This window comes from Rhizobium sp. 42MFCr.1 (assembly GCF_000377185.1).
GTDB classification, from domain to species: Bacteria; Pseudomonadota; Alphaproteobacteria; order Rhizobiales; family Rhizobiaceae; genus Rhizobium; species Rhizobium altiplani.
On record NZ_KB897860.1, the window covers coordinates 1 to 46,446 of the forward strand.

A 46,446-nucleotide genomic window follows, 5' to 3' on the forward strand; every position below is an offset into this window, starting at 1 on the left:
AAGATCGCCCGCAAGTATCCCGATGTCCGCATCCACATCGCGTCGGGCAATACCGGCGAGATCATCCGTGGCCTGGAGACCGGCCAGCTCAATCTGGGCTTCATCCGCCCGGTGGAAAACATCGGCTCCTTGCGCTTCGTCTCGCTTGCGCATGAACGCTACTACCTGGCGGTTGGTCATGCCAATCCGCTGGCAGCCAGGGAGGAGATCAGCATCGACGATCTGCGCACTCAGAAGATCATCGCCTTCAACCGGCAGAACCTGTCCTTTTCGGAACGATACTTCGATGAGAAGTTCGCCGAATACGACCTCACCGCCAACATTGCCTTCAGCTGCGATGACACCTATGCGCTGGTGTCGCTGGTCTCTGCCGGGCTTGGCATCGGCTTTGCCCCGGAATGGACGCTTGATCTTCCCAATCGCGGCTTTGAACTGAAGAAGGTAAGCGGGATCGACTTTAGGATCGGGCTTGGGATCGCCTGGAACAAGGAAGACCCAACCGCTGGCCGCGACGATATCGTCGACATCGCACGGTCGCTGGCAAGGGCAGGGGGACGCTCGTGACCTGCGACTGCAAGCCACCGTTCGACTTTGGCGAAGAGGTGATCAGCCGTAGCAATTCGTGCCCTGAAGGTTGGCTATTTCCGCTGACGTCATTTCAGTTGCAATGTACGCTCTTGGCCGCATAGCGGACGTCATCGCCAGGTCTTGCAGAGTATAGGCTCAACCGTTACGATTGCTGCGCTCAGGCTGCGCCAACCAAGAGCGGCGGCAAAACAATGCCCGCAAATGGATTCAAAAACCTAAGAGAACGAATACGAAGCTTTCCAACGCCGGTAGCAGGGCTGGCGCTTGGGATCGCGAGCCTTGGCTTGTCGTGGGAAAATCTGCTTCCTGGCGTTGGGCTTGCCGAAACCGGTGCCGTGATTGCTGCGTTTCTGCTCATCCTGCTGAGCGTGCGGTTCGTCCTTCACCCGAAAACGCTTTCCCGCGACCTCGCCAATCCCGTGGTGGGCGGTGTAGTTGCTACCTATGCAATGGCTTGGATGCTTGTCTCGATAAGTCTCTGGCAGTCCAGTCATCTGGCCGGGGCGTTGCTATGGTTATTTGGGCTATGCATGCATGTTGTCTTCCTGGCATTGTTTGCCAGAAACAGAATGGCGGTTCGGTTCGAACTGCCGCATATGGTGCCCAGCTGGTTTATTCCCCCGGTCGGCGTCATTGTTGCCGCCGTGTCCTATCGAGGTCCCCACGAAGGCCCTTTGTTCTTGTTGGCGGTTACTGCGTTGTATTTCGGGATGGTTATCTACGCGCTGATGCTGCCGGTAATGTTTTACAGGTTCATCTTTGCGGAGAACGTTGCGGTTACAGCTATGCCGACGCTGGCGGTCCTCGCGGCCCCGGCCAGCCTGTCGCTGACAGGATATTTGTCGTTGGTCGACGACCCACAACCATTGCCAGTTATTCTGCTGATGGGAATCTCGGTGCTGATGACTGCCATTGTGTATGTCGCGTTCGTACGATTGCTTGCGCTCCCGTTCTCGCCCGGGTTTTCGGCTTACACTTTCCCCTTGGTCATCGGGGCGACGGCGCTTTTCAAGACGGCCGATCAGCTAGAGGTCTGGCAAATCCGTCAGAAGCTAATCGACCAAACCCACGGGCTGGCGGTCTTCGAATTGCTCATTGCGACCGCGGTTGTCGTCTACGTGATTGCACGGTTCGGTCAGTTCGCGTGGACACACTGGTGGCAAGTGCCTCGACCCGACTTGCTGGAGGCATAGTCACGGAAAGATTGCCGGTCGCTTGCAGTGGCACCCGTAAAAATCTGGTCTGGGTCCGGCCGACACTTATCGCAGAGATCGAATACCGAGCCTCGACGGATGACGGGAAGCTTCGTCATGCTTCCTATAAAGGGCTTCGGGACGTGCAAGACAACGTGGCTGCCTACGACGTTTCTCTCGGTTAAGTGCTTCTTGCTGTATGCCACGGTATCGCGATGTCATCGCAGACGGCGGTCGATTACTGCAGAATTCAATGAGGCGCTCGCTCAGAAGAAAAGGTCGCCCGGTTTCGTTTGCCGGGCGGCCTCCCACTGCCGCAAAATTTGATTATCGCGATCAGCCCTAATCAGCTTGCCTAGTTGCTGCGGCAAGCTGCTGGGGACTTAGGCGAAGCGCTGCCGCGCGGCGGTGGCCTTCGAGCTTTTCTGTGGCACTCTGCCGAACGGCCGCGGGGGCGACTGCTGCAACACCGCGCTCATCCAGCCACTGGTGCGTGGCGATCTTTACATAGGAGCCAACCCAGAGGCCGCCGGTGTAACGGCCTGCGGCCATCGTAGGCAACGTGTGGTTTGTTCCGCAGCACTTGTCGGAGTAGACGACGCTGGCCAGTTCGCCAATGAAGAGGGAGCCGTAGTTGCGCAGCTTCTTAGCGGTCGCTTTTGCATCACGGGTATGGACCTGAAGGTGCTCCGTCGCGATGTAATCCGAGTAGGCGATCATGGTTTCTTCATCATCGACAACGGTGACCTCACCGTAATCCTTCCAGGCAACGCTGGCGACAGGAGCTGTCGAGAGAGTTTGAAGCTGCTTCTCTACTTCCTTGATTGTTTCTTCTGCAAGCTTGCGGTCGGTTGTAACAAGGCCGACGCGGGTGCGTACGTCGTGCTCTGCCTGGGCCAGCATGTCAGTTGCGAGGGTTGCAGGATTGGCCGTCTCATCGGCAACGATGAAGATTTCACTCGGGCCAGCGAGCTGATCGATGCCGACCTGACCGAATACTTGGCGCTTCGCCTCGTTGACGAAAGCGTTGCCCGGGCCAACGATCTTGTCGACTGCGGGGATCGTTTCTGTACCGTACGCCATAGCCGCAATCGCTTGGGCTCCACCGACCCGGAAGATGCGGTCCGCGCCAGCGAGATGGCAGCCTGCGATCATTGCGGGATGAGCATTCGGCGGAAGGCATGCGATTACCTGGTCACAACCAGCGACCTTGGCCGGGACAATGGTCATGACCGGTGCCGAGAGGAGGGGGTAACGCCCCCCCGGAACATAGCAGCCCACGATCTCGATCGGAATGACGCGGTGGCCAAGGTGTAGGCCCGGCAGGCTTTCGATTTCGAGTGGCAGGATGGTTCCGAGTTGAGCTTCCGCGAACCGACGGACGTTTGCAATGGCGAACTCAGTGTCTTCGCGGGTTTGCGGGTCGAGATCGGCGATGGCCTTCAGCTTCTCTTCCTCGGTAACCTCGAAGTTCGCGACGTCGGCCTTGTCGAACGCCACCGAGTATTCACGCACTGCGGCGTCGCCCCGCTCACGTACGCTAGCGATGATCTCCTTAACCGTCTTTTCAATCGAAGCAGTGTCGGAAACTGCGTCGCGCTTCGGTTCCTTGATCCGTGTAAATTTGCCTTTCAGGGCGTCGAGCCGCGATGTCATGAGGTTCTCCTATGTGCGTGCTGGAACGAAGCATCCCGTACTGAAGCCACTCAGACAATTGCCCACTAGACAGGTGTTCAGTATTTTCACCACGGCTCGCGGACTGCACGCATTGTGGATAGGCGTGCGTGCTCACCAATGCCATGCTAGCGAAGGCGCATATTCTAAAGGGAAATCGCATGCCAAAAATTGGGGTGAAGCTCAGAGAGCTACGTCGTCGTCGCGATTTGGGTGTCAGAGAACTTGCAGCACGGTCGGGGATCTCACACTCGACGATATCCCTCATTGAGCGGGATCGGATGAGTCCCTCGATCGACACGCTGAGTGCCGTCTTGGACGCGCTGGGTACCACGCTGCCGGGTTTCTTCTCGGATTTGCAGTCTAGCCTACCGTATACCCCATTCTACACGTCCCAAGATCTCGTAGAAATTGGCAAGGTCGATACGATCTCATATCGAGTGATTGGCCTCGATCATCCCAACCGGCAGCTTCTAATGCTCCACGAGCGTTACGCGGTCGGGGCAGATTCTGGCGAAGCGTTCACCCATGCGGCCCAGGAAGCAGGCATGCTCCTGTCGGGAGCAGTTGAGGTTACCGTGGGCGGACAGCAGAAAATTTTGCGCCCGGGCGATGGTTACTATTTTGACAGCCGTCTTCCACATCGATTCAGGAATGTCCACGATGGGGAGAGTGAAATTCTAAGCGCCATCACCCCGCCCACGTATTAACCCTCTTAGCAGCGATCACCAGCGGTGAGAATAGTCACCAAGCCCCCAGGGCTCACTTCCAAAAGTGGCAAAACGTGGTTTCCTGTTCGAGGTTCAAACCAACAAAAGGGAACGCCGATGAAACTCCTGAAAGTCTCGCTCATTGCGTCAACGGTATTGGTGACTGGCGTCCTCGCCGCCCAAGCTCGTGATCTCACAGTTGTGTCCTGGGGTGGAAATTTCCAAGATGCACAGCGCAAAATTTTCTTCGAACCATATGCAAAGGAGTCCGGCAAGCCGGTTCTCGATGAGAGCTGGGATGGCGGGTACGGTGTTCTCCAGGCCAAGGTTAAGGCTGGAACGCCGAACTGGGACGTTGTCGAAGTAGAGTCCGAGGAATTGGCTCTTGGTTGCGCGGACGGCATCTACGAAAAGATCGACTGGCAGAAGCTTGGAGGTAAGGAGACCTTCCTGCCAGCAGCCGTCAGTGATTGCGGTGTTGGTAACATTGTTTGGTCAACTGGTCTTTCTTACGACGCTGACAAGCTTAAGGAAGCACCTCAGACGTGGGCGGACTTTTGGGATACCAAAAAATTCCCAGGCAAGCGTGGTTTTCGCAAGGGGCCGAAATATGCGCTCGAATTCGCACTGATGGCGGACGGTGTTCCGGCTAACGAGGTCTATAAGGTCCTCAGCGCCGAAGGCGGAGTCGACCGTGCGTTCAAGAAGCTCGACGAGCTGAAGAAAGACATCGTCTGGTGGGATGCAGGTGCGCAACCCCTCCAGCTCCTGTCTTCCGGCCAGGTAGTTATGACAGCAGCCTACAATGGTCGTATCACCGGCATCAACCGCTCCGAAGGCAAGCATTTCGGCTTCGTGTTCCCAGGCAGCGTTTACGCTATCGATAGCTGGGTCATTCTGAAGGATGCTCCCAACAAGGACGCGGGCATGGACTTCATTGCCTACGCAAGCAAAGCCGAAAACCAGGCCAAGTTGCCCGAATACATTGCTTACGGCCTGCCAAATCTTGGCGCCTCCAAGCTCGTGCCAGAGAAGTACCAGAAGGAATCCCCGACCTCGGAAGAAAACCTTAAGGGCGCAATTCCCTTGGATGTCGACTTCTGGACGGATAACTCTGAGGAACTGACCCAGCGATTCAACGCTTGGCTCGGTCAGTAACTATTAGTGCGGGGCCTCCTCGGAGGCCCCTTGTCGAACGGCTGTTTCAGCAGTTCGCGTTAGAGAAGAGTCGGCTTACATGACAAACGCCTTCATTCAATTCGAAAAAGTCAGCAAATCCTTCGGGATCATGACCGTCGTCGACAATCTCGACCTCGCGATTGCAAAGGGCGAGTTTGTCAGCATGCTGGGCCCCTCTGGCTCGGGCAAAACGACTTTGCTCATGATGCTTGCGGGCTTCGAGAAGCCGACCAGCGGCGCGATATCTGTTGGCGGGAAGCGTGTCGACGGCCTGCCGCCTTACAAGCGCAATATGGGCGTTGTTTTTCAAAACTACGCCCTGTTTCCCCACATGACCGTTGCAGAAAATGTCTCGTTTCCCCTGAAAATGAGGGGTGTCTCCAGATCTGAGATCGTGGAGAGGGTGGGGAAGGCGCTCGATATGGTGCAGTTGGGCGCGTTTCAGGATCGGAAACCGATCCAGCTGTCCGGGGGACAGCAACAGCGCGTGGCCCTGGCGCGTTCGTTGGTATTCGAACCTGAAGTCGTCTTGATGGACGAGCCCCTCGGTGCTCTTGACAAGAAGCTTCGCGAGCAAATGCAGCTCGACATCCGTGACATCCACCGAAGGCTCGGTTTGACGATCGTCTTTGTCACTCACGATCAGACGGAGGCGCTGACCATGTCCGATCGGATTGCAATCTTCAATCACGGGAAAATCGAACAGATCGGAACGCCCGCACAAATTTACGATAACCCACAGACGCAGTTCGTTGCTGAATTCATCGGGGAAACGAACCTTCTAACGGGCAAGGTCAAGAGTGCCGGAAATGGTGTCTTGGGCGTCCATCTCGAAAGCGGCGCAAATATCGAGGTCCGAACCTCGACGATCGCCGACGTGGGCAAACCGGTCAAGGTTTCGGTCAGACCCGAGCGTGTCGAGATCAATTCCGATGCGCCGGGCAGCAATCGCCTGAGCGCCACGGTCGCCGATATTGTCTATCATGGCGACCATCTGCAGGTGCGCATTCGCAACCAAGGGAAAGACTTGATCGTCAAGGCGAACCGTAAATCCTCGCCACTGAGCGTTGGCGATGAGGTTGTCGCTTCCTTCTCTCCAGAACAATGCTGGATCGTGGCATGAAGGACACCTGGCTCTGGAAACAAGCCGCATCGTTATTGTTGGTAGCGCCGCTGGCACTCTTTCTCGTCTTCTTCTTCGTCGCGCCGCTCGCGACCATGATGAAGTCGGCAGTATCCGACCCCGTCGCATCTCGTGCTCTGCCAACGGTCGCCTCTGCATTGAAGGGGTGGGACAGGGCGAGCGCTCCTCCAGCTGACGCTCAAAAGGCTTTTGCAGCCGACATCCGCGGCATCCAGGACGACGAGCTTTTTGGTGACCTCGTTCGGCGATTGAACAGCGCCAAATCAGGCTTCCGCACCCTGATGAGTAAGACAAAATCCGCCGTTTCATCCGACCCCAACATTAGCGACCTTACGACGATCGATAATCGCTGGAGTGATCCTGCATTCTGGATTGCGATCCAAGACGCAGCAAGTTCTCCAATAACGGACCGCAACCTTCTTGCCGCCGTGGATTTGACCCGGGACGTAAATGGATCGATCACGAGTGCTCCAGCAGGAACGTCCGCCAATCGGGATACCTTGATCCGGACGCTCACGACCGCCGCTACTGTGACGATTTGCTGCATTCTGCTGGGCATGCCGTTCGCAATGGTCGCATCCTCAGTCACAGGCTGGACCAGGCAGTTGTTGCTGGGCGCAGTCCTGTTGCCACTATGGACATCGCTTCTCGTTCGAACAGCGGCTTGGTTCATCCTGCTTCAGGACAACGGACTAATCAACTCCACGCTTCAAGCAGTTGGTTTGACCAGCGGGCCTATCCCTTTGATCTTCAACAGGGTTGGGGTTGTGATCGCCATGACCCACGTGCTGTTGCCGTTCATGGTGCTGCCGATCTTCAGTGTGCTGATCAGTATTCCCAAGAATCTGATGCCTGCGGCCGCATCGCTCGGGGCAAATCCGGTCCGCTCCTTCTACCTTGTGCTTCTTCCCCTTTCGCTTCGCGGTGTTGTCTCTGGATCGCTGCTCGTCTTCATGAGTGCACTTGGTTACTACATTACCCCCGCGCTTATCGGCGGTGCCAAGGATCAAATGATCAGTTCGGTCATTGCCTACTATGCGACGGGTGCTGCGAACTGGGGCATGGCAGGCGCACTCGGTTTGGTGCTCCTGATAGCGACGATCCTTCTCTATATCGTCTATCTGCGGCTTTCTTCTGAGGAGGCTCGGACATGAGGCCGTTGACCATCGCAAAGCTAGTCTTCGGAGCAGCCGTCGTTTTCTTTCTGATGGCTCCCTTGATCGCAATCTTGCCGTTGGCCTTTACCAACAGCGTGTTCCTCAACTACCCGATCCCAAGCTTCTCCTTTCGGTGGTTTCACGAACTTCTCACGGCGGACGCCTGGCGCCGCTCGATCCTCAATAGCTTAGTTATTGGTGCGGGAACGACGGTCCTCGCTACTATTCTCGGGACAATTGGCTCTCTGGGCCTTCGCGGAAAGAAGATTTCGTTACTATTTGGGTTCATCCGTACTGTCTTCTTGCTGCCCATGGTCGTCCCAGCGGTTGTGCTGGGGGTAGGGATGCAGCTTATGTTCGCCCAGTACGGTCTCGCCAATACGTATCTCGGCGTCATCATTGCTCATTCGGTTCTCGCTATACCGTTTGTCGTGGTCAACGTGACGGCATCTCTGCAGGGGATCGATCATCGCTTGGAGCACGCTGCGGCGAGCATGGGAGCAGCGCCCCACGTGGTATTACGAACCGTGACTCTTCCCCTGGCAATGCCGGGGATCATTTCCGGTGCCGTTTTTGCGTTTGCAACGTCATTGGACGAGGTCGTCCTGACATTGTTCGTGGCCGGACCTAACCAACGCACCCTTGCCCGTCAGATGTTCTCTACAATCAGGGAGAATATCAGTCCGGCCATCGCTGCCGCAGCATTCGTCTTCATCGCAGGCACCGTCATCATCGCCCTGCTGGTGAACATTGGGAGGAGGGCACAGAACGCCTGAGCAGGTGCAAGCTTCTGCCTAGTCATCATTGACCAAGACACTGAGACCCACAGCGATGCCTTTCTGATCCCGCGCACCCCGGCGGAGCGGGAGAAGGCTAGAGCGACGGCTGAGACAGCAAAAAAGATGGCTCATCTCGGTTCCTAAAGTTGGGAGCGACGCGCCGTCAGATCAGCAATCAGGGCATCCAGCGAAGCGCTGGTCTCCGCTTGCTTCTCGAACGGGCCTTTCATCGCCTCGGGTGATCGTGAGCGGCACCGGGGCCATAGCGAAGCCAGAACCTGTTGGGTTTTAGCGCTGTGGTTGCTAGTTGCCAAAGAGACCTTCACCCTGTGGAGACCAAGCATGGCCAAAATGCCCGACCAAAAAAGTGGTGATAGTTCGGTCGGAATGCACACCGTGTCTGGCATCTCTGCTTCCTCAGCGAAGGGGGCGGACTCTCCGAACGCCCTTCACTCGATTGTCAGGTCTCTAGGACGCAATCTCATATTTGCAGTCGCATTTGCCGCCTTGACCGCCGTGGTCTTAACGGTGCTGATAGCTATACTGGACTGCAATTTGTCTCCGCGCGGAGTAAGTTACGCCGGGTCATTCCCATGACTGCGCGGCATTCTCTCTGTTGTGGCGGGAAATTCCCGAAGCAATATTCGATACCTCTCCAGCAACATGCACGCCATATACAGAACTTATCAAGGATAGCCGGACTTCTCCACAGCTTTGGCATGATGGCACAACTTATGGGCTGTCTTCGCCAAGTAACACCTCTGGACTCGTTATTTATATCCCTTGTAACGTTGGTGTCGCGCGAATGTCAGCGCAAACTTGGGTAAACAGGGGTACAGAAATCGTGAAGTGCATTCTCGCAGTTGTGGGGGCTATTTCGCTACTCGCATCCACTCACGCCTTTGCAGGCGCCACTATCTCTTACAACACCAACTCAAAGTCTCAGGGCTCGATCATCGGTCAACAGTCCTCTGCTGCCAAGGGCAACGGCGACGTTGTATCCGGCAACGGTACGGGTTCTGGTTTCTTCTCTGGCGACCAGACCACTTCTCCCGGCAGCCGCGCCGACGAAGTGCATAGCGCGCAGAGCAAGGCTGGCGAAAACGGCGGCCACAACCGCTAACCAAAGGGCACACATCACACCATAGTGGTGTGTGCCAATCCGCCCCATAAGGTTTGCGCGACAATTAAATGGGGGAGCCCTAGCGCGGCGAATTGCCCGAAGAATTGGATGAAAGCGAAATCCCGGCCGATCTGCAAAACTGGTACAAACCTCGCACAACATTCGTTGCGGTCATTCCAAAAGGAAAACCGTGAATGGCTCTCACCGACAAAAGATTGGCAGCGAAAAGCAAGAATGCCGTCGCGACAGTCCCTAGGCTTCAAGGCAATTACGAATCGAGGGGACAGCTTTGGGAATGGGACTGCTTCGGATGCTGGTGCGGCTGTTTGCCGGAAGAGGCCGCCCCCAGTTGCCCCGTGAGACGACGGAACCGTTTCAACCACTAATCCTTCGGGAGCAGGTGGCGTCGCGCGCCATCGGAATCAAGCCGCCCCAGTCGCCCCAAATGGAAACCATCCTGCGGGGCCGTTGCTGGGTCATCGATGGGGACACCATCGTGTTTAACAGCATTCGCTTGCGGCTTGCCGGCATAGATGCACACGAACTGGATCATCCTTGGGGCCAGCGGTCGAAATTGGCCCTGGTTCAATTGTGCAAGGGCCAGACCGTGACCGCTCGGATCAAGCCCGAACTGTCATACGACCGCATGGTGGCAGAATGTTTCCTGCCCGATGGCCGCGATTTGGGTGCCGAGCTAGTTCGCACCGGCTTAGCTCTGGACTGGCCCAAATTTTCCGGCGGCAAGTATAGGCACTTAGAACCGGCAGATGCCCGGCGCAAGCTATGGCGCGCTCAGGCACGTCAACGCGGCGGTCTTTCGAACGCAGGATGATAGCTAGTAATCGACCAGCGCATTCCGTCGGGCGGGTCGCTGCGGTCTGAAAACGGCTATCAGCGGCGAGGTTGGCTTCTTGCTTCAGACCAGTGTGGACAGACAGCGCTTCTTCAAGTCCGAAAGCCCGAACCCGCCTCGGTCGCGCGGCCTGGGCAAGCCGACTTCGAAAACGTCTCGGATTCTTCCGGGATTGGGCTCCATGACCAAAACCCGGTCGGCGAGGTAAAGAGCCTCCTCGACGTCGTGGGTCACGATGACGATCGAGACGCGGTTTCTCTCCCAGATCGATAGCAGTTCGTCCTGGAGGCGCATCCTCAGAATCGAGTCCAGAGCGCCGAACGGCTCGTCCATCAGGAGGATGTCAGGTTCTTGCGCAAGGGCCCTGGCGATCGCGGCGCGTTGGGCCATGCCGCCCGAGAGCTGTCTTGGATACGCTCTGGCGTAATCGCCGAGCCCGACGAGCTCGAGGTAGTACCGTACCCGCTGGCGTCTGGCCGACGCGGAAAGATTGGTGTTGTCAAAGGCAAGGTCGATGTTGCCCTCGACCGTCAGCCACGGATATAGGCGGTGATCCTGGAACACCATACCCACCTTTGCGGAAGCAGAACCGTCCGGACCGCCGCGTATGATGGAGCCGCGGTAAACGTCATCGAGGCCGACAATCAGCCTGAGCAGCGTGGACTTTCCACATCCCGAAGCCCCGACGATCGCGACGATTTCGTTGTGCCGGACCTGGAAGTTGACGTCCTTCAGCACCGGACGCGACGCGCCCTCGAGGACGTAGGACTTGCTCACATGCTCTATGGAAAGGGCGTTCATCATCTTTCTCGGTTCCAGGGCGACAGTTTCAAACTGGCGAGGCGGATGGCAGCGGCGAGAAGCACCCCGCCTGCGGCCAGGGCGAAGACTCCGACGATGACGATGTCCATGCGGAATTGATCGCGGGCGCTTGCGATATAGCTCCCAAGACCTCGACCATTTCCGATCGCATACTCCGCTCCTATGGTGCCGATCCAGGCGGACAGCGCGGCTATCTGCAGGCCTACGTAGATGTTCGGTAGGGCGGCGGGTAGATAGAGGCGGAGGATGCGGGTCGTCGGGCGAAGAGCCAGCGTCTGAGCAACTTCGACCAACGGCTTGGGAACCTGTCGGATACCTTGCTCGGTCGCCAGGAAGAGTGGGAAGAATGTCGATAGGGCCGTGAAAACGAGCTTCGTGCCTTCTCCGTTGCCAAACCACGCGGTGAGCAGCGGTATCCAGGCGAACAATGCGACCTGACGAACCGTGTGAATTGTCGGAGAAAGCCCAAGTCCGGCGGCCCGGTACATGCCGGCGACGTAGCCAAGAATAAGGCCAGCCACGCTTCCGAGGAGGCCGCCCGCGAAAACCCGCATCATGCTCGCCAAGAGCGCCGCCCACAGTTCGCGCCCCGAAGCGTCGAGGAAAGGCGTCTGGATAACCTGCAATGGGCTCACTGCCATGGGCCCGGAGAGGAGGCCCGTGGAAGAGGCAAGCCACCATATCGCCGCCGCGGTCATCGGCACGACCGCACCACGGGGAAACGATGTTCGAAGAAGTCGCTCAGCCATCTCCGCTCCCCTTGATAATGAGAGACTCGGCCCGCTTTAAGAGGATGTCCAACACGAAGCCGACGACACCGACGACGATCATGCCGACGATGACGATATCGAGCTGGAAGAGGGTGCGCCCCCAGACCATCATATAGCCCAGCCCGTCGGTGCCTGCGAGCATCTCGACGACGATAAGCGATATAAACGCCTGGCTGAGCGAAAGCCGGACGCCGCTCGCGATGAACGGAGCCATCGCCGGGATAGTCAGCTTGAGGAACCGGGTTCGTTTACGAAGGCCCAGAACCTGTGCGACCTCCGTCAATCCGGCTGGGATGTTTCTTGCCCCCTCGGCAGTGCTGATGGCCATCGGCACGAAGCAAGCCTTGGCAAGTATTACGATCTTGAGGCTCTCTTCGATCCCGAGAAGCAAGATCAGGACCGGGAGCCATCCGAGCGAGGGCACGGCGGCCAGCGCCCGGAAGGTTGGTCCGAGGTAGGCGTCGGCGGTCGTGGATTTCCCGATGAGAAGGCCAAAGAAAAACCCGAGCGTGGCACCGACAAAAAAACCTTCTGCGATGCGCCGGAAGCTCACGGCAGCAGCAGTAAGAATGTCGCCGCTCACCAGTAGGTCCAGAAACGTGTGAACGACCCAGTCTGGCTGGGGCAGAACCTGGGGCGAAACCAAGCCGTTGATTGATGCCGCCCACCAGAGCGTAAGCAGCGCGAGGGGCAAGCCCAGGACGAGTAGACCGGTTCCGACAAGGGACTTCACCTTTGCAAACCGCACGTTCGGAGCCGCCTGCGCGACAGAAAACTCGTCTTCAGCTCCGAACGTTGCCATTTGATATCCGATCAGTTTTGAAGGACGCCGCTTGCCGAGCGATCTGGCCAGAGCGACTGAAGGTTCAGTGTCTTGACTGCGTTGTCGACGTAGGTGGCGTCGACCCAGGCGTCGAGATCGACGTCGCGGCGAATCAGCTTCTGCTCGCGGTTAAAGGCAATTGCGCTGCGGTAGCGGGCTACGAAGAACTCGTCGAGACGGGGATTATATTTCTGACCGAGCTGACTGCCCGCATTCGACTTGCTGATGATCTCGACCGGCGATCCGGCCCGCGACCAAATTTTGAAGGCCTCCTCACGGTTCTTGTCGTCCGCAAGCCACTGCGCCGCCTTGACGAAACCCGTCACCACCTTCTGGGTGGCTTCGGGATAGGCCTTGCGGAACTTGTCGGTGACAAGAAAAGCGCCGAAACCGTCCCCCGATGCGCCGGCTTCCGAGGACTTGTAGAAGATTTTGGCGACGCCCTTGTCCTCCAGCGGCAGCAGGAAGTCCGCGCCAAACACCGCATCCACGCTTTTCGCCGCAATAGCGGCGAGCTGGTCGGCGTTCTTCAGGTCGACAATCGTGATGTCCTTCTCTGACAAGCCGGCGTTTTTCAGCGCGGTGACGAGGCCCCAGTGAATGATTGTCGCCTTCTGGATCGCGACCTTCTTACCCTTCAAGTCAGCGATCGTCTTAATCTCGAGGTCGGGCCGGGCGGCACCGAAGATGGTCGTGCCGCCATAGGAAGCCAGGATCACCGTGTCTAGGCCGTTTGCCTTGCCGATGATGTTCGGTACTGCGCCGTAGGATGCGAAATCGAGCTGTCCGTTCGAGAGGGCCTCGTTGATTGCCGGACCGGTTCCGGTGAAATAGGTGAACTCGACCTTTGTGGGCGTTCCCTTGAACTCATCGGCAATGAAGCCTTTTGCGTCGGCGATGGCCTGCAGTCCGACCCCGAACGGGGTGCCGAAGCCGAAACCCACGTCGCCGAAGCGGATTGTAGCTGGCGCGTCCTCCGCGTGCGCGGTTGCCGCGCCAAAGATGACGGTCGCCGCCAGCAGGAAGGTTGAAATAAGCCGTCTCATTTGTCTCTCCAGTTAGGGGGTAATCGTTCCGGTCTCGAAAATCCGGTAGCTCATGTCGCCCGCAGTGCCGCGCGGTTTTGCGTTTTTCCAACCCATCTCGCGACGGAAGCTGCCCATGACGCCTCGGGCCACGAGCTCGCTCTCAGTCGAGCCCTCGATCGCCTCCGATAGTGGCGAGACGTAGAGCGCATCCGTCGGGCAGAAGAGCTCGCAGAGAAAGCACGTCTGACAGTCGGATTGACGCGCGATGACAGGAATGCCGCTGGGTATGGCATCGAAGACGTTGTCGGGGCATGCTTCGACACAAAGGTCGCACTTGATGCAGCGATCCTCGCTGACGATTTCAATCATGATGCTGCACTCAATTGCTGCTGAGATTGGAGAGACGCCCAGACTTCGCCGGTACCGCCGGAGTCGATCGAGCGAGCCAGGAGAGGGTTGGTTTCCGGGAAGTCGGTCCGGCGCTGAAGGCCTCGGCTCTCCTTCCGGAGCAGAGCGCTTTCGGTCGCCCAGCGTGCCGTTGCGATCAAGGCTTCCGCCTCACGGACCTTTGCCACCGTACCGGAGCGCCATGCCGTGTCGTGCCACAGGTCGGAGAGCTTCTGAGCCGCACCCGAAAGGCTATCGTGGCTCCTGAAATAACCTCCGTCCAACGGCAGGATTTGCTCCTTGGCTTGTTCCAGGACGGCGTCCAAATCTCCATTGGCTGTGGCGGCACTAACTGCCGCTCGCTCGTTGGCAGGGCGGACGTGTCTCGACTTCCAGACCGAACCGAGAGAACGCACGAACTTGGCGGCGTCCTCTCCCGCCCACGAGCCGGTCGCGATTGCCCAGCTCGAATTCGGTCCGCCGCCGCCAGTCGACGCGCCGGACATACCTTGTCGCGTGGCCGCGTCGCCAGCGGCAAATAGGCCCGGCACAGTGGTCGTCGATCGGTCGTCGATCTTCAGGCCACCGGTTCCACGGACGGTACCCTCGTGCCGAAGGGTAATCGGGAAGCGCTGCGTAAAGGGGTCTATACCCATCCGGTCGAACGGGACGAAGATGTTCGGCTGCCCCTTGCGGAAACCTTCCTGGAGGCGAGCGTCAGCTTTGTCGAGAATGGCGTAGACGGGACCCTTTATCAGTTCACTTGCCACGACGGCCTGTCGGTCTCCGGGTGCCGTAAGAACGTTGCCGGCTTCGTCGCTGAAGGTGCCCCAGAAATACACCACGCCCTTTGTTACGCTCGAATAGGCCGGCGAGATCCCGTATTGTGCCGAGAACTCCATTCCCGAAAGCACCGCGCCCGCTTCGGCCGCCATGAGGTAGCCGTCGCCCGTCAGATTGTTGGTGCCAATTGCGCCGCTTAGGAATGCGCACCCGCCGGTAGCGATGACGGCCGCGCCCGATCGTATTTCCAGCGCCTCACCGGTGCGACGAAAGCGGGCGACCGCCCCCGAGACCGCTCCGTCTGAAACCAGGAGCTCCTCCACGGGACAATGATCGATGACCTTAACGCGGGCCTTGATGAGCTTCTGACGCATGAACCGAAGGTAGTCGGGACCGCGAAGCATTCCGCGGTAAGGACGGCCATCCTCGTAGCTCGGGAAGTCGTAACCCCACTCCGCCAGGAGGTCGAGGTTCTGCAGAGTGCGATCAAGCACGCGTTCGATGCGTTCGGCCTCGGCGAAGCCATGGCCAAGCCGAAGTCTCTGATAGACGGTCGCCGCTCGTTCCGTGCTGCCCCGACGCGTGTAGATCGTGGTTGTGTTGCCCGCTGCCGTCGCGCCGCTTGTGCCGACGTAACCTTTCTCAATCAGGATTACGCTTGCGCCATTTGAGGCGGCATTCCAGGCAGCCCAGCAGCCTGCCGGGCCCCCGCCAATGACAAGCACGTCCGCCTCGATTTGCATTGCTTTGTTGCTCATGGTCCCTCGCATCTTTGGAAAGACTACAAAGACGATAGATATTATCGAGATAAGATGTGTCGCATCATCTTTGCTGGAGGAAAATATTTTCCCCGGTTCCCAATTTTGCTGGATAGGAAACGCTTCATGGTGGCTCACGGGGCTTGAGCGTTAGAGGACGCAAAGCCACAACCGCTCCTCGCCCCGGTTTGATAAAGCCACCTGAAATCGGGACGATCTCGTTGCTCCAACGCAGGGCGCAACCTGATTTCCTAAATCGCGGGCAGGGGCTCGCCCACTATAAAGCTGGTCCGACTGGAACGCTCAGGGGGTTAAAAAGAACAAGTCGCTACAACGACTTGTCTTTTTGAGGATAGCCTTCCGGAGCGAAGGGCTTCCATGATTGCCTGTTAGTCTATAATATTAGTAGTGTTTAATCTTCGCAGCCCTTAGAAGCCTAGCAGGAGACAGACATGGGAAATGCCTTGCCCGAACTGCATGCAGGACATGCTCCAATCTCGCTTCAAGAAGCCTTCCGGGAAGCAGTGTATGCTTTCGAAGAATGGGAGGGCGAATTGGCCGAACCGATCGTTGTTTTTGGAGGTCGCATCGTTCCTATCAGCCAAGTCTTCGAAGCAATGCGGAATTGCAATGACATCCTCCCGATGAACATCGCCGACGCAATCAAAACCTGGCTGACCAAGCCTTGGAAGGGGGACGGCCCCCTGGATCAGATGAACTTCTCGACCGCCTCCCGTGTGATGGGCGTACTCGTCAGAAGGAAACTCCTCTTTGGAGAGATGAGCGGGATGTCCGTGTTGGCGACAAAAGGTACTTCCCGCAACCACCGCCCCTAAACGAGTGGATGAATGAAATCCGAGGAAACGGTGGCGTTCAACACGGAGGACGCGACATGGCAACAGGTACCGTCAAGTGGTTCAACGCTGAGCAGGGTCACGGCTTAATCGGGCCGGATGACGGTTCAGGAGATGTTTATGTACATATTTCCGAAGTTCAGCGGTCTGGCCTGCGAGGACTGAACGACGGGCAAAAAATTGCCTATGAACTCGCGCGCGACCAACGCTCTGGAAAGGTCACCGCCGAGGAACTTCGCTTCGTTTGATCTGTCGTTAGGTCAGAAGCGTCCGAGCACGAGATTGACAGTTGACCAAGTGACAAGCAGGTCGGATGGCGTGAGCATGCCTGATGAATAGCTTGTAGGGAATCGGGGAGGCCCTAACGCCGCTTGGCATTCCAGCAGGCAACAGGACGGGCTTCCCTCAGGAAATGACGCCGCTCGGATTCTGGCTCATCATCTTCGCATAGGCGTCTGCCATCCTCTCGGTCTCTTCGAGATACGGAATTGCGGTCGCGCGAGCGCGAACCATTTTGTAAAGCTTGGCAATCGACGGAAGCTGCATGCATACGGCTTTGCGGTCGAGGTATGCGACCCAAAAACACAGATAGAAATCCGCAAGGGAAAATCGAGTTCCCAGTACGTAAGGACCTCGTTGCGCAAGTCTGGTGTTCATCACGCTCAATCGGCTGAGGACGAGCGACTTTGCCAAACCCTGAACTCCGGCGCTGTCTTCGCTTCTCAGGGAAAAGCGGTGAGGAAAATGGAAGCGCTTCATCTCCGACTGTATGTCCCCGGCAATATGGAATATCGCGGAGAGAAAATGCCCCCTGTCAGGGTCGGTCGATGTGGGAGCTAGTTCCGTGAGCTGGTGCCGGTCAGTTAGGTACAACATAAGTGCAGCGACCTCATAGAGTGCATCGCCTTCTGGGGTAATCAGCACCGGGACCAAACCGGCCGGATTTATGGCGAGGAATTCCGCGGAACGGTGCTCGCCATGGAGAATGTTAATTTTTCTAAGCTCGTATTCGATCTTTCCTTCTTCGAGAACCCATTGAACGAGCGTCGCACGGGTGAAGTCACCACCAAAAAGAATGTACATCGGGCTCTCCGTCGTTGACTGCACGTCTGCCAATGGTGAGCGATCCGAGTGCCGCGTGGGTTATCCAGGGCGGCGTACCCGCATCAACTGTACCTTTATTCGCCGCCCTGGTTCTCGCAACCAGAGGACCCGCTTGCTGCCTTTGATCTGAAGCGGCTGATGAATAGCGAATTCAGCAGGCTCAACGATTAGTGGACATTTTTATGGTTGATGGTCGTGTCCCTTCAAATGCCACCAATCGTAACTGAACCAGGCTCCCCTGCATGTCTCGCCTGGTTCAGCAGTTTCATCAAAACGGCGCTCTAGTAATAATGAATTTCCAATAGCAAGCAGCCCGCCGTCGATCTGAACGGTCCATGAAAAGCCCCGGGTGGCCGGCAGGCATATGTATGGGGGCCGTAAGACGTGGTTTCCGACAATGGGTCGCCGACGATGAGGTCTCCTTCGAGCAGATAGACCTCTTCCCAATAGTCATGCACGAACGGCGTCTCGGTGCGCGCGCCAGGCAAAAAGCGAAGCAATCGCGTCCGGTTGCCCTCTTTGTTTGGTTCATCGAGACGTCCGGCGAGAAACTTCTGCTCAATGCCGGGAGGATAGCCGGGCGGAGTGTGCCAGCCTTGCCTCATGTCCACCTGATGGAACTCCAGGTGCTCCTTGAAAATGACATTGGATGAGGTCATGCGGCCACCGCCTTGTGAGCCTGAAGCTCGCTTTCAAGCGAGTACGAGTCGAGTAGCCGATCGACCATTCGGGTGCCCGAGTGCCAATCGCATGTTCTGTAACTGTGATTTCTGGTGACGAAGTTCGCACCGGCATAAAACATCTCGTACTGGGTATGCCGCGACGCGAATTCAGAGCCGATTGCGTCCCAGGCCAGTTTGAAGAGCTTCACCCGTCCCTCGGCGCTGGTGGCGGGCGATTGCTGGGTCTTCTCTATCAGAGCCTTGAGCATGGGGTCGGCGTAGTCCTCAACACCCGAAGGCAGCATGATCAATCCGCCGCCGGCCAATTCTCGTAATGACGATATAAAGTCGGGATAGAGCTTCTGCGTGAGCACCTGAGCCGAATAAAGCGTATGCGTATCCGGAACGAAATAGCTGCCGCGGTTCTGTCCCTTGATCTCCATTGCATGCACCAGCGCATCAACCATCGCGCCCTGAGCGGCCAACGTCCCGAGCGTCTCGCGCACCTGCGGGAAATTGACGATGCCGTTTGCCTCGGCGATCCGATGCGCCAGACCCAGAAGGAAGCGCATCTTTACCATCAGACGGACTTGCGCCTGATAGTTCTGCAGGACATGCGCGGGCGTCGCATGAAACTGCTGCTGGCACATGCGGATGTCCTGGTTGACGAAGACCCGGTCCCACGGCACCTTGACGTCGTCGAAATAGAGGATCGCATCATTCTCGTCGAAGCGGCTGGCAAGCGGATTGTCGAAGACGCTCGTCGCATGCTCCTCATAGGACTTGCGGGACATGATCTTCAGCCCGGATGCGTTCATCGGGATCGCGAAGGAGACTGCATAGGGTTCGTCACCTTCCAAGAGTGGCTGGATGCAGGTGACTAAGACCTCATTGGCCATGATGCCGCCGGTGGCAAGCATCTTTGCACCGCGAATGGTCAGTCCTTCGCCGTCCTGGTCGACGACACCGGCCGTCAGTGTACGGTCCTGCTGCTGGCTCGCGCTCTTCGACCGGTCGGCCTGCGGATTGATGATCACATAGGTGAGGTAGAGGTCGCTCTCGCGGGCGTAGCGATAATAGTCTGCCAACGCCGCGGCGCGCTTCGGATCGTAGGTCTGAAAGACCTCGAGCCCCATCAGATACCGGCCAAGCAGGAGGCGACATGGTCAGGCGCGCGGCCAAGGAAGCCGCAATGCAATGTCGCCCAGGTCTCGAGTGCCCGGCGGCGCTCCACCAGTTCCACGTAGTTGCCCGGCATCTGCCAGATGCGGCTTGCGGGACCGCGGCCATCGACCTCGTAGGTCATGAGGCTGCGGTTTTGCTCGGCACTTTGGAAATCGTAGAGGTGTCCCACCGATTGGATGGTCTGGCGAAAGGCTGGATGGACCGTGACGTCACCTGCCAATTGGCCGTTGATAAACACCTGCCTGCCGTCACGCAGGGTTTCGATATGCTGTGAACCCGTCTTCAACATGTCATCCCCCTCAGTAATGCATGGCCAATGGCCAAGACGCATTGTCCGGCATGTCGCTTTCCAAAGCAGCATACCGACCCTTGTTGAATACGAGCGGTCGCCGATCGCGGAACGACCGGACCGACATCACCCGACCGATGAAGAGAAGATGGTCGCCACCTTCATGCACGGCCCAAGGGACACAGTGAAAAACGGCAGCGGTTCCGGGGAGCGCGAGCCCGTGCTCCGTTTCTCGATCACAGGCAACGCCTTCCCACTTGTTCGTCAGTGCCTTGGAGAAGCGGATCGATAAATCCGCCTGGTTTTCCGACAGGACGTTGATTGCGTAGCCCTGCGCCAGTTTCCATTGGGCAAGGCCGGCGGCACGGCGAGCGATGGAAAAGAGGATCAGCGGCGGCTCAAGCGACAGTGAATTGAAGGAACTGATCGTGACACCCAGCCTGTCTGTGCCAATCACACTGGTGACCACGCACACTCCCGTTGGAAACTGCCCTAACGCCTGCCTGAATGCACTCACGTCGAAGACTGGTTCCATTTCAGGCCCCTCGATGTCGACTGAATTTATTCGATTGCTTATCCTGTTATGACTGCTTGCCTTAGTCTCTGCCGTGGCGAGGAGTCAGATCGCTCGCGAACCGGGTGACCAGTTACCGAAAGTAGGGTCACGCAATGCGGTCAGCGTCCGCGCCAGATGCTCGCCCACCGCTGCGACCGCCCGATCCGCCTCTGCAGCACGTATGGCCTGGGCTATCCTCCGGTGTTCGGCCAAGACCTCATCGATGCGACTTCCGACCGAGATTGCGTGCACACCCATTCGAACCTGGCGATCGCGAAGGCTTTCATAGAAAGTCTCGAGAATTGGGTTGCCCGCGGCCCTCACGATCGCCCGATGGAAATCCCGGTCGCTTTCTATGAAGGCAATACGATCGTTTCGCACTTGGTCTTGCTGGTCGATCAGCCGGTCCAATTCGTCCGCGAGGGCTCTTCCGAAGCGGCTTGCCTGATGCGCGCACCACTCCTCCACCAATCGGCGAGCCTGCATGATCGAGTCAATCTCGGCCTCGGTGATCGGCGCGATATACGCGCCCTTCTTGGGCATAATCTTCAATAAACCGTCAGCTTCCAGGCGCAGAAACGCTTCCCTCACCGGGGTTCGAGAAACGCCTGTTTCTCGACAGACCTGCGCCTCCGTCAGGAAGGTTGTCTCATTACGGGGCAAAGTCAGCACATGCTGTTTCAGCCAGGCGTAGACGACATCCTGAGCGGCGTCGCCGCCTTCGTTTGCCCAGAGGGTCTTCACCGTCATACTCATAGACATGTTGTATACAAGATGCCTATGAGAAAGTCAACTGTCTTGCTACTCGCGCCATAAACAGGCGTCCCGAAGCGGTAGGGAAGTTCGCGCAGGAACCTCGTCACAATTGATAAGATGGAGTATTCTCGCCTTCTTGCAGCACCATGGGGATTGGATGTCGGGCGAAAGCGCACCATTTCTCGATGCCGAGAGCGTAGATGTTTGCGATCACCAGTTCATGTCGGCCTTTTGAAGGACATGTCCTCGGATCCTTTGGTGCGACTGTTGTCGTGCATCGACCGGAGGACTCAGCAGGTCGATTTGGCGACAAACCGTTGTCACGCCTAGCGGAGGGCGCCCGACGTGCGATAGGACGTTGTCGCCATCGAAGCTGGATCGGAATCCGATGTTGTGATTTAGTCTGCAAGGCTTTCAGTAGGATAGGAACCGCTGCCATTCCCAATCAGCGGGGCCATAACTCCAATCGGCCGAGGTTTCCCGGCACCGCATCGGCTCCATCTGAATTTCCCGATCGGGAAATTTTTCCAAACACAGATCATCGAGCGCTCATGATTTTCCCGATCGGGAAAATTTTACTCGACAGGGCGGCTGATGTGCTGTTATTTTCCCGATCGGGAAATAAAGATGGCAAAACAAGTCAGAAGTCCAGCCGATATCGGTGCCCTAGTACGCAGCGCACGCAAGGAGCAAAACTTGCGACAGGACGAGCTTGCCGGGGTCTCTGGAGTTGGCCTAAGGTTCATTGTTGACCTCGAAGCCGGCAAGCCGACAGCTCAGATAGGAAAGGTTTTGCAGGTTCTGCAAACGCTGGGTTGTTCGATTGATATTCTAGCCCCTGGTGAACGTAGAAAATGACGGTTAGGGTTCTCAATGTATGGTGGGGTGATCGCATTGTCGGGCAATTCACCCAAGATAAGCATGGCGATATCGGCTTCGCATACGCTGAAACTTGGCTTGATGACGAAAAGACGCCTCCACTGTCGGCCTCACTTCCGAAGCGTCCACAACGTTTTTCTCGCCGTGAATGCCGGCCATTTTTCGGCGGCCTGCTGCCAGAAGAAAGCCAGCGTCTTGTTGCGGCGCAGGCGTTGGGTGTTTCACCTGCCAACGACTTCGCGCTTCTTGATCGCTTGGGCGGCGACGTCGCCGGCGCGCTTCAGCTTTTGCCTGAAGATCAGGAACCTATCGGGGCAGAACCGATTGCGGATCAGCAAACGGCACCTCTGGATGAGGCAGGAATCGTTCGGATATTGGACGCACTTCCGACACGGCCGCTATTGGCCGGCCAGGAAGGCTTGAGGCTATCGCTTGCGGGCGCCCAATCAAAAGTTCCAGTTGTTCTAGTCGATGGCCAAGTCGCTCTACCGCTTCCAGGCCAGGCGACTACGCACATCTTGAAACCACCAATTGCGCGCTTTCCGGGGACCAGCGAGAGTGAAGCCTTCGTGATGAGGCTTGCTGCCGCAATCGGGCTCGACGTTGCTCCCGTCGAACCGAGGTCCGCGAATGGTCGCCCTTTCCTTTTGGTCGAGCGATACGATCGCTACTGCGATGCCGACGGTGTGGTTCGCCGCATCCATCAGGAAGACTTTTGCCAAGCGCTCGGTGTGCCACCTGAAACTAAGTATGCAAGCGAGGGCGGGCCGACCTTTAGGGATTGTTTTGAGTTATTGCGGCGGGTATCTGAGCGGCCGGGTCCGGACATCGCAAAGCTTTTGGATGCTGCGATTTTCAATCTCATTGTCGGAAATGCGGATGCGCACGGCAAGAATTTCTCGATCCTTTATGATGATCGTGGACCGCGAATGGCTCCGCTGTACGATCTGCTATCCACGGTGACCTATCCAGACCTTTCTCCGAAGATGGCTATGCGAATCGGCAAACGCGCAACGCTTTCGGAAATGGACGCCGCTGGTTGGCAGGCTTTCTCGAAGGAGACAGGTGTCGGCTTACTCTTAGTACGCCGTCGGGTGAAAGAACTATCAGATGCCACAGGGGACGCGATTCCCCGATTATCAGAAAAGATGTCTCCACTTGCCACAAATGCTGTGACGTTCGATCACGTAGCCGATTCGATCGCAGACCGTGCCAAACTCGTGGCCCTGAGCATCTAACTCAACAGCGCCAACCCTCTCCGCAGACATAACCCAAATATTGAGTTGTGACCCCGGTCGCAGCGCGTGCGGCCGGCTTGCGGTGAAACCTCCTAAAACCAGGCGTAGCTGCAGAGCAGCGTCGCGCGAGGGCATTGTCAAGGTGAAAAGGGTACGTCCCGAAGCTGGCCATGCTCAGAGAGGCAGCTCGCGAGCGGACGGACGCGTTCCTTGTTGCCACCGACATGATTGATGCCGATCAGCGGGAGGCTACGCCGGGATGCGCGAGCAGCCCTAGCGGACAGCGGTTCAAACGTCGGCCCCTCTTGGAGGACGTCAACGCCCGCGATAGTGTGCGAAAAAGTCTGGCTGGGGGCCGAATGGACACGCTCAACATCGCGTCGCTTGTATTCTTCATCGTGGTGTGGATTGCGATTGAGCCGCTATTGGCTCTCGGGTGGCCACGGCCCAACGATAGCTTGTCCGTAGATATGGTGCGGGTCCGAGCCGCGTGGATGCGCGAGACGCTGACCCGCGACAACAATTTCATCGGCGACGCCGCGATCCTGGGCCACACGATCAATTCCGCGTCCTTCTTCGGCTCAGCAAATCTGATCGTGATCGTCGGCCTCAGCGGCGCTTTGTTCATGGAGCCCAACTACGGAAACGGTAATGGCCTGATCGCTATGTTCGCGGCCAAGGACCCCGCGTGGCTCTTCCAAACCAAGGTATTGCTGATCATCGCCACACTCCTCAGAGGGCTATCGGATTTCATCTGGGCGGTGAGGCAGCTGAACTACTGTCTGGCCGCGATCGGCGCCAGCCCGTCGCGACAAGAAGAGCGCGACATCGCGGCCTGGACCGAGGCGCTCACGCTGGTCCTGAACCCGGCGCTCCGATCATTTAGCGTCGGCGTGAGGTCGTACTACTTCACTGTAGCGGCGGCCTGCTGGTTCCTGGGTCCGCTCCCGTTTGTCGTGGCGACGGTACTCGGCGTCGGCCTGCTGATTTGGCGTCAATCTTGGTCGGATACGGCGAAGGGGATCATGGCGATCCGCAAGCTGCTGGATTGACTTTCTGGCGGGCCATGGCCGACCGAGGGCAATAGTGGGAGAGGGGAGCGCGAACGGAGCTTCTTTTCACCCCGCGCAGCCTGTCAAGAAGCTTTGGGTGAGAGACGATGCCGATGGGTTCGACTTCAAGGGCGACCTGGAAGCGGCGGAAAGCCTTTTCCGTTTTGGCGACCAAAACGATACCAGCCCGGGGGTTAGGGCCGCTCCGATCGGCGCCACGTCGCGAACATTCCTGCTGGAGCCTTCATTCTGGACATTCATCGCCTTTTCCTCCTGCCTCACAACGTGCAGGAGGCTCGGCGGTTCACACACTGCCTATTTCCAGCGGGAGCTGGAATTTTCCGAGGCTCAGGTTCAGTTCGGCGGGGGTGAAGGCTCAAGGAACGCAGGTGGATTGCGGTCGCCATCTCGAATTCCCAAAGCTGTGTGAATCTGGCTCACTACCGCCGCGCCTTCGCCCACAGCTGCTGCCACCCGCTTGGTGGAGCCCGCTCTTACATCTCCAATGGCAAAAATGTTCGGTATGCTGGTTTCGAGGGCCAGAGCTGCGCGGCCCACCTCTTGTTCGACGAAGGGATCGAAAGCAGCTCCCGTTACGATGAATCCGGCGCGGTCCGTAGTAATGTGCGGGCATAGCCAGGCGGTGTTAGGGTCTGCACCAATGAACATGAAAAGCTGGCGGACTTCGAATTCCGTCTCTCTTGCGGACTTCAAGTTTCTGATCTTCACTGCCAGAAGCGACGCATCCCCCGATATGGAGGCTACCTCGCATCCGACGTGCATCACGACATTCGGGAGGGCGGCAATCCGCTCAATCAGGTAGGTCGACATCGTATCCGCAAGCTCCCTTCGGATCACCAGATGGAGACGGCTGACCTTGGGGGCCAAATAGGCGATTGCCTGACCAGCAGAGTTGCCCCCACCGACGACGACAATATCCCGGTTCTCACACCACTTTGCTTCGATGGGCGTTGCCCAGTACGACACCCCGGCACCCTCGAAGTCTGAGACATTCGAGATACTTGGTCTGCGATATCGTGCTCCAGATGCAACCACGACCGTTCTCGCCATTATTGCTCGCCGGTCGGTCGTGCGGAGATTGATTAGACCACCGCGCCGACTGCCGGGAACAGGCGGTGACATCTCAGAAATTCTCAAGGGCAGGGCAACTTCGGCGCCAAACTTCAGGGCCTGATTGAGTGCTCGACCGGCCAGGGCCTGGCCCGAGATGCCGGTCGGAAAGCCCAAGTAGTTTTCGATGCGGGAAGAACTACCTGCTTGTCCTCCTGCGGAACGTTCGTCCAGGACGATAACGCTCAGGCCTTCAGAGGCGGCATAGACCGCCGCAGCCAGTCCTGAGGGACCCGCCCCGACGATAGCAGTGTCGTACACCATCTCCGGGTCCAGTTCCGGTGTAATCCCCAGACAGCATGCTACCTCGGCGTCGGTGGGCTTTTTCAGGACAGTCCCGTTTGGGCAAACCATGACCGGTAGATCGCTGCTCCGGATACCCAGGCGCTCCACCAGATCGTGACCCTCGCCCTCGCTGGAGGCATCGACCACAACGTAGGGGTATCCGCTCCGCGAGAGGAAGATTTGAAGGGCACGCAAATCCGAGTTTCCATCGTGTCCAATCAGCACGGTGCCGGAATTCCCCGTGTCGATCAGCGCGACGCGTCGAAGAATGTAGGCCCGCATGATGATTTCGCCGACCTCGGCCGAGCCGATGATGAGCGCCTTGACGTGCGTGGCGTCAAAGGGGATGGCAACGCAACCATGGTGGCCAGCCCGTGAAGCCGCCATAGCAGGCCGCCCCGACAATTGATTGAGTTCGCCTGAGAAGTGGCCCACCCCATGCGACACGATTGCGGTCTCCGAGTGGGAGCCAATTTTCCCGAAGACATCAAGCCGCCCGGAAAGGACCAGCCAAGCAGGGACTTCCCGGTCACCAATCGATGAGACCTGTTCTCCAGGACCAAACGTCTTTGGCTCTCCGCTGGCGAATCTTTTGGCTACTTCTATCTGCAACGGGGTCAGGACGGGAAACAGCTGGGCTTGGCGAGAGCGGACGTCCATGCACTCAACCTCCTGTCTAATAAAACTGCGGAATCGGTCCAACCTGAGGGGTGTGATCAGGAAGGTCAATCATTGTCTCATCCACGTAGCACCAACCCCAGCCTTCCGGCGGATCGTAGCCTTCGATGATGGGATGGCCCGTGCTCCGGAAATGCGCCGTAGCATGCTTGCCGATTGATTGATCGCAGCATCCAACGTGTCCGCATTCACGGCACAGTCGCAAGTGGACCCAAGCTTGTCCGATTGCCAGGCATTCTTCACACCCCATGGTCTGGGGCTTGACGGATCGAACGGAGTTCTGATGGCTGCAACGCGTCATTTGAAATCCTATCCTATCGTTGGATCTCGGGTAACATACCTGAAAACGCTACTTTGGTCAGTCATACGCAAGGTGGTGGCCGCTTCACTCGCCGTCCATCGAACCGAGCCGGGTTAGACTGCCTCACTCGAGCGTGTGCTACCCACTTGAAACGTAAGAATGCAGAAATTGCGAAAAAAGAGCGCTTTGGGTGAAAAAAAGATTGTGGGGCAAACCCACGTTTTGGCTTTGCGGGTAAAGCCTTGGCCACGCGTTAGCAGTTCAGCACATGGCAAACCGGGGTAAAGTCGCGACGGAGCGCGAAGCGGTGAACATACCCCTGGTTGCCTCAGCAGCCTCTTGTTGAACGCCGCCTTGACAAACGTGTGGGTTGAACGTCGCCGCTTGCGGATGGATTTTGCTGTTGCTGTTTCGGCTGCCGCGTCTGGCGCGGCAGCCTTCAATTAAAGTGCGCGGAGATCTTCAGCCGCGGTTTTACCGGAACGCCGATCTTGCGTCGGTTCGAAACTGACTTTCTGACCATCCTTGAGGCCTGAGAGCCCGGAACGCTCTACTGCCGAGATGTGCACGAACACATCTGGCGAGCCATTATCGGGGGCGATGAAACCATAGCCCTTTTCAGAGTTGAACCATTTCACTGTACCAGTAGCCAATGTAAGTCCTCGGTTGATTTGCAACGGGCAAAATAGTCACGAAGGCTCGTTTGGCAAGATGTACGGTTGAGTTTGGGGGTACGTGACCTTCCGGAAATATCCGAAGATGAGGCCATTGAACATGGACAAACAATACGGGCGCTCAACCCGATTGGGGAGCGCCCGCATGTTTGCTAGCGACAAAAACCAACTGCGTGGCAGGCCGCTTGCTTGAGTCGTCCATCTATCGACGGAATCCGAGTCTGGCAACAGCAGTTACTGCAGCCCAGCTATGCATTGCCCGTCGTTTTCGTCCTCGCCGCCAACCACCGTCGTCAAAAGTCAACTACGACTGACCGAGCGCTGCGGTTGGCCGGTCCGTGATACACCGCCTCTATGTTGTTCCCGTCTGGGTCAAGCAGGAAGGCGGCGTAGTATCCCGGGTGATAGGATCGTTCGCCCGGTTTACCGTTGTCGGTACCGCCGTTCGCGATGCCCGCGCTGTGAAATGCGTCGACAGTGGCACGATCCTTTGCCTGAAAGGCCAAATGATGCCGCCCAGTTAGCTCCCCGAGGGCAGCGTCGCTGCCTCGGGAGGAAATGAAGAGTTCGTCAGCCCAGAAACAGTCATCGGCCTCACCACCAATTGGAATTTCGAGCACCTCTAACAGTGGGAGATAAAAGGCGCGGCTTGCCGAAAGATTGGCTACGACCAATTGGATGTGATCGATTAGTCGGCCACGATGAAGTTGGGCAGTGTCCATTTCGACGCCTCCAATTCGCGAAGATAACGAAACGGCAGGGGGTGGTTTCGGTTCCATGTTTCGCCGTGATTTCAGTTGAAGTCGACATCCCCTGATTGTCGTTAGATATTCTGGCCCCTGGTGAACGTAGAGGTTCTCAATGTCTGGTGGGGTGGTCGCATTGTCGGGCAACTCACCCAAGATAAGCATGCGGTATCGGCTTCGCCTACGAACCAGATTGCGCGATGGCTGAACATGGCGAGGCCCATCGACGCAATCACGGTTGCCGCGCGCCTAGCCGCAATCGAGCGGGCGCTTTCAGAGACGATTGAGCAGTTCACGGCCAAGGATGGCGCGCCGTGCTGATCAAGTTTTTCCGAAACGGCCAAGGCAGATACCTGAGCGCCTTCAGTTGCGCAAAGAGCCGTAGCGCTCTGTCTTGGCGCTAGAGGAATTGTCGGCTGTTGCTTGCGTGATTATCAAGTTGGCCCCGGTTGCTTTGGAACAAACCCAACGCCAAATCCGAACAAGCGGCCAATCTTTTCCAATGTTTCCAGCGTTGGGTTCGCGGCGCCGGCTTCGATCTCCGCAACTTGTCGCCTAGTAAGCGACAGCGTCTTGGCAAATTCCTCCTGCGTCATGCCGAACCCTTTGCGGATCTCCGCCACAGCACCGGGCAGCCTCAGGTCCCCTGTTCGAGCACGCTCCGCAAGTGTTCGCCGGTTCTCAAGAATCTCCTCTTTCGTCGGCTTCTTCCATCGAGCCATTTAGCGGTCCTTCGCCATCATTGACACGCCGCCGGAACGCTGTCCGCTATCACGATACAGCGTCCCATTGCACGTTCTAGAATTTCCGGAGACGCGCCCATATCTTTCGCCATGGCCGGTGTTTGCCGCAGATATTCGGCAAACGCGGAAAGCTCAGCCGCGAGCGCATTCTGCTCTGCAGGGTCTGCCATCAGTTCGGCACAAATGCGCTTCCAATCGGGAAGATGGTCGCGACCTCCGTCACGCATCAACGCCCATCGGGTGGAGCGAACAATCCCCTCCTTGGCGAGTCGCATTGGCGCAAAATCAAACAGCGGAGACAGGCGGATGGTGCTGTCCTGCTGCTTACTGAGTGCGGAATTCCGGCCGTGATTGTCGGGATTGCCGAGCGCCAGGTTGGCGATGTCGCGCTTTAGGTATTCGGCGATGTCCGAGAAGGGATTGGCGGAATATTGGCGTAGAACGTCGATGTAGGCCTCATGCGTGCCGACATGGCCGAAATCGGCAACGCCGATCGCAGACACGAGGCTTTCCTGGCCCAGCCGGATGGTTCCGCCACTTTCTTTTTTCTTCCGATCGAAACGGGGAATGATCAGGACGCCTTCGGCATAGGTCGAAGGTTCGCTTACATTCAGACCGATTTCTTGAGCGATCCGCGAATAGAGGGCTTCGCCTTCGAGAATCAGGCGGTCTACAGGGTCGTTGCTGCGTACTAGCTTGACGATAACGTGGCGCACGGCCTCATCATCGGTCACGAAGCTATCGGGATAATAGAGACCGTCATTCGCCTGGGTCATCGAGACCTTCGGCCATTCGCCTTGCAGGCCGCTCGAACCGGAGGCGAGCATTCCAAAGCGGTCGGCGACTTCCATGAAACGATCCGACCGTTCAAGGATTTCCGCTTCTGTCACTCCTTGGCGCTCAACACCGCGCATCCTTTCCGCTTCGGTGTCCGCGGCTTCTTTGATGCGGATATTGCCTATGCCGCCCGTTGCCGATCGCAGAAGGAGCGGCAGATCGGAAGCGCGCGAACCCTCAGCAAGGCCGAGGTGATCGGCAAGCTTTCGCCTTGCGTGCCCCTGGGGCATAAGATCCAAGAGGAAGGGGGGCCAGCTGCGGCTGTATCGATTTTGGAGGTCAACGGGATAACGGACTGACAAGGCACGATGGTCGCGGACCGTTTTGCCGGTCGCGAATTCCGCCGACGCCATCGTGACGAAATAATCGAGATCGTAATCGACGATCGACGCGCCCTGGAAGCCGGCCGCGTCGTCCTTGAGTTCTAGCGTCGCGGCGTGATGCCACTCGTCATCAAAATGGGTTTGGAGCGTTAGGCGCATTAATTGACCCTTTAAATGGTTCAAATAATGCATTTTTAGAAATTATTCAACCCATCAAAGTGGGTTGAATGACCATCGTCTGAACTGACGATCGACTTAGACAGCGCCATAGCACCGATCAATCCGCCGTCCGTCGTAACCTCGGCACATCCGCACTGTAGAAGCGGCGCAAATGTTCCGCGCGTTAGTAGGAGACGCCTTCAAGCGTACGAAAATCACTTCGTCAGTATTTCTTTCACTTTTTGGGCAAGATCATCAAGGGCGAACGGTTTCGTTATCATCTCCATGCCAGGCGCCAGGAAGTCTGCGCGAGACGCGGCCGTTGCAGCATAGCCCGTGATGAACAGGACGCTCAACGTGGGCCGCGCGGCTAGGGCGATTTCGGCAAGTTGGCGCCCATTAAGACCTGGCAAGCCGACGTCTGAAATCAGCAGATCGATTCGTCCGTTGCCCTCCAGGTACGGTAGCGCCTGGGTTCCATCGATCGCCTCCAGAACGCGATAGCCCAGGTCGTTGAGAACATCGACAACGAGCAGGCGGACCGCATCGTCGTCCTCGACGACAAGGACTGTTTCGCCTTCTCCGCGTGGTGCGATAGAGTCTTCCTCGCCCGCTTGATCGACCGCAGGTTCTCCTTCAGTGCTGCGTGGCAGGTAGAGTTTTATCGTCGTCCCGATGTCGAGTTGGCTGTAAATTCGGGCGTGACCACCTGATTGTTGCGCGAAGCCATAGATCATCGAAAGTCCGAGTCCGGTTCCCTGGCCAATCGGCTTGGTCGTAAAGAAGGGATCGAAGGCCTTATCGATTGTCGCTTGTGACATTCCCGTGCCCGTATCGCTGACCGCCAGAACCACATAGCTGCCGGGCCTGAGCGTCTCACCTTTAGCGAGATCAGCCTGCGAAAGTGTCACGTTGGTCGTCTCGATAGTGAGTTTTCCGCCGTTCGGCATAGCGTCGCGTGCGTTGATCACTAGATTGAGAACAGCACTCTCAAGCTGGTTTGCATCAGTCACTGCTTTCCAGGTATCGGGGCCGGTCATGATCTCGATCTCGACCTGTTCTCCCAGGGTTCGGCGAAATAGCTCCTCCATCGAGTGAACGAGCTGTGGGAGATCGATGGAGTGGCGGTCGAGGGACTGTCGCCGGGAAAACGCAAGAAGCCGGTGGGTCAAGGCAGCGGCGCGGTGTGCAGAAGACGTTGCGGCATCAATGAACTTGTCCAGTTCATCCAGACGACCGGCCGCGATCCGACGCTTGAGAAGTGACAGGGCGCCAATGACCCCCGTTAGCATGTTGTTGAAATCGTGTGCTATCCCGCCGGTGAGCTGACCGACCGCCTCCATTTTTTGCGCTTGCCGAAGTTGGTCTTCGGTTTGCTCCAGGATCGCCTTTTGCTGTTTCTCAACCGTTATATCGCGCCCATAGGCGTAGACGAGGTCGTCTTCACGGGAGGTCATCCAGGACACGATGCGTTCAGAACCATCCGCGTGGATAAGGGTTGCGTCCAGTTCGGCATAGAGGTTTTCGATCGCCTTCTTCAGTTCGGGTTGAATAGCCTCCCTTTGATCCACTGCCACGAAGTCGAGGACCTTCTGCCCTACGACTTCTTCGACCTGGTGTCCGAGGATTTGCTGCCAAGAGGGGCTGACGTCGCGGAACACGCCATCCAAACCGATCACGACGAGAAGGTCGCGCGAATTCTTCCACACGCGATTGCGATCACGTACGCTGTCGCGAGCGATTTCGGACAGCTTCTGGTTCGCCTCTCTCAGGCTCTCTTGGGTCTGTTTTGTTTCTGTAATGTCAAAGACTACGCCGACATAGCGTCGGGCGTTCGATTCCAGATCATCCACGTATTCTCCCCGACGCGCCAGCCAGCGCTCCTGGCCATCGGCGGCACGCCTGACACGAAACTCGATGTCCTGTTCGTTCTGAAAGCCATTTGGACCGCTCAGATCAATCAGTGGGTCGTCGTCAGGGTGGATGAGATCATTGAGCGTCCGGATCGGAAGGACTTTCGTCGGGTGAAGGCCGAAAAGCCGACAGAATTGTTCCGAAACGGTAATGGTGCCGAAGCCGACAAGGTGTTCGAACGTGCCTATGCCGCCTGCCGACTGGGCAATGCGCAACTGCTCGCTGGTGCGTTTCTGCTCGGTGATGTCAACGAGAACGCCGACAAATTTCATGGGCTCGTCGTTCTCGCTGAAAATAGTCCGGCCTCGGGCGTGCACCCAGCGATAGCCGCCGTCATTGCGCAGCAGTCGATACTCTTTAGAGAAAACCTCTGATCCGGCGAGAATGCCGGCCACGGCCAACTTCACCCTCTTCAGATCGTCGGGATGAATGGACACATAGAATCTGTCCGTCGATACACCATCTGCGAGGGCGACGGGGTCTTGATGGGTTATCGCAGCAAATTTCGCGTCAGCGACAAGTCGACGCGCCGGGATATCCCATTCCCATCCGCAGGTCGCGCCGGCGGCATCGAGGGTCAATTCCAACCGGCGCTGAGCCGCATCAAGTGCGGTCGGCATTTCTGTAGACGATTTGGCATCTTCAATCATGGATGCGGCCAGTTGTAGAGTTCACGCTACGGGCTTTCCATCATGACGCGGTCGATAAAGTCCGCGATGTGCTGCTTGAGTCTCTCCATCGATGGCAAATCCATAATCATGGCAATATAGCCGCGAATATCGTGCTCCTTTACCGAGAAGTTGATGTAGAGGAAGAGAACAAAGCCCTCCTCATTCGAGCCTGGCAGGATCTCGAACAAAAGATTGCTATCGCCGCGGCGAACATGGGGAAGCGACATTTTCAGCGTGTGCTGCAGCATGTTTGCCATGGACCCCAGACAGCCATTCAGGATGACATTGCCTGTTTCGGCAAGGGCTTCTTCTTCTATCGCGGCAAGTTCGGTTTCTCCCAAGTCATCGCCGACGATCGCGCGAACGAGCGATAACCCGTCGCTTTCGGGAAAAATCAGAAGTGCCCGCCCTGAGAACGGGCCTTCGAACTGCTGTTGGACAGCGATGAGTTTCTCGCTCTCACGCTGGCCGATCAAGGACGCGGCAGACTTCCGGGTCACGATCTCAACGGAAGGAACAGACAGAATAACCTGCTTGTGCACCATCTTTCTAAGGCTGGCAGCAGCGCGGCTCACCCCGATATTGACGAGTTCCGTCAGGGCGTCGCGTTCGAGCTCCTCTAGGCCTAAGGCTTGATCACTCATGTTGCCGCTTTCTTGAGCCGGAGCGCGGCCCCAGAAATGAAGCCACTCAACGCATCCTGGGTTACCGGCTTTGCAACAAACGTCGCATTGAGCGCGCGCACCCTGGCGACAATCTCATCCTGGACGTTCGCCGTAATCACGGCGATCGGCATGCTGGGATGGCTGGCGCGTAGCTCGGACGCCAGTTCGAGGCCGTCCTTGTCAGGCATGTTGAAATCGAGAATGGCGACGTCGATCTGCTCGGACCTGACGATCCCAAGGGCGTCCGCAGCGCTCGCCGCCTCAACGCGCGTCCAGTCTGGCTGCAAAGCAGCTATTGCCTTGCCTGCGACGATGCGCGCCAGTTTACTGTCGTCTACCACCAAAACTTTCACTGTCATTCTACAATCCTGTCGTCAGGTAGCCGTTCTACCGTGTACTCGTACTACCACTATTTGTCGTTTTATGCCCTAGCAAATCAGGCGTCTTCTTTGTCGTTCCGTAGATAGGCTTCTATTCCCAAGAGAACCTGTCCGAGTGCCGTCGAGCCGGGTGATCCGCTGATTTTCGGCCTGAAAACCAGCAATGCCTGCCAGAGCGCGGTGTGGATCGACGTGGCCTCACCAACATCAACAGGGGCAGATGGGTGGTTCTCAAGGTAATTCACTAGCGTTTCGACCTCCTCGACACCACACGGTCCGGAAAGCGCAATAACGTCGCCGTCAAGAGTGACTGTCATCGCACAAGATCCTCCATGTCGAGGACAAGTAAAACCCGGCCGTCGCCCAATAGTGTGGTACCAGCAATCCCGGCGACGCTCTGCAACAGACCGGACAGGGGCCGCGTCAGAGTTTCAGAGCGTTCCGCGATTTTCTCGACCGCAATGCCGATCTTGCCTCCTGCCGTTCGCATGATAAGGACCTTAAGATCGCCGGAGGGAGATCCAGCGGAAGGCAGCTGGAGTAGTTCGCGCAGATGAAGCAACGGGACGGTTTGATTGCGCAGGACGAACGCCTGGCCCGCTCTTACACACTGAACGGCGCTGGCCGGCAATCTATGTGTCTCCACGACATCCGACAGCGGGATTCCATAGCGCTCGCCACCCACCTCTACGATCATGAGCTGGGTCATCGAGAAACTGATCGGCAGTTTCAGACTGAACGATGTTCCCGATCCGACCGCGCTGCTTAGTTCCACCGACCCGCCGAGCTTCTTGATGGAACTCTGTACGGCATCAAGGCCGACCCCGCGCCCCGACAGGTCGGAGATCGACGACGCTGTAGACAAGCCAGGCGCAAAAACCAATTGAAGGACGGCCTCATCAGACGAAGCGGTTGCCTGAATTTCCGATATGACACCCAGGTCGATTGCAGTCGCGCGGACACGCTGCGGGTCGATGCCGCGACCATCATCGGCCACTTCGATTTCGATCTGGTCACCGCGTTGCCGGGCAGTCAGGCGGAGGCGCCCTCTGGCCGGCTTGGAAAGCTGCAATCGCTCGGCCTCAGGCTCGATTCCGTGGTCGAGGCTATTTCGAACAAGGTGCAGCAGCGGTTCGAAGAGGTTCTCGACGATTTCACGATCCGCTTCGACTGTCTCACCTTCGATGATCAGATCGAGTGCCTTGCCAAGTCTTGTCGAGGTTTCTCGTACCAGTCGGGGAAAGCGGCGGAATACGTGTTCGAGCGGGATCATGCGCGCTTGGGTAACGGCGCCGTAGAGGGAGGCGACAAGCAGCTCGATCTCGTGGTGGCTCGACAATATGCGCCTCGCCAACCGACGATTGCCAAGCTCTTGCGCTTCGCCTGCTAGCGGCACAAGCCCGTTTTTGGCAACAATCAACTCACCAGCTATCTCGACCAGCTTGTCGATACGCGCGGAATCTACCCGCATGGTTGTCGATCGGCGTTCAACGGAGTGATCGGACGGCGTCCCCGATGGAACGGCAGGAAGCTTCGCGTCTTCTGCGGGCAGAGCGAGAAGCTCGACCTGGTCGGGGATGAGCCGGAACACCGCTTCGGCCTCAGCCAGAGCCCCCCCGGACAAAGCCTCAATCAAAAGATGACATCTGAACGGGTCGTAGTTTTGCGGGGAGGTTTGGGGCTCTTTCAGGACGATGTTCAGATGCCGGAGGTCTGGGACCTTCGTCAGGGTCGCCAGCGGATCGTCGCCGTTGAAGAAGCATTCGGGATGCGGTTCATAGCGAATGGCTATTAGGCTTCCCTCGGATTCTGAGGCGGGAGCTTGCTCACGCAAAGACAAAGCCCAGCCTGGTATTTGCTCAGGTCCAGGTCCTATCACATCGTCGACTTGATCGGTCATTTCGCCGCTAAGGATTCCGATCAGCCGCGGAGCCTGTTTTTCTTGCGCCTCCGACAACCGCCCCGTCTGAGATATGCCGGGGAGACTGTCTTCAACCCACTGAACCACAGCGAGAAGACAATCAATCAGTGTGCCATTAACGACGATCTTATCGGCCCGCGCCTGGCTCAACAGATCTTCAGCCTGATGCAAGACGGCGAGCATCGAGCCAAAATCGAAGAGACCAACAGAGCCTTTCAACGTATGAATCGACCGGAAAGCACTCTCAAGGCTATCCCGTTTCTGTGGATTTGACTCCAGCGACAGCAGATCCTCGGTGGCCTGCTGGACCAACTCTCGCGCCTCGGTGGCAAACTGAACGATCAATTCATCCATTCATTTTTCCCTCGTCTCCCGGTAGACGATGGCGTCGGGAAACCGGACGGGTTCGAAGGTCTCCGAAATCCGCGACATGGACTCGGTATGCCCCAGGCAGATAAAGCCGCCGGGATAGAGGAGCTCGTGAATATTACGAGCTGCGATCTCGCGCGCTGCCTCATCGAAATAGATCAAAAGGTTTCGGCAGAAGATCACATCGAAACGCCCAATTGCGGCCAAGCTTTGCCGATCGATGATGTTGCCTTTCGCAAACGTCACAGACTCCCTTAAATCGCTGATCAGTCGGCGTTGCTGATCTTTCTCCGGGTCGAAATACCGATCAAGGATATCCTTGGGAATCTTCGACAACGACCGCGGCCCGTAATATCCTTCGACGGCCTGCTTCAGGACGTCGGTATCGATATCCGATCCAATGATCTCGACATTATAGGCGTCGACCAGAGGCCAGTTCTCCAATAGCCAGATGGCAATCGAATACGGCTCCTCGCCGCTGGAGCAGGGCATCGACCAGATGCGAATTCGGTCGCCAGGTCCCTTTGAGCGGATAACTTCCGGCAGGATCGAGTTGCTCAAGCATGCCAACTGGTGCTGCTCGCGGTAAAAATACGTCTCGTTGACCGTGAAGCTGTTGATGAGCAACTCAGTCTCGCGTGGGTCTCCGCGCAGGACGCCAATATAGTTCCTGGCAGACGCGGATTGTCGTTGCGCGATTAGATCCGCCACCCGGCGCTCGATGTAGTAGCGTTTCGTCTCGCCGAAAACCATACCGCTTCGCTTGTATATTATGGCGCATATCTCCTCGAGATCGGCGGCGGAAAGCGGAGTTGCGCGGTCATCGCTCGGCTCGGCGGGAGTAGTCGCCATCAGCTAACCCGATCCAGCAGGGAGGTTCCGATGTCGTCTACCCTCGTGGTCTCGCTTGCGCCCTGAAGGCGCACCAACTCGCCCGGCATGCCCCACACGACGGCAGTGTCTTCGGATTCGGCAATCGTATAACCGCCGCTGGCGTGAAGATCTGCCATCGCAGCCGCCCCGTCACTTCCCATCCCAGTCATCAGTACGCCGACGAGATCGGCTGCCGGCACATGCTTCATAGCTGAGCGCACCATTCGCTCAACGCTTGGATGCCACCGGTAGGCCGGGTCGCTGGGGGCGGCCATTGCGACCAGCGCCCCGGCACGGGACGATATTACGATATCGGCATCTCCCTTGGCGATATAGACATTCCCCGGTTCGAGCTTGATCTGTTGCTTTACCTCGCTGACGTTGAGCGCACAAATCTTGTTCAGGCGCCGGGAGAGGGGGCCGGTGAAGGAGGCTGGCATGTGCTGCGCCACCACGACCGGAAAGCGAAAGTCTGCCGGGAGCTTGGCGAGGACTGCGTCCAGCGCCGGCGGACCGCCTGTTGATGCCCCGATGAGGACAAGACCGGGTTTGCCAGGGTCGCGAAACAATCTATCGGCTGCGTCTCGCCGACTGAACGGCCGGGAGGGCCATGGTTGTGGCGCCATATGCGCCATGCGCACACGCTCGGCCAGACGTCGGCTGCGGCGAATGCGAACCGTTGCGGCCATACGAACCTTCTCGACCAGGCGCGGGGCAAGGTCTTCGATCCCAAGCGAGATTGCGCCACCGGGCTTGGCGATGAAGTCGACCGCTCCAATCTCGAGAGCGGCCAAGGTCTCCTCAGCGCCTTCTTCGGTGAGCGAGGACACCATGACGACCGGGCAAGGGTGATCCAGCATGATGCGGTCCAGACAAGCCAGTCCGTCCACAAGAGGCATATGGATATCGAGGGTTACAACGTCCGGCCGGAAGCTCGAAATGACCTTTAAGGCTTCGGCGCCGTCCCGTGCAAACTCGATCTCGAAATCACCCTCGTCAGTAAAAATCTGCCCCAGTAGCTTTCGCATTAAAGCGGAATCCTCGACGATGAGCAGGCGGATCACGGCCCCACCGCCGCGGTCACATCGTTCGCAATCGAAGCCACCACATCTCGTTCGGCCCGTGACAGAAGCTCCTGGGGATCGATCAGCAGTATCATTCGGCCGTCCGCCTCGATATGGGCAACTCGGTCAAAAACATCTGTTTGTTCAGAGGAAAATTTTGGTGCCTCTGATAGGGCGGACGACGTAATTGCCTTAACCTCAGATACACCGTCGATGACAAACCCTGCCTGCAGTTGGCCAAGCGTCAAAACAATGGCGCGGGTCTTGGCCGATTGCTGCGTCGAAGGCGTGTCGAAACGCGCGCGCTGGTCGATAAGGGGTACAGCTTTGCCGCGAAGATTGATCACGCCCACTACAAAACCTGGAGCGCCGGGAACGCGCGTGATGTCGCTTGGAACTCGGACGACTTCGTCGACCGATCTGACCGGAAGGCCATAGGTTTCATCGCCGAGCTGGAAGATCAGAAATTGCTCAAGTGCCTCGCTGCTTGTTCCTGTCGCCTCCATCGGCTTCGCTCCTTGGTTCCTGGCGATTGCCTGAGTGACGTCCTTGTGGCCGAACAGTTTTTCTGGCGATAGAATGGAGATAAGCTGTCCACCCTCGGCAATCCTGCCGATAGCCTCGATCTGTGCGTCGCCTCGCCCCTTCTGAAGCACCGCAGGAATCGCATCTATGGCGTGATCGGGGAGACGGCGAATAACGTCGAGATCATTGACCACAAGTCCCACCAGTTGACCCTCGTGCTCCACCACAACAATAAACGACGCTGTCGATCCTTCCTGGTTGCTATCGAGCCCGAGCAACGATGCGAGCGAAACGAGAGGCAGGACGCCGCCTCGCAAAGGAATGATACCTATGATCGAGTCTGGTGCATTTCCAAAGACGGAAATTTCCTCGCGAAGCCCCGAGACTTCGCGGATATCATCGAGGGGCAAGCCGTAAAGCTGTCCCGCGACGCGGAAGGAGAGCAATGCGATGAGTTTTGAGGTTTCCTCTGCTTGAGTCCCGCCAAGGCTGCCGCTGGCATGTTCGCGCTCGACCTTTGCTAGCCTCGTCTGCTTGAACGCGGCGTCCAGCAGGGCCGGCAAGCCATGGAGTGGGGCCGACACTGTGTCAGTCGACAAACGCAGCACGTCGTCAACCAGAAGACCAAGGGCTCCCCCATGATCGTAGACGATGACTTTCCCGTCGTTTTGTGCGGCAGTCGCACTACCGTGCAAAACCTTAGTCATCGCTAGGATCGGGATTGGCTTGCCACGGAGATTGGCGATGCCAGCAAGCGCTTCTGGCCCATTGGGAACGCGCGTAATGTGGGGCACCCTAATGACCTCCAACACCTGACTCGCGTCAATCTCGTGCCTCTGCTCTCCAACCCGAAACAAGAGCCGTTGCCGGTCAACATCTGCCATGGGGATTGACGCTGTCATGGGCCTAGCCGCCGGATAGTTGGAGTTCGTCAGCCAACGACGCAATTTCCTCAACAGCCGCAGCCAGATCCTCTGCGCCGCGCGATTGTTGCCGGGCCGCGGTCGCCGCCTGCTCCGAGGCCACGCTTGCCTCCTGTGCAACCGCGGCGATTTGCTGCGTTCCAGCCTGTACCTGCTTTGCGGCAACAAGGATTTCCTGCGAGGCATCCAGGATCGAAGCGTTCCCTCGGACCATGGCTTCCACGTCGGCCTCCGCCGCGCTCAGCCGTTCGACGATCGTTTTGCTCTTGGCAATTTCTGCCTCTGACGCGACAGCGATCGTCTCCAATTCCCTCTGCACGGACCCGATCTGAATCTGGATTTGCCGCACCGTTTCCTTGACGCCATCAATATTCTCGGCTGCATCCTGTGAGAGCTTTCGGATGTCCGTCGAGACGATCGCAAAGCCACGGCCTGCATCGCCTGCTCTAGCAGCTTCAACTGATCCACTGACGGCCAGCATGCTCGTTTGTACGGCGACGAGAACGATCCGGTCGACCGTTCGCTCGATCTGGAAACCGATCTCTCCAAGCGCATTCAATTCCGTCAACGCGTTTCGCGTCTCAACGAGCGCATCGGAAATGCCGGCCGCGATGCCGCTGAGATTGTCTTTGTTTTTCGCAAGAAGTGCCTTGATTTCGTCGGCGCGTTTGCTTGCCATGTCGGCACTTTCCTGTATCTGGAGAGCGCTTTTCTCAATTTGTGCCATGGCCGCATCGGCCTGCTGCGTTGCACTCGCCTGGGATTCCGCACCTCGGCTGATCTGCTCGATCGCAATGAGGATCTCGCCGGCCGCACCTGATAGTTCCTGCACCGTCGTGGACAATTCCTCCGCCGCGGAACTCAGCTCCTCGGTTCGCGCGGATCGGCCGTTTTCATTCACAAGATCGTCAGCAAGCGTTGCAAGCGATTGCGCCGTCTGTTGGCTTTCGTCGAGAGCTGCACTTTGTTGCTGGACGGCGCGCTGGGCCTCCGTTGCAGCGGCTGACTGTTCCTCCGCCGCGGCTGCCACGGTTTCTGAGCCTTTCTGCGCCTCGCGCGTCGCGACCTCAGCTTCGACTGCGGCGATCAGGATCACCTGGCTACTTTGGGAAAGAGCAGTCAGGCCAGAGCGGATGGAATGCAATCCCTGCGAAATAGTTCGGCCCGAGGCCGTCTGCTCGGCCGCTTTGGCGGCTGCCGACTTGATGCTGTCGGAGACCCGTCGAACACCATCCACAATGGTCTCGGCATGCTGGCTGACCTCGCGCGAGCTCCGCTCGGCGATTTCGGCAAGCGACCGCACTTCGTCGGCTACGACAGCGAAGCCACGGCCCTCATCGCCAGCCCGGGCGGCTTCAATCGCCGCGTTGAGCGCCAGAAGGTTGGTTCGATCCGAGATGTCGGCAACCGCGACGGTCGTGGCGCCGATGGTCTCCGCCTGAGTTTGAAGCCTGTCAATGATATCGACGGAGGCGACCTGCCGAGACGCATTGGTACCGATTGCGGCGATTGAGGAATCGATCTGCGCCGCAAATTCAAGAACCGAGCTCTGGAGATCCTCAGTCCGCTTGCGGGCCGTTTCGGCCTCGGTACGAGCCGCGGAGAATCTGGACGAAAGATGGGTCGTGGCCAACAGTGACTCGTGCGCAGCGCCCGCTGCCTCTTCGGCTCCGCTGGCGATCTGCTCAAGCGCGCGGCGCAGTTGCTCGGCGGCTGCGGCGGCTTGTCCAACTCCTGCGGCCAGTTCCTCGGTCGCAGCACCAATGCGCTCGGCTGCCTTCTGATGTCGAACGCGAGTGCGATCTTGGGACCTGCGAGAAGCGCTTGAGACCGCCGCCGTTGCAGCAGGCCTTTCGTTGGCCGTCTGTGGGATGGCAGCCTTCAAACCCAGTTGCGTTGTCTTCACGAGTGCCATGGATTGTCCGTAGATCTCTGAGCCTGGATCGTAGCACAATGGTCGTGCTCAATATCGTCGTCGGCTGCTAAGTTGTTTGATTTTTATGAACTAAGGGTGGGTGCAAAGCAATCGGTGGCCTTTTAGAGGCGCGCAAGCCCCCGGATTTGTTTAACAACACGCTCAATGTCGTAAGGCTTGGAGATGAAGCTCACATTGCCCGGCAATTCGTCTTTGGGCATTCTTAGGTAGCCCGAGCTTATGACAATCGAAATATCGGGCCGTGATTGGCTGACCAGACGTGCCAGATCCAGCCCGCTGATTGCACCGGGCATATTGACGTCGGTGAACAGGGTCCCGACGTGAGGGTTTTCGTCGAGCAGCTTGAGCGCCTCATCGGCCGATCCCGCCTCAAGAACTATCAACCCAGCGTCCTCTAGGTCTTCAACCAGGCTCATTCGTATGAGAACTTCGTCCTCGACAACCAATACGAGATCAACATCAACGTTCATGAAAGTGTACACCGGTGCTAGAAATGCGACACGGTTAAACGTCACTGACTAGATTAAGTTCCTCACCTAGAAACAAAGTGCTTGTTTTTTCTAGATGGTTGCTCGCAACGGCGGTGTTCGTCTCTGCTAGCGCAGCCCCGCCTGGAGCGATGCTAAGAACAAGAACACTCCAGCGCCAGGGGAAAATGCTGTCAAGCAACCGCATGGGGTATCCCACGGGTATTTCGGGGCTATGTCGCGATCGGCGCCGCCAGAGGCTGTTGCTTTCGGAATTGTTGATGACTGCGCCGGCAAAGGCGAAGCCCTTCAATCCGTAATGGGCCGTCGGAATACCCCGTCCGATCGCCGACGGTTGCCTGTTTTCCTAACGGGCTCGCATCGCCTCCCAAAGCCGGCATAGATTTGCAAAAGCCTCCAGATAGCCGGCACCGCGCTTGATGATTTCGGTACGGCCGTGAAGCTCGTGTCAACGAACTCGTTCGGCTTTGAACCAAATGGCAAACACCATGAACTACTCACGACTAACCTATATCGGGAAGACCAGGTGCGTCCGGCTGTAAGTGACGTTGATGTCGGCTTCGGCGCTCAGACATCGGAAAATTTCTTTTCAGCGTTTTATACAGCCGAGGCCGATGGGATGGGCGTTGGGCTTGCTGTTCGACGCTCGAAGGTCGGCGCACTCTTGTCTTTTTTCGTAGGGCTTCTGCCTCACGGCCGTCGCCGGTACGAGCAAGGACACGTCTATGCTCCTTGTGCACGGCAAGGACGACCGGACCATCCCCTCCGAATGGCTTCTTCGCTAGCAGCCGCTCAGCTCAGGACGGAAGGCTTCAAGGTCGAACTCGATATCGAACCGGCCGTCGGGCACACGATCTCGAGCACCGTAGCGCAGAAGGCGCTCGCTTTTTCCGGAAGACTTTCGCCCGAGAATGGAAACCGCAGATCAGCAGGGCGGTTTCCATTTCATGAGCGATGAGCAGACAAGTGACAGTCAAACCCGGCCGAGAAAGACGATCTCATTCACTTCGACGAGGAACACGTCTGGGCAGGTCGGCCATCAAAGTGGTTCATGCCTGGCCAGCTCGGAGCCCGCCCTGTGCCTACGAAAAGGTCCGCGGCTGGTGGCACCTGGACGAACTCAGGGACGCAAGACGGAACGCAAAATCCGCGACCGACGAAAGCAGAGGGTTTCCGAAGGGGCATCACCAGCGGAGTAGACTGGGCCACAGGAGGCGCTTCAATCCGGTACCCCCGCCCAACTGACGCCGAAGCGGGGGGTGTCAACTTATGACTTTCAACCGCTATGTCCGAGGGATCGCTGCGGAAGGAGGACAGGTATGCACATCGACGGCGAGTGTCAGTGCGGGCAAGTCACATATGAGGCAGACATCGAACCCGGCGAAGTGTCGATCTGCCACTGCACGGACTGTCAAAGACTAACGGGCACCGCATATCGTGTGACGGTGAGCGCGCCCCGCGAGAGGTTCCATATCACGTCCGGCGAGCCAAAGCTTTACGTAAAGACCGCCGACAATGGTCGTCGACGGATGCAGTATTTCTGTTCTAACTGCGGGTCACCGATCTACACGACCGGCGAGCTGCACGATGCCTATCAGGTAGGTATCCGGCTCGGAACCATAAACCAGCGGCAGGACCTCAAACCACGGTCGCAATACTGGTATTCATCAGAACTTCCCTGGGTGCAGGATATTCGGGCTTTGCCGCGACACGACCGCGAGTGAAGGGGGCTCGGATCGACGGATCACCCCTCAGCCGGAGCTTGTTTGGCCTCACGGGTTTTCCGCTTGACGCCCAATCTGATGTTCAACGGGCCGTTCGAGCAAGAATCGAATGGCGGCGACGTTTCGGGGCTTTCGCAGGGTTCTTGGCCAATTGATAAAAATAATAAAATCAATTGTTTATAAGCTGTATGGCTACCGCAGATGGTGTCGACGGGCGAAGTGGCTGGTCGACAGCCCGACGCCGCTTCTCATGATCGTGGCGGAACACGATCAATCGCGGCGACCGAACCTGGCTCTGAAGGCCTGCGAGCGCGCGTTGCACCCAAACGCTTGGTAATGACAAAGGACGGTCATTTCGATCCTTACGAAATCGAATTCGCAACTTCGTCCGGTGCGACGAGCGACTTGGTTCTAAAAGGGATGTTGTTTTTACTCCCCTTCGCGGGACCTTTTGCCGTCGTCGGCGTTGTCTTTTGACGATCGACAGGAGAGCGAGATGTCATCGAAAGCCACCGTCGCGAAGCAGCGCGATATCCAGCAGCAGGTCGAGAAGGCCGATGAGAAGACGAAATCGAAGCCGGCCGGCGCTATGCAGGCAGGCGCTCGGACCTATCCCGAACCGCCATTCCCGAAAGTTCATCAGGACAAGCCTGGCTCTGAGGCCGATCTTCGTCTCGCACCGATGTACGACGCTCCCTTATCAGGGTTCGGGAAAGCTTAAAAACAAGGCAGCCTTGATCACTGGCGGTGATTCCGGCATCGGCCGCTCGGTGGCGATCCTGTTCGCACGCGAAGGGGCAGACGTCGCCATCGTCCATCTCGACGAGGACCGAGATGCGGCTGACACGAAGGCGGCTATCGAAAAGGAGGGCCGCCAATGCCTCGTCATCAAGGGCGATGTCAAAGACCCGAAGTTCTGCCGCGACGCCGTAGCGAAGGCTGCGAAGGAGTTTTCGCGGCTCGACATCCTCGTCAACAATGCTGCTTTCCAGGTCCACACAGCCGACATCGAAGACCTGACCGACGAGCACTTCGACGAGACTCTGAAGACCAACCTCTACGGTTATTTCTACATGGCGAAGGCGGCCATCCCTCATCTTACGAACGGGTCGGCGATCATCAACACTGGATCGGTCACCGGGTTGGAAGGCTCGAAGGAACTGCTCGACTACTCGATGACCAAGGGCGGCATCCACGCCTTTACCAAGGCGCTGTCGAGCCAGCTCGTTGCGAAAGGGATTCGCGTGAACGCCGTCGCGCCGGGGCCGGTCTGGACGCCTCTTAATCCATCCGACAAGCGGGCCGAAGACGTCGCGAGGTTTGGTAGCCAGACGGCGATGAAGCGTGCAGCCCAACCCGAAGAGATCGCACCTGCATACGTCTTCCTCGCGTCGGCCCAAATGTCGAGCTACATCACGGGTGAAATTCTGCCGATCGTTGGCGGCTACTGAGGCTGGCCATGGCAATATGCTGTTCTTCTCGATCACAAGGCGTCCGCCTGCGAAATCTCGTACGGCTTTGGTTCCGCTGACGCGGCGATCGAAGACGTGCGACTGCCCTCTCTGAAATGGCGGCCGTCCTTCCCCTCCGCCTTGGAGCTCAGCTATGGATGCTGCTAGCCGGACATCGCCGTTCGCCTTGGCCGAAGTTCGTTACAGGATGCGTGCACTAGTGGCAAAGCCGCGTGGACAGAGGGCAGCCTGCCGATCCTGCCATTGAATGCCGAATGCGAATAACCCCGGAAGGCCGACTTGCCATCCGGGTTATTGGCGTGCGGGGACTCACCGGCTACCGGGCAGGCTTTGCCTTTGGCGGAGGTCGTCGATCGACTGGCTCTGAGTCATCCCGTCCACCGGTCGGTCGCCGTCGGAAACGTTGCGCTGATGACCCGTCGGAAGGACGTCGTCGACGATATCGTCGGGGAGGTCCTCCGTCAGTTCGTATGCGCGAACGCGAGGAGAAACTGTCTCCGCGCTTCTCGAATACCGGCCGACACCGGTTGCAGCCCCGGCAGCCGCGTCCGCCTGGAAGACGTCGTCTCGCGACGCGGTCGCCTGCTGGTCACGGGTAGCGGTCCAGCCGTCCGTCCGCCAGAGGTCGGCACGCTCGTCCATGTCGATGGCGCCTTCGTCGTCGAGGATCGCATGAGCAGTGTTGTAGGTCGCGTCGTCAACGCCTGCGGAAACCAGGAAACCGCCGCGGCGCAGACCTTCGGCATAGACCGCGCGGTCATCGTCCGGGAACAGCCAATCTTCGAGCTTCGACCAGAAGCCGGCGCTTTCGGCTGCTGCTGGCGACCCTTCACCGTCGGCTTCGTAGCCGGGCATCAATAGGACTTCAAGAATGCCAGCTTCCTTCAAGTTGTCTATGGCCTTTTCGGCGTCGCCGCGGCGGTCGAAGAAAGCAGTCAGCGTGCTCTTGGCGCGGCCGCCCGAAAAGCTGGGAGCGCCATCGTTGTAGGGAGTGGTCATAGGATTTTCCTCCGAGTTGGTGTGGTCAGCGAACGGATGGAGGAGGGGATTGTTCCGGAAGGCGGAACCAAAGGCGGCTTTGTCGGTTTTTGGTACATTGCGGAATCCCCCGCGAAGCCTTCAATGCTTCAATTCACACCGCATCCGCGACTGCGGGGTCTTATACATTGCGAGGCCGGTGCATCGGTTATGATGCACCGGCCTCGTTTGCCATTGAGGTGATTGCAACACCGCAGTGACGATGCGCAGAGCGGTTGGTCCTAGCGGGCCTGAACTTTCGTTCGTAAAAAAGCAGAACC

47 protein-coding genes and 2 pseudogenes are annotated in these 46,446 nt (G+C 57.8%); 19 read left to right on the plus strand and 30 right to left on the minus strand.

Features of this window, described 5'->3' with window-relative positions:
- From C934_RS0126820 to C934_RS35925, 3 genes and pseudogenes are all read left to right on the plus strand, one after another.
- On the plus strand, positions 1-564 hold a 564-nt coding region (locus C934_RS0126820), incomplete at its 5' end, for a LysR family substrate-binding domain-containing protein (protein WP_018859636.1).
- Positions 565-779: 215 nt separating this feature from the next.
- Positions 780-1,781: a TDT family transporter gene (locus C934_RS35920; RefSeq protein ID WP_018859637.1), complete on the plus strand. Its 1,002-nt coding sequence runs from the start codon at positions 780-782 to the stop codon at positions 1,779-1,781.
- Between the two features lie 14 nt (positions 1,782-1,795).
- Positions 1,796-1,966: pseudogene (locus C934_RS35925) on the plus strand (non-homologous end-joining DNA ligase); the annotation flags it as partial.
- A gap of 157 nt (positions 1,967-2,123) precedes the next feature.
- On the opposite strand, the gene hisD reads toward C934_RS35925, so the two are convergent.
- The gene (hisD, locus tag C934_RS0126830) at positions 2,124-3,437 is read right to left on the minus strand and encodes a histidinol dehydrogenase (protein ID WP_018859638.1); all 1,314 of its coding nucleotides are present in this window, start codon (positions 3,435-3,437) and stop codon (positions 2,124-2,126) included.
- A 179-nt stretch (positions 3,438-3,616) separates the two neighbouring features.
- Here hisD and C934_RS0126835 point away from each other — a divergent pair, with 179 nt between their 5' ends.
- From C934_RS0126835 to C934_RS32665, 7 genes are all read left to right on the plus strand, one after another.
- Positions 3,617-4,165: a cupin domain-containing protein gene (locus C934_RS0126835; protein WP_018859639.1), complete on the plus strand. Its 549-nt coding sequence runs from the start codon at positions 3,617-3,619 to the stop codon at positions 4,163-4,165.
- A gap of 117 nt (positions 4,166-4,282) precedes the next feature.
- Positions 4,283-5,323 carry an ABC transporter substrate-binding protein gene (locus C934_RS0126840; protein WP_018859640.1) on the plus strand — a complete coding sequence of 347 codons (1,041 nt, stop codon included), beginning with the start codon at positions 4,283-4,285 and terminating at the stop codon, positions 5,321-5,323.
- A gap of 79 nt (positions 5,324-5,402) precedes the next feature.
- On the plus strand, positions 5,403-6,467 hold the full coding sequence (locus tag C934_RS0126845) for an ABC transporter ATP-binding protein (RefSeq protein WP_018859641.1): 1,065 nt from the start codon (positions 5,403-5,405) through the stop codon (positions 6,465-6,467).
- The gene (locus C934_RS0126850) at positions 6,464-7,642 is read left to right on the plus strand and encodes an ABC transporter permease (protein ID WP_026372115.1); all 1,179 of its coding nucleotides are present in this window, start codon (positions 6,464-6,466) and stop codon (positions 7,640-7,642) included. The genes C934_RS0126845 and C934_RS0126850 overlap by 4 nt, the downstream gene beginning before the upstream one ends.
- Positions 7,639-8,421: an ABC transporter permease gene (locus tag C934_RS0126855; protein WP_018859643.1), complete on the plus strand. Its 783-nt coding sequence runs from the start codon at positions 7,639-7,641 to the stop codon at positions 8,419-8,421. Before C934_RS0126850 ends, C934_RS0126855 begins: the two co-directional genes overlap by 4 nt.
- An 847-nt stretch (positions 8,422-9,268) precedes the next feature.
- Positions 9,269-9,547 carry a hypothetical protein gene (locus tag C934_RS0126865; protein ID WP_156828805.1) on the plus strand — a complete coding sequence of 93 codons (279 nt, stop codon included), beginning with the start codon at positions 9,269-9,271 and terminating at the stop codon, positions 9,545-9,547.
- Positions 9,548-9,842: 295 nt separating this feature from the next.
- Entirely contained in the window at positions 9,843-10,379 is a 537-nt protein-coding gene (locus C934_RS32665; RefSeq protein WP_018859646.1) for a thermonuclease family protein, read from the plus strand.
- An 84-nt stretch (positions 10,380-10,463) separates the two neighbouring features.
- Here C934_RS32665 and C934_RS0126875 read toward each other — a convergent pair whose 3' ends face one another.
- Genes C934_RS0126875 through C934_RS0126900 form a run of 6 tightly spaced genes read right to left on the minus strand, consistent with a single transcriptional unit; the run spans position 10,464 to position 15,771 of the window.
- The gene (locus C934_RS0126875) at positions 10,464-11,204 is read right to left on the minus strand and encodes an ABC transporter ATP-binding protein (RefSeq protein ID WP_018859647.1); all 741 of its coding nucleotides are present in this window, start codon (positions 11,202-11,204) and stop codon (positions 10,464-10,466) included.
- Entirely contained in the window at positions 11,201-11,971 is a 771-nt protein-coding gene (locus tag C934_RS0126880) for an ABC transporter permease (RefSeq protein ID WP_018859648.1), read from the minus strand. Before C934_RS0126880 ends, C934_RS0126875 begins: the two co-directional genes overlap by 4 nt.
- Entirely contained in the window at positions 11,964-12,794 is an 831-nt protein-coding gene (locus C934_RS0126885; RefSeq protein ID WP_018859649.1) for an ABC transporter permease, read from the minus strand. The genes C934_RS0126880 and C934_RS0126885 overlap by 8 nt, the downstream gene beginning before the upstream one ends.
- An 11-nt stretch (positions 12,795-12,805) precedes the next feature.
- Positions 12,806-13,861, minus strand: a complete 1,056-nt coding sequence (locus C934_RS0126890) for an ABC transporter substrate-binding protein (protein ID WP_018859650.1) — start codon at positions 13,859-13,861, stop codon at positions 12,806-12,808.
- A gap of 12 nt (positions 13,862-13,873) precedes the next feature.
- Entirely contained in the window at positions 13,874-14,212 is a 339-nt protein-coding gene (locus tag C934_RS0126895) for a 4Fe-4S dicluster domain-containing protein (RefSeq protein ID WP_018859651.1), read from the minus strand.
- The gene (locus C934_RS0126900) at positions 14,209-15,771 is read right to left on the minus strand and encodes an FAD-dependent oxidoreductase (protein WP_018859652.1); all 1,563 of its coding nucleotides are present in this window, start codon (positions 15,769-15,771) and stop codon (positions 14,209-14,211) included. The genes C934_RS0126895 and C934_RS0126900 overlap by 4 nt, the downstream gene beginning before the upstream one ends.
- Before the next feature lie 452 nt (positions 15,772-16,223).
- Between C934_RS0126900 and C934_RS0126905 the strand changes: the two genes are divergently transcribed.
- Positions 16,224-16,607, plus strand: coding sequence for a hypothetical protein (locus C934_RS0126905; protein ID WP_018859653.1), 384 nt, complete (start codon positions 16,224-16,226; stop codon positions 16,605-16,607).
- Positions 16,608-16,663: 56 nt separating this feature from the next.
- A complete protein-coding gene (locus tag C934_RS0126910; RefSeq protein WP_018859654.1) occupies positions 16,664-16,873 on the plus strand; it encodes a cold-shock protein in 210 nt (69 codons plus the stop codon).
- A gap of 157 nt (positions 16,874-17,030) precedes the next feature.
- Here the strand turns inward: C934_RS0126910 and C934_RS0126915 are convergent, their stop codons facing one another.
- The 6 genes from C934_RS0126915 to C934_RS0126935 all read right to left on the minus strand — a co-directional run bounded on the left by C934_RS0126915 (position 17,031) and on the right by C934_RS0126935 (position 21,183).
- On the minus strand, positions 17,031-17,708 hold the full coding sequence (locus C934_RS0126915; RefSeq protein ID WP_018859655.1) for a glutathione S-transferase family protein: 678 nt from the start codon (positions 17,706-17,708) through the stop codon (positions 17,031-17,033).
- A gap of 302 nt (positions 17,709-18,010) precedes the next feature.
- Positions 18,011-18,388, minus strand: a complete 378-nt coding sequence (locus C934_RS0126920) for a cupin domain-containing protein (RefSeq protein WP_018859656.1) — start codon at positions 18,386-18,388, stop codon at positions 18,011-18,013.
- On the minus strand, positions 18,385-19,527 hold the full coding sequence (locus tag C934_RS36240) for a 4-hydroxyphenylacetate 3-hydroxylase family protein (RefSeq protein WP_272481255.1): 1,143 nt from the start codon (positions 19,525-19,527) through the stop codon (positions 18,385-18,387). Before C934_RS36240 ends, C934_RS0126920 begins: the two co-directional genes overlap by 4 nt.
- A complete protein-coding gene (locus tag C934_RS36245; protein ID WP_272481256.1) occupies positions 19,527-19,865 on the minus strand; it encodes a 4-hydroxyphenylacetate 3-hydroxylase N-terminal domain-containing protein in 339 nt (112 codons plus the stop codon). The genes C934_RS36240 and C934_RS36245 overlap by 1 nt, the downstream gene beginning before the upstream one ends.
- Before the next feature lie 10 nt (positions 19,866-19,875).
- Positions 19,876-20,400, minus strand: a complete 525-nt coding sequence (locus tag C934_RS0126930) for a flavin reductase family protein (RefSeq protein ID WP_026372117.1) — start codon at positions 20,398-20,400, stop codon at positions 19,876-19,878.
- Between the two features lie 84 nt (positions 20,401-20,484).
- The gene (locus C934_RS0126935) at positions 20,485-21,183 is read right to left on the minus strand and encodes a GntR family transcriptional regulator (RefSeq protein ID WP_018859658.1); all 699 of its coding nucleotides are present in this window, start codon (positions 21,181-21,183) and stop codon (positions 20,485-20,487) included.
- A 621-nt stretch (positions 21,184-21,804) separates the two neighbouring features.
- On the opposite strand from C934_RS0126935, the gene C934_RS0126940 reads away from it, so the two are divergent.
- The 4 genes and pseudogenes from C934_RS0126940 (at position 21,805) to C934_RS0126950 (ending at position 24,346) form a co-directional block, all read left to right on the plus strand.
- The gene (locus C934_RS0126940; protein ID WP_018859659.1) at positions 21,805-22,035 is read left to right on the plus strand and encodes a helix-turn-helix transcriptional regulator; all 231 of its coding nucleotides are present in this window, start codon (positions 21,805-21,807) and stop codon (positions 22,033-22,035) included.
- Positions 22,032-23,294, plus strand: coding sequence for a type II toxin-antitoxin system HipA family toxin (locus C934_RS0126945; protein ID WP_018859660.1), 1,263 nt, complete (start codon positions 22,032-22,034; stop codon positions 23,292-23,294). The genes C934_RS0126940 and C934_RS0126945 overlap by 4 nt, the downstream gene beginning before the upstream one ends.
- A gap of 158 nt (positions 23,295-23,452) precedes the next feature.
- Positions 23,453-23,554, plus strand: a pseudogene (locus tag C934_RS36530) (DUF2934 domain-containing protein); the annotation flags it as partial.
- 99 nt (positions 23,555-23,653) lie between these two features.
- Complete coding sequence (locus C934_RS0126950) at positions 23,654-24,346, plus strand: DUF599 domain-containing protein (protein WP_026372118.1); 693 nt, start codon at positions 23,654-23,656, stop codon at positions 24,344-24,346.
- Between the two features lie 354 nt (positions 24,347-24,700).
- Here C934_RS0126950 and C934_RS32675 read toward each other — a convergent pair whose 3' ends face one another.
- The 16 genes from C934_RS32675 to C934_RS0127030 all read right to left on the minus strand — a co-directional run bounded on the left by C934_RS32675 (position 24,701) and on the right by C934_RS0127030 (position 41,934).
- Complete coding sequence (locus tag C934_RS32675) at positions 24,701-26,422, minus strand: NAD(P)/FAD-dependent oxidoreductase (protein WP_051085625.1); 1,722 nt, start codon at positions 26,420-26,422, stop codon at positions 24,701-24,703.
- A 16-nt stretch (positions 26,423-26,438) separates the two neighbouring features.
- A complete protein-coding gene (locus tag C934_RS34180) occupies positions 26,439-26,741 on the minus strand; it encodes a UBP-type zinc finger domain-containing protein (protein WP_083929918.1) in 303 nt (100 codons plus the stop codon).
- A 443-nt stretch (positions 26,742-27,184) separates the two neighbouring features.
- Positions 27,185-27,394 (minus strand): cold-shock protein, encoded by a 210-nt coding sequence (locus tag C934_RS0126960; RefSeq protein ID WP_018859663.1) that lies wholly within the window; start codon positions 27,392-27,394, stop codon positions 27,185-27,187.
- A gap of 314 nt (positions 27,395-27,708) precedes the next feature.
- Positions 27,709-28,137, minus strand: a complete 429-nt coding sequence (locus C934_RS0126965) for a VOC family protein (protein WP_018859664.1) — start codon at positions 28,135-28,137, stop codon at positions 27,709-27,711.
- Positions 28,138-28,595: 458 nt separating this feature from the next.
- A complete protein-coding gene (locus C934_RS0126975) occupies positions 28,596-28,883 on the minus strand; it encodes a helix-turn-helix transcriptional regulator (protein ID WP_018859666.1) in 288 nt (95 codons plus the stop codon).
- Positions 28,884-28,900: 17 nt separating this feature from the next.
- Positions 28,901-30,223: a type II toxin-antitoxin system HipA family toxin gene (locus C934_RS0126980; protein ID WP_018859667.1), complete on the minus strand. Its 1,323-nt coding sequence runs from the start codon at positions 30,221-30,223 to the stop codon at positions 28,901-28,903.
- Positions 30,224-30,438: 215 nt separating this feature from the next.
- Positions 30,439-32,787: a PAS domain-containing hybrid sensor histidine kinase/response regulator gene (locus tag C934_RS0126985; protein ID WP_018859668.1), complete on the minus strand. Its 2,349-nt coding sequence runs from the start codon at positions 32,785-32,787 to the stop codon at positions 30,439-30,441.
- A 26-nt stretch (positions 32,788-32,813) separates the two neighbouring features.
- The gene (locus C934_RS0126990) at positions 32,814-33,452 is read right to left on the minus strand and encodes a chemotaxis protein CheC (RefSeq protein ID WP_018859669.1); all 639 of its coding nucleotides are present in this window, start codon (positions 33,450-33,452) and stop codon (positions 32,814-32,816) included.
- Positions 33,449-33,832, minus strand: coding sequence for a response regulator transcription factor (locus tag C934_RS0126995; protein WP_018859670.1), 384 nt, complete (start codon positions 33,830-33,832; stop codon positions 33,449-33,451). Before C934_RS0126995 ends, C934_RS0126990 begins: the two co-directional genes overlap by 4 nt.
- Before the next feature lie 77 nt (positions 33,833-33,909).
- Complete coding sequence (locus tag C934_RS0127000) at positions 33,910-34,170, minus strand: hypothetical protein (protein WP_018859671.1); 261 nt, start codon at positions 34,168-34,170, stop codon at positions 33,910-33,912.
- Positions 34,167-36,128, minus strand: coding sequence for a chemotaxis protein CheA (locus C934_RS0127005; RefSeq protein WP_018859672.1), 1,962 nt, complete (start codon positions 36,126-36,128; stop codon positions 34,167-34,169). Before C934_RS0127005 ends, C934_RS0127000 begins: the two co-directional genes overlap by 4 nt.
- Positions 36,129-36,995, minus strand: coding sequence for a CheR family methyltransferase (locus tag C934_RS0127010; protein ID WP_026372119.1), 867 nt, complete (start codon positions 36,993-36,995; stop codon positions 36,129-36,131).
- Positions 36,995-38,080 carry a chemotaxis-specific protein-glutamate methyltransferase CheB gene (gene cheB, locus C934_RS0127015; protein ID WP_018859674.1) on the minus strand — a complete coding sequence of 362 codons (1,086 nt, stop codon included), beginning with the start codon at positions 38,078-38,080 and terminating at the stop codon, positions 36,995-36,997. The genes C934_RS0127010 and cheB overlap by 1 nt, the downstream gene beginning before the upstream one ends.
- Positions 38,077-39,507: a chemotaxis protein CheW gene (locus C934_RS0127020; protein ID WP_018859675.1), complete on the minus strand. Its 1,431-nt coding sequence runs from the start codon at positions 39,505-39,507 to the stop codon at positions 38,077-38,079. Before C934_RS0127020 ends, cheB begins: the two co-directional genes overlap by 4 nt.
- Positions 39,508-39,511: 4 nt before the next feature.
- Complete coding sequence (locus tag C934_RS0127025; RefSeq protein WP_018859676.1) at positions 39,512-41,443, minus strand: methyl-accepting chemotaxis protein; 1,932 nt, start codon at positions 41,441-41,443, stop codon at positions 39,512-39,514.
- A 122-nt stretch (positions 41,444-41,565) separates the two neighbouring features.
- On the minus strand, positions 41,566-41,934 hold the full coding sequence (locus tag C934_RS0127030; protein WP_037090506.1) for a response regulator: 369 nt from the start codon (positions 41,932-41,934) through the stop codon (positions 41,566-41,568).
- A gap of 1,337 nt (positions 41,935-43,271) precedes the next feature.
- Between C934_RS0127030 and C934_RS0127040 the strand changes: the two genes are divergently transcribed.
- The 3 genes from C934_RS0127040 to C934_RS32695 all read left to right on the plus strand — a co-directional run bounded on the left by C934_RS0127040 (position 43,272) and on the right by C934_RS32695 (position 45,127).
- Positions 43,272-43,676, plus strand: a complete 405-nt coding sequence (locus C934_RS0127040) for a GFA family protein (RefSeq protein ID WP_018859679.1) — start codon at positions 43,272-43,274, stop codon at positions 43,674-43,676.
- 496 nt (positions 43,677-44,172) lie between these two features.
- On the plus strand, positions 44,173-44,397 hold the full coding sequence (locus C934_RS35940) for a hypothetical protein (RefSeq protein WP_245268024.1): 225 nt from the start codon (positions 44,173-44,175) through the stop codon (positions 44,395-44,397).
- Positions 44,342-45,127, plus strand: a complete 786-nt coding sequence (locus tag C934_RS32695) for an SDR family oxidoreductase (protein ID WP_245268023.1) — start codon at positions 44,342-44,344, stop codon at positions 45,125-45,127. Before C934_RS35940 ends, C934_RS32695 begins: the two co-directional genes overlap by 56 nt.
- A 330-nt stretch (positions 45,128-45,457) precedes the next feature.
- On the opposite strand, the gene C934_RS0127060 is transcribed toward C934_RS32695, so the two are convergent.
- The gene (locus C934_RS0127060) at positions 45,458-46,147 is read right to left on the minus strand and encodes a hypothetical protein (RefSeq protein WP_018859681.1); all 690 of its coding nucleotides are present in this window, start codon (positions 46,145-46,147) and stop codon (positions 45,458-45,460) included.
- Between the last annotated feature and the right edge of the window lie 299 nt (positions 46,148-46,446).

Bases quoted from the DNA above. Each gene is read 5' to 3' on its own strand.
- C934_RS35920 (WP_018859637.1), top strand. From the start codon at position 780: ATGCCCGCAAATGGATTCAAAAACCTAAGAGAACGAATACGAAGCTTT.
- hisD (WP_018859638.1), bottom strand. From the start codon at position 3,437: ATGACATCGCGGCTCGACGCCCTGAAAGGCAAATTTACACGGATCAAG.
- C934_RS0126835 (WP_018859639.1), top strand. From the start codon at position 3,617: ATGCCAAAAATTGGGGTGAAGCTCAGAGAGCTACGTCGTCGTCGCGAT.
- C934_RS0126840 (WP_018859640.1), top strand. From the start codon at position 4,283: ATGAAACTCCTGAAAGTCTCGCTCATTGCGTCAACGGTATTGGTGACT.
- C934_RS0126845 (WP_018859641.1), top strand. From the start codon at position 5,403: ATGACAAACGCCTTCATTCAATTCGAAAAAGTCAGCAAATCCTTCGGG.
- C934_RS0126850 (WP_026372115.1), top strand. From the start codon at position 6,464: ATGAAGGACACCTGGCTCTGGAAACAAGCCGCATCGTTATTGTTGGTA.
- C934_RS0126855 (WP_018859643.1), top strand. From the start codon at position 7,639: ATGAGGCCGTTGACCATCGCAAAGCTAGTCTTCGGAGCAGCCGTCGTT.
- C934_RS32665 (WP_018859646.1), top strand. From the start codon at position 9,843: ATGGGACTGCTTCGGATGCTGGTGCGGCTGTTTGCCGGAAGAGGCCGC.
- C934_RS0126875 (WP_018859647.1), bottom strand. From the start codon at position 11,204: ATGATGAACGCCCTTTCCATAGAGCATGTGAGCAAGTCCTACGTCCTC.
- C934_RS0126880 (WP_018859648.1), bottom strand. From the start codon at position 11,971: ATGGCTGAGCGACTTCTTCGAACATCGTTTCCCCGTGGTGCGGTCGTG.
- C934_RS0126885 (WP_018859649.1), bottom strand. From the start codon at position 12,794: ATGGCAACGTTCGGAGCTGAAGACGAGTTTTCTGTCGCGCAGGCGGCT.
- C934_RS0126890 (WP_018859650.1), bottom strand. From the start codon at position 13,861: ATGAGACGGCTTATTTCAACCTTCCTGCTGGCGGCGACCGTCATCTTT.
- C934_RS0126895 (WP_018859651.1), bottom strand. From the start codon at position 14,212: ATGATTGAAATCGTCAGCGAGGATCGCTGCATCAAGTGCGACCTTTGT.
- C934_RS0126900 (WP_018859652.1), bottom strand. From the start codon at position 15,771: ATGAGCAACAAAGCAATGCAAATCGAGGCGGACGTGCTTGTCATTGGC.
- C934_RS0126905 (WP_018859653.1), top strand. From the start codon at position 16,224: ATGGGAAATGCCTTGCCCGAACTGCATGCAGGACATGCTCCAATCTCG.
- C934_RS0126910 (WP_018859654.1), top strand. From the start codon at position 16,664: ATGGCAACAGGTACCGTCAAGTGGTTCAACGCTGAGCAGGGTCACGGC.
- C934_RS0126915 (WP_018859655.1), bottom strand. From the start codon at position 17,708: ATGTACATTCTTTTTGGTGGTGACTTCACCCGTGCGACGCTCGTTCAA.
- C934_RS0126920 (WP_018859656.1), bottom strand. From the start codon at position 18,388: ATGACCTCATCCAATGTCATTTTCAAGGAGCACCTGGAGTTCCATCAG.
- C934_RS36240 (WP_272481255.1), bottom strand. From the start codon at position 19,527: ATGGGGCTCGAGGTCTTTCAGACCTACGATCCGAAGCGCGCCGCGGCG.
- C934_RS36245 (WP_272481256.1), bottom strand. From the start codon at position 19,865: ATGTTGAAGACGGGTTCACAGCATATCGAAACCCTGCGTGACGGCAGG.
- C934_RS0126930 (WP_026372117.1), bottom strand. From the start codon at position 20,400: ATGGAACCAGTCTTCGACGTGAGTGCATTCAGGCAGGCGTTAGGGCAG.
- C934_RS0126935 (WP_018859658.1), bottom strand. From the start codon at position 21,183: ATGTCTATGAGTATGACGGTGAAGACCCTCTGGGCAAACGAAGGCGGC.
- C934_RS0126940 (WP_018859659.1), top strand. From the start codon at position 21,805: ATGGCAAAACAAGTCAGAAGTCCAGCCGATATCGGTGCCCTAGTACGC.
- C934_RS0126945 (WP_018859660.1), top strand. From the start codon at position 22,032: ATGACGGTTAGGGTTCTCAATGTATGGTGGGGTGATCGCATTGTCGGG.
- C934_RS0126950 (WP_026372118.1), top strand. From the start codon at position 23,654: ATGGACACGCTCAACATCGCGTCGCTTGTATTCTTCATCGTGGTGTGG.
- C934_RS32675 (WP_051085625.1), bottom strand. From the start codon at position 26,422: ATGGACGTCCGCTCTCGCCAAGCCCAGCTGTTTCCCGTCCTGACCCCG.
- C934_RS34180 (WP_083929918.1), bottom strand. From the start codon at position 26,741: ATGACGCGTTGCAGCCATCAGAACTCCGTTCGATCCGTCAAGCCCCAG.
- C934_RS0126965 (WP_018859664.1), bottom strand. From the start codon at position 28,137: ATGGACACTGCCCAACTTCATCGTGGCCGACTAATCGATCACATCCAA.
- C934_RS0126975 (WP_018859666.1), bottom strand. From the start codon at position 28,883: ATGGCTCGATGGAAGAAGCCGACGAAAGAGGAGATTCTTGAGAACCGG.
- C934_RS0126980 (WP_018859667.1), bottom strand. From the start codon at position 30,223: ATGCGCCTAACGCTCCAAACCCATTTTGATGACGAGTGGCATCACGCC.
- C934_RS0126985 (WP_018859668.1), bottom strand. From the start codon at position 32,787: ATGATTGAAGATGCCAAATCGTCTACAGAAATGCCGACCGCACTTGAT.
- C934_RS0126990 (WP_018859669.1), bottom strand. From the start codon at position 33,452: ATGAGTGATCAAGCCTTAGGCCTAGAGGAGCTCGAACGCGACGCCCTG.
- C934_RS0126995 (WP_018859670.1), bottom strand. From the start codon at position 33,832: ATGACAGTGAAAGTTTTGGTGGTAGACGACAGTAAACTGGCGCGCATC.
- C934_RS0127000 (WP_018859671.1), bottom strand. From the start codon at position 34,170: ATGACAGTCACTCTTGACGGCGACGTTATTGCGCTTTCCGGACCGTGT.
- C934_RS0127005 (WP_018859672.1), bottom strand. From the start codon at position 36,128: ATGGATGAATTGATCGTTCAGTTTGCCACCGAGGCGCGAGAGTTGGTC.
- C934_RS0127010 (WP_026372119.1), bottom strand. From the start codon at position 36,995: ATGGCGACTACTCCCGCCGAGCCGAGCGATGACCGCGCAACTCCGCTT.
- C934_RS0127020 (WP_018859675.1), bottom strand. From the start codon at position 39,507: ATGACAGCGTCAATCCCCATGGCAGATGTTGACCGGCAACGGCTCTTG.
- C934_RS0127025 (WP_018859676.1), bottom strand. From the start codon at position 41,443: ATGGCACTCGTGAAGACAACGCAACTGGGTTTGAAGGCTGCCATCCCA.
- C934_RS0127030 (WP_037090506.1), bottom strand. From the start codon at position 41,934: ATGAACGTTGATGTTGATCTCGTATTGGTTGTCGAGGACGAAGTTCTC.
- C934_RS0127040 (WP_018859679.1), top strand. From the start codon at position 43,272: ATGCACATCGACGGCGAGTGTCAGTGCGGGCAAGTCACATATGAGGCA.
- C934_RS35940 (WP_245268024.1), top strand. From the start codon at position 44,173: ATGTCATCGAAAGCCACCGTCGCGAAGCAGCGCGATATCCAGCAGCAG.
- C934_RS0127060 (WP_018859681.1), bottom strand. From the start codon at position 46,147: ATGACCACTCCCTACAACGATGGCGCTCCCAGCTTTTCGGGCGGCCGC.